49 protein-coding genes and 1 pseudogene (2 of these 50 cut by a window edge) are annotated in these 56,431 nt (G+C 67.9%); 22 read left to right on the top strand and 28 right to left on the bottom strand.

Features of this window, described 5'->3' with window-relative positions; all coding sequences use genetic code 11:
• On the top strand, positions 1-404 hold the 3' portion of the coding sequence (gmk, locus tag AC07NI_RS05250) for a guanylate kinase (RefSeq protein WP_494616652.1). 238 nt of this gene lie to the left of the window's left edge; 404 of the gene's 642 nt are visible here — the last part of the coding sequence; its start codon lies off the left edge, out of view; it ends in the stop codon at positions 402-404.
• 39 nt (positions 405-443) lie between these two features.
• Here the strand turns inward: gmk and AC07NI_RS05255 are convergent, their stop codons facing one another.
• From AC07NI_RS05255 to AC07NI_RS05265, 3 genes are all read right to left on the bottom strand, one after another.
• Positions 444-701 (bottom strand): GlsB/YeaQ/YmgE family stress response membrane protein, encoded by a 258-nt coding sequence (locus AC07NI_RS05255; protein WP_494616653.1) that lies wholly within the window; start codon positions 699-701, stop codon positions 444-446.
• A gap of 284 nt (positions 702-985) precedes the next feature.
• Positions 986-2,584 carry a sensor histidine kinase gene (locus tag AC07NI_RS05260; protein ID WP_494618273.1) on the bottom strand — a complete coding sequence of 533 codons (1,599 nt, stop codon included), beginning with the start codon at positions 2,582-2,584 and terminating at the stop codon, positions 986-988.
• A gap of 124 nt (positions 2,585-2,708) precedes the next feature.
• Positions 2,709-3,449, bottom strand: a complete 741-nt coding sequence (locus AC07NI_RS05265) for a MauE/DoxX family redox-associated membrane protein (protein WP_494616654.1) — start codon at positions 3,447-3,449, stop codon at positions 2,709-2,711.
• 70 nt (positions 3,450-3,519) lie between these two features.
• Between AC07NI_RS05265 and AC07NI_RS05270 the strand changes: the two genes are divergently transcribed.
• A complete protein-coding gene (locus tag AC07NI_RS05270; RefSeq protein ID WP_494616655.1) occupies positions 3,520-3,921 on the top strand; it encodes a MerR family DNA-binding protein in 402 nt (133 codons plus the stop codon).
• On the opposite strand, the gene AC07NI_RS05275 is transcribed toward AC07NI_RS05270, so the two are convergent.
• The 7 genes from AC07NI_RS05275 to lptF all read right to left on the bottom strand — a co-directional run bounded on the left by AC07NI_RS05275 (position 3,918) and on the right by lptF (position 12,410).
• Positions 3,918-4,364, bottom strand: coding sequence for a GNAT family N-acetyltransferase (locus AC07NI_RS05275; protein WP_494616656.1), 447 nt, complete (start codon positions 4,362-4,364; stop codon positions 3,918-3,920). The genes AC07NI_RS05270 and AC07NI_RS05275 overlap by 4 nt on opposite strands.
• On the bottom strand, positions 4,364-5,185 hold the full coding sequence (gene rsmA / locus AC07NI_RS05280; RefSeq protein ID WP_494616657.1) for a 16S rRNA (adenine(1518)-N(6)/adenine(1519)-N(6))-dimethyltransferase RsmA: 822 nt from the start codon (positions 5,183-5,185) through the stop codon (positions 4,364-4,366). The genes AC07NI_RS05275 and rsmA overlap by 1 nt, the downstream gene beginning before the upstream one ends.
• Positions 5,186-5,196: 11 nt before the next feature.
• Positions 5,197-6,198 (bottom strand): 4-hydroxythreonine-4-phosphate dehydrogenase PdxA, encoded by a 1,002-nt coding sequence (gene pdxA / locus AC07NI_RS05285; RefSeq protein ID WP_494616658.1) that lies wholly within the window; start codon positions 6,196-6,198, stop codon positions 5,197-5,199.
• Positions 6,199-6,210: 12 nt separating this feature from the next.
• Positions 6,211-7,575, bottom strand: a complete 1,365-nt coding sequence (locus AC07NI_RS05290) for a peptidylprolyl isomerase (RefSeq protein ID WP_494616659.1) — start codon at positions 7,573-7,575, stop codon at positions 6,211-6,213.
• Positions 7,576-7,742: 167 nt separating this feature from the next.
• Positions 7,743-10,175 (bottom strand): LPS-assembly protein LptD, encoded by a 2,433-nt coding sequence (locus tag AC07NI_RS05295; protein WP_494616660.1) that lies wholly within the window; start codon positions 10,173-10,175, stop codon positions 7,743-7,745.
• Positions 10,168-11,274 carry an LPS export ABC transporter permease LptG gene (gene lptG, locus AC07NI_RS05300; RefSeq protein ID WP_494618275.1) on the bottom strand — a complete coding sequence of 369 codons (1,107 nt, stop codon included), beginning with the start codon at positions 11,272-11,274 and terminating at the stop codon, positions 10,168-10,170. Before lptG ends, AC07NI_RS05295 begins: the two co-directional genes overlap by 8 nt.
• Positions 11,271-12,410 (bottom strand): LPS export ABC transporter permease LptF, encoded by a 1,140-nt coding sequence (lptF, locus tag AC07NI_RS05305; RefSeq protein WP_494616661.1) that lies wholly within the window; start codon positions 12,408-12,410, stop codon positions 11,271-11,273. The genes lptG and lptF overlap by 4 nt, the downstream gene beginning before the upstream one ends.
• A 325-nt stretch (positions 12,411-12,735) precedes the next feature.
• Between lptF and AC07NI_RS05310 the strand changes: the two genes are divergently transcribed.
• From AC07NI_RS05310 to AC07NI_RS05330, 5 genes are all read left to right on the top strand, one after another.
• Entirely contained in the window at positions 12,736-14,217 is a 1,482-nt protein-coding gene (locus AC07NI_RS05310) for a leucyl aminopeptidase (RefSeq protein ID WP_494616662.1), read from the top strand.
• A 2-nt stretch (positions 14,218-14,219) separates the two neighbouring features.
• Positions 14,220-14,681 (top strand): DNA polymerase III subunit chi, encoded by a 462-nt coding sequence (locus tag AC07NI_RS05315; RefSeq protein WP_494616663.1) that lies wholly within the window; start codon positions 14,220-14,222, stop codon positions 14,679-14,681.
• Entirely contained in the window at positions 14,678-15,046 is a 369-nt protein-coding gene (locus tag AC07NI_RS05320; protein WP_494616664.1) for a peptidase inhibitor I78, read from the top strand. The genes AC07NI_RS05315 and AC07NI_RS05320 overlap by 4 nt, the downstream gene beginning before the upstream one ends.
• 90 nt (positions 15,047-15,136) lie before the next feature.
• On the top strand, positions 15,137-17,611 hold the full coding sequence (locus AC07NI_RS05325; RefSeq protein ID WP_494616665.1) for an MASE1 domain-containing protein: 2,475 nt from the start codon (positions 15,137-15,139) through the stop codon (positions 17,609-17,611).
• Positions 17,612-17,695: 84 nt separating this feature from the next.
• A complete protein-coding gene (locus AC07NI_RS05330) occupies positions 17,696-19,372 on the top strand; it encodes a cellulase family glycosylhydrolase (protein WP_494616666.1) in 1,677 nt (558 codons plus the stop codon).
• 116 nt (positions 19,373-19,488) lie between these two features.
• Here AC07NI_RS05330 and AC07NI_RS05335 read toward each other — a convergent pair whose 3' ends face one another.
• Complete coding sequence (locus tag AC07NI_RS05335; RefSeq protein ID WP_494616667.1) at positions 19,489-20,238, bottom strand: SDR family oxidoreductase; 750 nt, start codon at positions 20,236-20,238, stop codon at positions 19,489-19,491.
• Positions 20,239-20,371: 133 nt separating this feature from the next.
• Between AC07NI_RS05335 and AC07NI_RS05340 the strand changes: the two genes are divergently transcribed.
• On the top strand, positions 20,372-21,277 hold the full coding sequence (locus AC07NI_RS05340) for a LysR family transcriptional regulator (protein WP_494616668.1): 906 nt from the start codon (positions 20,372-20,374) through the stop codon (positions 21,275-21,277).
• Between the two features lie 4 nt (positions 21,278-21,281).
• Here the strand turns inward: AC07NI_RS05340 and AC07NI_RS05345 are convergent, their stop codons facing one another.
• Together AC07NI_RS05345 and AC07NI_RS05350 are read right to left on the bottom strand one after the other, a co-directional pair.
• Complete coding sequence (locus AC07NI_RS05345; protein WP_494616669.1) at positions 21,282-21,683, bottom strand: hypothetical protein; 402 nt, start codon at positions 21,681-21,683, stop codon at positions 21,282-21,284.
• A gap of 78 nt (positions 21,684-21,761) precedes the next feature.
• Positions 21,762-23,627 (bottom strand): ABC-F family ATP-binding cassette domain-containing protein, encoded by a 1,866-nt coding sequence (locus AC07NI_RS05350; protein WP_494616670.1) that lies wholly within the window; start codon positions 23,625-23,627, stop codon positions 21,762-21,764.
• Positions 23,628-23,721: 94 nt separating this feature from the next.
• Between AC07NI_RS05350 and ndk the strand changes: the two genes are divergently transcribed.
• Entirely contained in the window at positions 23,722-24,141 is a 420-nt protein-coding gene (gene ndk, locus AC07NI_RS05355; protein ID WP_494616671.1) for a nucleoside-diphosphate kinase, read from the top strand.
• 6 nt (positions 24,142-24,147) lie between these two features.
• On the opposite strand, the pseudogene AC07NI_RS05360 reads toward ndk, so the two are convergent.
• Positions 24,148-24,387: pseudogene (locus AC07NI_RS05360) on the bottom strand (hypothetical protein); the annotation flags it as partial.
• Here AC07NI_RS05360 and AC07NI_RS05365 point away from each other — a divergent pair.
• The 6 genes from AC07NI_RS05365 to AC07NI_RS05390 all read left to right on the top strand — a co-directional run bounded on the left by AC07NI_RS05365 (position 24,271) and on the right by AC07NI_RS05390 (position 30,585).
• Positions 24,271-24,870 (top strand): YoaK family protein, encoded by a 600-nt coding sequence (locus AC07NI_RS05365; protein ID WP_494618280.1) that lies wholly within the window; start codon positions 24,271-24,273, stop codon positions 24,868-24,870. The pseudogene AC07NI_RS05360 and the gene AC07NI_RS05365 overlap by 117 nt on opposite strands.
• Before the next feature lie 98 nt (positions 24,871-24,968).
• Positions 24,969-26,513 carry a tetratricopeptide repeat protein gene (locus AC07NI_RS05370; protein WP_494616672.1) on the top strand — a complete coding sequence of 515 codons (1,545 nt, stop codon included), beginning with the start codon at positions 24,969-24,971 and terminating at the stop codon, positions 26,511-26,513.
• Between the two features lie 83 nt (positions 26,514-26,596).
• Positions 26,597-28,168: a tetratricopeptide repeat protein gene (locus AC07NI_RS05375; protein WP_494616673.1), complete on the top strand. Its 1,572-nt coding sequence runs from the start codon at positions 26,597-26,599 to the stop codon at positions 28,166-28,168.
• Between the two features lie 58 nt (positions 28,169-28,226).
• Positions 28,227-29,132, top strand: a complete 906-nt coding sequence (locus AC07NI_RS05380; RefSeq protein WP_494616674.1) for a LysR family transcriptional regulator — start codon at positions 28,227-28,229, stop codon at positions 29,130-29,132.
• Positions 29,133-29,255: 123 nt separating this feature from the next.
• On the top strand, positions 29,256-30,005 hold the full coding sequence (locus AC07NI_RS05385; protein WP_494616675.1) for an SDR family NAD(P)-dependent oxidoreductase: 750 nt from the start codon (positions 29,256-29,258) through the stop codon (positions 30,003-30,005).
• 76 nt (positions 30,006-30,081) lie between these two features.
• Positions 30,082-30,585, top strand: a complete 504-nt coding sequence (locus tag AC07NI_RS05390; protein ID WP_494616676.1) for a DUF1993 domain-containing protein — start codon at positions 30,082-30,084, stop codon at positions 30,583-30,585.
• Here the strand turns inward: AC07NI_RS05390 and purN are convergent.
• Together purN and purM are read right to left on the bottom strand one after the other, a co-directional pair.
• On the bottom strand, positions 30,582-31,163 hold the full coding sequence (purN, locus tag AC07NI_RS05395) for a phosphoribosylglycinamide formyltransferase (protein ID WP_494616677.1): 582 nt from the start codon (positions 31,161-31,163) through the stop codon (positions 30,582-30,584). The two genes, AC07NI_RS05390 and purN, sit on opposite strands and share 4 nt — an antisense overlap.
• Complete coding sequence (purM, locus tag AC07NI_RS05400; RefSeq protein ID WP_494616678.1) at positions 31,163-32,188, bottom strand: phosphoribosylformylglycinamidine cyclo-ligase; 1,026 nt, start codon at positions 32,186-32,188, stop codon at positions 31,163-31,165. Before purM ends, purN begins: the two co-directional genes overlap by 1 nt.
• A gap of 135 nt (positions 32,189-32,323) precedes the next feature.
• Here purM and rnd point away from each other — a divergent pair, with 135 nt between their 5' ends.
• The 3 genes from rnd (at position 32,324) to AC07NI_RS05415 (ending at position 36,737) form a co-directional block, all read left to right on the top strand.
• The gene (rnd, locus tag AC07NI_RS05405) at positions 32,324-33,493 is read left to right on the top strand and encodes a ribonuclease D (protein WP_494616679.1); all 1,170 of its coding nucleotides are present in this window, start codon (positions 32,324-32,326) and stop codon (positions 33,491-33,493) included.
• A gap of 192 nt (positions 33,494-33,685) precedes the next feature.
• The gene (locus AC07NI_RS05410) at positions 33,686-35,329 is read left to right on the top strand and encodes an ATP-binding protein (RefSeq protein WP_494616680.1); all 1,644 of its coding nucleotides are present in this window, start codon (positions 33,686-33,688) and stop codon (positions 35,327-35,329) included.
• A 118-nt stretch (positions 35,330-35,447) separates the two neighbouring features.
• Positions 35,448-36,737: a serine hydrolase domain-containing protein gene (locus AC07NI_RS05415; protein WP_494616681.1), complete on the top strand. Its 1,290-nt coding sequence runs from the start codon at positions 35,448-35,450 to the stop codon at positions 36,735-36,737.
• Positions 36,738-36,911: 174 nt separating this feature from the next.
• On the opposite strand, the gene AC07NI_RS05420 is transcribed toward AC07NI_RS05415, so the two are convergent.
• Positions 36,912-37,187: a hypothetical protein gene (locus AC07NI_RS05420; RefSeq protein WP_494616682.1), complete on the bottom strand. Its 276-nt coding sequence runs from the start codon at positions 37,185-37,187 to the stop codon at positions 36,912-36,914.
• A gap of 157 nt (positions 37,188-37,344) precedes the next feature.
• Positions 37,345-38,832 (bottom strand): Ppx/GppA phosphatase family protein, encoded by a 1,488-nt coding sequence (locus AC07NI_RS05425; RefSeq protein WP_494616683.1) that lies wholly within the window; start codon positions 38,830-38,832, stop codon positions 37,345-37,347.
• Between the two features lie 181 nt (positions 38,833-39,013).
• Here AC07NI_RS05425 and AC07NI_RS05430 point away from each other — a divergent pair, with 181 nt between their 5' ends.
• Positions 39,014-39,994 (top strand): phosphotransferase, encoded by a 981-nt coding sequence (locus AC07NI_RS05430; RefSeq protein WP_494616684.1) that lies wholly within the window; start codon positions 39,014-39,016, stop codon positions 39,992-39,994.
• Here the strand turns inward: AC07NI_RS05430 and AC07NI_RS05435 are convergent.
• The 4 genes from AC07NI_RS05435 to AC07NI_RS05450 all read right to left on the bottom strand — a co-directional run bounded on the left by AC07NI_RS05435 (position 39,981) and on the right by AC07NI_RS05450 (position 44,972).
• Positions 39,981-40,361, bottom strand: a complete 381-nt coding sequence (locus AC07NI_RS05435; RefSeq protein WP_494616685.1) for a hypothetical protein — start codon at positions 40,359-40,361, stop codon at positions 39,981-39,983. The genes AC07NI_RS05430 and AC07NI_RS05435 overlap by 14 nt on opposite strands.
• Entirely contained in the window at positions 40,358-42,592 is a 2,235-nt protein-coding gene (locus AC07NI_RS05440; RefSeq protein ID WP_494616686.1) for an RNA degradosome polyphosphate kinase, read from the bottom strand. Before AC07NI_RS05440 ends, AC07NI_RS05435 begins: the two co-directional genes overlap by 4 nt.
• Before the next feature lie 115 nt (positions 42,593-42,707).
• Complete coding sequence (hdaA, locus tag AC07NI_RS05445) at positions 42,708-43,391, bottom strand: DnaA regulatory inactivator HdaA (RefSeq protein ID WP_494616687.1); 684 nt, start codon at positions 43,389-43,391, stop codon at positions 42,708-42,710.
• Between the two features lie 120 nt (positions 43,392-43,511).
• Positions 43,512-44,972, bottom strand: a complete 1,461-nt coding sequence (locus tag AC07NI_RS05450) for a P-loop ATPase, Sll1717 family (RefSeq protein ID WP_494616688.1) — start codon at positions 44,970-44,972, stop codon at positions 43,512-43,514.
• 83 nt (positions 44,973-45,055) lie between these two features.
• On the opposite strand from AC07NI_RS05450, the gene AC07NI_RS05455 reads away from it, so the two are divergent.
• The gene (locus tag AC07NI_RS05455; protein WP_494618283.1) at positions 45,056-45,805 is read left to right on the top strand and encodes an EcsC family protein; all 750 of its coding nucleotides are present in this window, start codon (positions 45,056-45,058) and stop codon (positions 45,803-45,805) included.
• 638 nt (positions 45,806-46,443) lie between these two features.
• On the opposite strand, the gene parE is transcribed toward AC07NI_RS05455, so the two are convergent.
• From parE to AC07NI_RS05470, 3 genes are all read right to left on the bottom strand, one after another.
• Positions 46,444-48,555 (bottom strand): DNA topoisomerase IV subunit B, encoded by a 2,112-nt coding sequence (parE, locus tag AC07NI_RS05460; RefSeq protein WP_494616689.1) that lies wholly within the window; start codon positions 48,553-48,555, stop codon positions 46,444-46,446.
• A gap of 107 nt (positions 48,556-48,662) precedes the next feature.
• Positions 48,663-50,015: an amidohydrolase family protein gene (locus tag AC07NI_RS05465; RefSeq protein WP_494616690.1), complete on the bottom strand. Its 1,353-nt coding sequence runs from the start codon at positions 50,013-50,015 to the stop codon at positions 48,663-48,665.
• A complete protein-coding gene (locus AC07NI_RS05470; protein WP_494616691.1) occupies positions 50,015-51,484 on the bottom strand; it encodes an amidohydrolase in 1,470 nt (489 codons plus the stop codon). The genes AC07NI_RS05465 and AC07NI_RS05470 overlap by 1 nt, the downstream gene beginning before the upstream one ends.
• 125 nt (positions 51,485-51,609) lie before the next feature.
• On the opposite strand from AC07NI_RS05470, the gene AC07NI_RS05475 reads away from it, so the two are divergent.
• Both AC07NI_RS05475 and AC07NI_RS05480 read left to right on the top strand, forming a co-directional pair.
• The gene (locus AC07NI_RS05475; protein WP_494616692.1) at positions 51,610-51,963 is read left to right on the top strand and encodes a Kazal-type serine protease inhibitor family protein; all 354 of its coding nucleotides are present in this window, start codon (positions 51,610-51,612) and stop codon (positions 51,961-51,963) included.
• A 42-nt stretch (positions 51,964-52,005) separates the two neighbouring features.
• Positions 52,006-52,389 carry a putative quinol monooxygenase gene (locus tag AC07NI_RS05480; RefSeq protein WP_494616693.1) on the top strand — a complete coding sequence of 128 codons (384 nt, stop codon included), beginning with the start codon at positions 52,006-52,008 and terminating at the stop codon, positions 52,387-52,389.
• Between the two features lie 53 nt (positions 52,390-52,442).
• Here the strand turns inward: AC07NI_RS05480 and AC07NI_RS05485 are convergent, their stop codons facing one another.
• From AC07NI_RS05485 to AC07NI_RS05495, 3 genes are all read right to left on the bottom strand, one after another.
• A complete protein-coding gene (locus AC07NI_RS05485; RefSeq protein ID WP_494616694.1) occupies positions 52,443-54,620 on the bottom strand; it encodes a TonB-dependent receptor in 2,178 nt (725 codons plus the stop codon).
• A 293-nt stretch (positions 54,621-54,913) separates the two neighbouring features.
• The gene (glnA, locus tag AC07NI_RS05490) at positions 54,914-56,323 is read right to left on the bottom strand and encodes a type I glutamate--ammonia ligase (RefSeq protein WP_494616695.1); all 1,410 of its coding nucleotides are present in this window, start codon (positions 56,321-56,323) and stop codon (positions 54,914-54,916) included.
• Positions 56,324-56,372: 49 nt separating this feature from the next.
• Positions 56,373-56,431 carry the end of a P-II family nitrogen regulator gene (locus AC07NI_RS05495; RefSeq protein WP_494616696.1) on the bottom strand. The gene runs 280 nt beyond the window's last position, so 59 of the gene's 339 nt are visible here — the last part of the coding sequence; the start codon falls outside the window, past its right edge; its stop codon occupies positions 56,373-56,375.

Genomic DNA, 56,431 nt, shown 5'->3' on the forward strand with positions numbered 1-56,431 from the left:
AGGTCTACGGGAACTTCTACGGCAGCCCCAAGCCGCCTATCATGCAGGCCCTCGAGCAGGGCCAGAGCGCCCTGTTCGACATCGACTTCCAAGGGGCCATGAAGGTCCATGCCCAGGCCGAGCAGGACAGCGTGCTGGTCTATATCCTGCCGCCGTCGCTGGCCGAGATGAGCCGCCGCCTGCACGCGCGCAGCCAGGACAGCGAAGAGGTCATCCACCGCCGCCTCTCGCGCGCCAAGGACGAGGTCGCTGCTTGGGAGCAGTTCGACTACGTGATCCTGAATGATGATTTCGACCGCGCCTACGCGGACCTGGCCCACATCTATCACGCCGAACGCCTGAAGCGGGCTCGCAACCCGTGGATCGGCGACCTGGTGGGCGATCTTCTCAAGGAAGAGATCTAGCGGCGGACCTCAAGGCCCGCCGCCAGTAGCCTCGCGCCCTTAAAGCGCGCGACGGCCGAAGATCAGGTGGTACAGCGCCAGGATGACGACGGCGCCGATGGTGGCCACGGCCAGGCTGTACAGGTTGAAACCCGACACGCCGCTGTTGCCGAACTGGTTGAACAGCCAGCCGCCGACGAAAGCGCCGACGATGCCGAGCACGATATCCAGCAGCACGCCGCTGCCGGTGCGGTTGACGAGCTTGCTGGCGATGAAGCCGGCGATCAGGCCCAGAAGAAGCCAGGCGAGAATGGACATCGTAGGGACTCCATGAGCGTTGGCCGCCCTGCGCGGCCTTGCCCAATCAAGTCCCGGACAGTCCCGTTAGTTCCCGCGCATGCGGTCCTGAACGTAGGCGATCAGCTTTTCGGCCGGCGGACGGCCGAACACGATGAACAGGCCCGAGCCCAGAATGGCTCCGATCAGAAACGGCAGGTCCATCACGCAAATCCCCTAAGACGCGATCGATCTATGGCAGAGGCCTTGTGGCCAAGCCAAGGCGACAAGGGGGCGCTGCGACGATCGGTCTTGGGTTTGCCGGCTTACAGGGCGGGCTGGGGCGGGGCGATGATGCTCAGCACGCAGGTCAGGCCCTCGGGCGCGTAGTCGAAGGTGGCCGAGCCGGCCAGGTCGCCCTTCAGGCTGGCGGCGATCAGGCGCGAGCCGAAGCCGCCGCGCTCGGGCGGCTTGACCAACGGCCCTCCGCGCTCGCGCCACTCGATGGTCAGCAGGGTGCGGGCCCCCAGGCTCCAGGACACGGTGATCCGGCCGGTGTCGTTCGACAGCGCCCCATACTTGGAAGCGTTGGTGGCCAGCTCGTGGAAGATCATCGCCAGGGCCAGGGCGGCGTTGGGCGCGAGCGGCAGGGGCGGGCCGTCCAGGCTCACCTGGCTGGCATAGGGGCGAAGCGCCTCGGTCAGCAGCTCGCCCAGGTCGGCGCCTTCCCAGTTGCGGCGGGTCAGCAGGTCGTGGGCGCTGGCCAGGGTGTAGAGTCGGTCGTTGAACTGGGCCAGGCCGTTTTGGCCGCCCTCCCGCAGGCTATGGCGGGCCAGGGACTGGACCACGACAAGGGTGTTCTTCACCCGGTGGTTCAGCTCGTTGATCATCAGCTGCTGGCGGTCGGCGGCGCGGCGGGCCTCGTCGTCGCGGGCCCGCAGGATGTCGGCGGCGGCCTGCAGCGAGCCGCGCACCTCGGCGATCTCCTGCAGGTGTGAGGGGGCCGGATCCAGCGGCCGGCCGGCGGCCAGGGCCTCGGACTCGGCGACCAGGCCGCGTACGTCGCGCGAGATCGGGCGAGCGAAGCCCAGCGCGGCGGCCACGCCCAGCGCGATCAGCAGGGCCGCGCCGATGACGGCGGGACCCAGCGAGGTCAGCACCGCCCGGTTCAGCTCATCGCGCGGCACGCCGACGATGAAGGTCCAGCCGGACTTCTGCGAGCGGCTGAACGCCGACAGGGTCTTGGTGCCTTCCAGGGTCTGGCTGTGGATCACGCCCTCGTTGGCGTGGGCCATGGCCTTGCGCATGTCCTTGCTGGCGTGCCGGCCCAGCATCTTGTCCTGGTCGCGCGAGCGGGCCACCAGGGCGGCGTTGCGGTCGACGATGCTGGCCGTCCAGGTGCTGGGGAAGGCCTGGGCCGTCATCAGGCTGTGGAAGTTGTCGGGCGACTGGATGTAGCCCAGCACGAAGATCTTGCCCTTCACCAGCACGGGCATGTCGAAGCCGATGATCGGGGGCAGGGGCGCCGGGCGCGGGATCAGGTCCGAGACCGTGGTGCGGCCGTGGGACATCCGGTCCCAGTCGGCGTCCGACAGGCGCATCGGCGGCGGCGTCTGGCCAGGGCCCATGCGGGTGTTGAGCCACTGGCGGTCCTGGGCCATCAGCACGATCCAGGCGTCGCGGCCCTTGGTGGCCTCGCGGGCCTGCTTGTCGAAGGCGGCCAGGTCGCCCTCGGCCAGGGCCGGCGACACCGCCAGGCCCTGCAGGATGCTCTGGCCCTGGCCGATCTGGCGGTCGGTGGCCAGGGACAGGGCGCGGGTCATGGCCGTCAGCTGGGTGGCGAAGCGCCGCTGGCCTTCCGAATACTGCATGGCGACCAGGGCGCCCATGAGCAGGATGGCCGGCGCGGCCAGGGTCAGCGCCATGACAAGCAACCGCCGCGCCACCGTCGAAGGCGCTTTCACCGTACTGTTGGTGGTCACGTTCGCCCCGCTCAGCCCGGGGTCAGGCTGGAGAGCGCAAGGCCAAGCGTCAATAGGCTTTGAGGTCTTATGTGTGGGGGCGGAGCAGCATCCACAGCGCCATGCCGACCATGAACAGGTTCTCGGTCAGCGAGACGAAGCCCAGCGGCACGTTGGTGTCGCCGCCGACGCAGGCGCATTTCAGTTCGCGCTTGTCGATATAGACCGCCTTGAACACCGAAACCGCGCCGACGCCGCCGATGAAGAGGCCCAGAGGCGCGGCGAATCCCGTCAGCACGCCGGCCGCCATCAGCACCCCGGCGGTCAGCTCCGCGAACGGGTAGATGTAGCCGTACGGCACCCAGCGGCGGGCCAGCAGGTCGTAGTTCAGGAACATGGTCGAGAAGCTCTCGACGTCGCGCAGCTTCAGCATGGCCAGGAGGGCCATGGAGAAAGCCACGAACCACTCGGCGGCCTGGACCGTCAGCGGGGTATGGAAAGCCGCCTGAGAGGCCGCCAGGGCGATCAGGGCGGCGACGGCGAAGACAGCGATCACCGGCGTGTAGGTCAGGGCCTTGGGGTCGCGCGCCCCGAAGTGCAGGCGCAGGTCGCTGTAGCCGCCGATCCGCTCGTCCGCGATGAACACCTGGGGCGTGGTCTTGACGTCATGCTGGGCCTTGAAGGCGTCGGTCTCGGCCCGGGTCTTCAGCCAATGGTCCTCGACCGTATAGCCCTTGGACTTCAGCAGATGCAGCGCCTTCAGGCCCGAGGGGCACAGGTGCTCGGGCATGACCATGCGGTACAGCACGGCGGTCTTCACGGGACTCATCGCTGGAACTCCTTGGCTCGCGACTTGGTCCTCCCCATGTAGGTTCCGTACCATGGTACGGAGTCAAGGCATGGCCGGCACGATTGCAAACCTTGCCCGCGAGGGCGGCGTCGGGGTGGAGACGGTGCGCTACTACCAGCGCCGAGGCCTGCTGCGCACGCCCGACAAGTCCGGCGGCTCGGCGCTGTCTGGCGGGATCCGGCGCTACGAGGTCGAGGACGTCCGCCGCCTGAAGTTCATCCGTCAGGCCCAGGCGGCGGGGTTCACGCTGGAGCAGATCGGCGAGCTGCTGGAGCTGGATGCCAGCGAGGACCGCGCGCGGGCCAGGGCGCTGGCGCGAGAGCGCATCACGGCTTTGGACGAGAAGATCGCCGAACTGCAGGCCGCGCGGGCGTCGCTCGCCAAGCTGGCGCATGCCTGCGCGGCGTCCGACACCGGCCCGTGCCCGATCATCGAGGCGTTCGAGGCTTAGTCCTGGGCGCCGCGCTTGCGCAGCGCGCGGGCGAAGGTCTCGCCGGTCCGTTCGAAGCCGGTGGCGAGGGCGAAGGCGCGCAGGTCGTCGTGCGCGGGCCCGGCGTCGAGGGTGAGCTCGCCGCAGCCCGCCGACCGCGCGGCCTGAGAGGCGGCCTTCAGCAACAGGCGGGCGATGCCGTTGCGACGTCGGTCAGGATCGACGAGCAGGAAAGAGATCGATCCGACCTTGAGGTCGGCGGTGAGCACGGCGCGCCAGTGCGCCACGATGACGCCCGACGGCGGTCCCCATTCCTCGGCGATCAGCAAGGCGCCGGGCTGATCGAGGACAGCGGCCAGGCGGTCCTTGGTCACGGTCGCGCCAGCCGTCGAGAGCAGTTCCGCCAGACCGTCCGCGTCGCCGATCTGGGCGCTCCTGACGGACAGGCCGTAGCGGTTCGACATCAGGCCAGCGTCGCCCGCGCCAGAGCCAGGAAGCCGGCCAGGTCGATGACCTCGGCCCGGGCGTCAGGGCTGATCCCGGCCTTCTCGCACAGGTCGCCGCCGCCCAGGCCCTTGAGGCTGGAGCGCAGCATCTTGCGGCGCTGGCCGAAGGCGGCGGCGGTGACGCGTTCGAGGGCGGCGATGACATCGGCCGGCGGCGGATCGGCCTTGGGGACCAGGCGGACCACGGCCGAGGCGACCTTCGGCGGCGGGGTAAAGGCCTTGGCCGGCAGGTCCATGACGATCTTGGCGTCGCACAGCACCTGGGAGATCACGGCCAGGCGGCCGTAGGCGTCGTCGTCGGTCTGGGCGACGATGCGCTCGGCGACTTCCTTCTGGAACATCAGGGTCATCGACAGCGGCTTGAACGGCCCCGTGAGCCAGTTGATCAGCAGCTGGGTGCCGACATTGTAGGGCAGGTTGGAGACCACGTGGGCCGGGACGTCGCCGGCGGCCTTGGCGCCGTCGACCTTCAGGGCGTCGCCCTCGACCAGTTCAAGGCGGCCATCGACGATCTCGGCGACCTCGGCCAGCAGGGGCAGGAAGCGGCTGTCCTTCTCGATGGCCACGACCTTGGCGCCGGTCTCCAGCAGGGCGCGGGTCAGGCCGCCGGGGCCGGGACCGACCTCAACCACCGTGTCGCCTTCATGGACGTCGGCCAGGCGGGCGATCTTGCGCGTGATGTTCAGGTCCAGCAGGAAGTGCTGGCCGAAGCTCTTGCGCGCCAGCAGGTCGTGGCGCTCCAGGGCCTCGCGCAGGGGCGGCAGGTCGGCCAGGCTCATCTTGTCTTCTCTCAGGCGCCGCGACGGGCGGCGATGTCGGCCGCCAGCTTGATGGCGGCGATCAGGCTATCGGGACGAGCGATGCCGCGTCCAGCGATGTCGAAGCCGGTGCCGTGGTCGGGCGAGGTGCGCACGATCGGCAGGCCCAGGGTGATGTTCACCCCGCCCCAGAAGTCCAGCATCTTGACCGGGATCAGGGCCTGGTCGTGATACATGCACAGCACCCCGTCGTAGCCGAGGCGGGCGGCGGGATGGAACAGGCTGTCGGCCGGAGCCGGTCCGAAGGCGTCGACGCCAAGATCCTTCAGGGCGCGGACGGCCGGCTGGATGATCTCGATCTCCTCGCGGCCCAGCGCCCCGCCTTCGCCGGCGTGCGGGTTGAGGGCGGCGACGGCCAGGCGGGGGGACGCGATCCCGAAGTCCTTGCGCAGGGCCTGGGCGGTGACGAGGCCGCTGTTGACGATGCTCTCGACGCTCAGGGCGGCCGGGACCTTGGCGATGCTGGTGTGGATGGTCACCAGGGTCGCGCGCAGGTCCCCGGCGGCCAGCATCATCACCGGACCGCGCGCGCCGTCGAAGGTCTCGTCTAGGGTCAGCTCGGCCAGGAACTCGGTGTGGCCCGGGAACTTGAAGCCGGCCTCGTACAGCGGGGCCTTGGCGATCGGGGCGGTGACCAGGCCGGAGACCGCGCCGGACAGGGCCAGGCCGACGCCGGTCTCGATCCAGCGGATCACCTGCGGCGCGTAGGCCGGCGAGGGTTGGCCGGAGACGACCGGGGAGAGCAGGGGGATGTCGATGACCGGCAGGGCGTCGGCGAACACGCCGGCGGCCTCGTCGGGGCCCGTGACGGCGCGGACCTTCACCCCGCCGCCGGCCGAGGCCAGCAGCTGGGCGTCGCCCACCACCACGAAGGTCGGACCCTCGTGGCGCAGGGCGGCCCAGGCCTTGGCGATGATCTCCGCGCCGACGCCGGCGGGATCACCGGCGCTGAGAGCGAGCGGGCGGAGTGTCACCGTATATTGCCCCTATCGGGTCTCGATAGTCGCCTGGTTGCGCAGGTCACGCAGGTAGCGCTTGGAGATCAGCGCCAGCTGCTGGCCGCGCAGGCGGTTTTCGATCTGGTCGTGCGATGGGGCGTTGGCGCCGCCCTGGCGCTTACCGCAGACCGCGATCAGGTGCATGCCGGCGTCGGTGCGGATCGGGTCCGAGACCTGGCCGACGTCCAGCTTGTTGGCCGCTTCCTGGAAGGCGGGGGCCAGGTCGGTGATCTCGGCCTCGCCGAGGTCGCCGGCGACCAGGCCGTCCACCTTGCCGGCGGCGCCTTCCAGCGTCGCGCAGCTGTTGATCTTGGGCTTCAGGTCGGTCAGCAGCTTGGTGGCCGCGGCGACCTGGGCCTCGGTGGCGTCGGCGGCCAGCGGGGCGGCGACCTGCTTGAGGTCTACGATCGCGGTCTTCGAGCCGGCGCGCTTGTCGCGCAGATAGACGATGTAGACGCCGTCCTTGACCGGGATCGGCTTGGACATCTGGCCGGGGCGCAGCTCTTCGAGCGCGGCGTCGACTTCGGCCGGCATTTCGCCGGGGCTGACCCAACCCACGTCACCGCCGTTGGCGGCGGTTGCCGAGCCCGAGAACTGACGAGCGACGGCCGGGAAGGGCGCGCCCTGCTGCATCTGGTTGATCAGCTGCGCCGCGCCATTGGTGGCCACTTCCATGCCGCCGACGCGCGCGGCGTCGAGGAACACTTCGCTGACCTGGTACTGCGGCTTGGCGGCGGCGTCGGCGAGACGACGCTGATAGGCCTTGATCTGGTCTTCGCCGATGCGCAGGCGCGAGCCGTAGCGGCCCTGGATCCAGCCCTGCCAGGAGCTGTCGGCCCGCAGCTGGGCGCGCCAGGTGTCCAGGCCGATGCCTTGCTGGACCAGCGAGGTCTTCAGCTGCTCGGCGCTCATCTTGTTGCCTTGAGCGATGTCGGCGATCTGCTCGTCGACTTCCTTCTCGGTCGAGATGATCGTGATCTTCTGCTGCTTCTCGACGCGCTTCAGCTCCTGCATCTGCAGGTGCTCGTCGATCAGCGAGCGCAGGGCTTCCTGCTCGATCTGCGGCAGGTTCTCTTGAGTGGCCTGCATGCCCGAGGTCGCCATGAGCAGGCGCATGCGCTGCATCAGGTCGTAGCTGGAGACGATCTCGTCATTGACGACCGCCGCCACGCTTTCCGACAGCGGGTTGGCCGGAGCCGCCTGGGGCGCGGCCGCCGGCGGCGCCGCGACCTGAGGCGGCGCGGCTTCCTGAGCCTGAAGGGCTTGAGCGGGCAGGCCGAGGCTCGCCACGGTCAGGGCGAGAATGGACGCGGCGCCGGCCGCGAAAGTCGTGACGCTACGCGCAGACCGCATGGATAGTGTCGTTCCTCTAGTCCCAGGCCGCACACGGCAGGCGCGGTCGGTTATCATGTTTTCGGAAGTGACGAACGCCAAATCTGACGTTTCCCCGTGGTCTTCGTCCCCGGAGCACACCGGGCGGACGCGCGCGAACGCGGCACGCCCCCCCATGACGTGTTCACTCATCTACCGGCGTATCCTGCTGCGCCCAATGTGGCGAACGAAAGGCTGAAGACAATCGTACGGTCAGGCTGCAGGCGCAGACCCTGGGCTGTCGAGGCGTAGCGGTCCTGCTGCTGGTAGATCACGTCGATGCGGATGCAGTCGTCCTGGTAGGCCACGCCGATATCGCGGCGGCGCCAGACGTCCTGGACCATGTCGCGCTGACCGAAGGTGGTGACCGAGAAGTGCTTGGTCACCTTCAGCTCGGCGCGGGCTTCGAAGTTCTCCTGGCGCAGGCCGTTGGCGTCCAGTTCGTCCTTCAGATACCGCACCGAGGCGTAGCCCCGGGTGGTGAAGGCGTCGAGGCCGGTTTCCAGGCGACGGATCTCCTGGGTGTCCGAATCAAGGCGGGTGCGGGCGAAGGCCGTGACGCCCTTGATCGGGGTCACGGTCGCGGCGACGATCCAGTCCGACGACTTCTCCTGCAGGCCGGTGCGGGCCGGCATCAGCGGGTCGAACTCGGAGCGGAAGCTGCGGCCGACCAGGAGGCTGCCGCTGCGGCCGCCGGGCAGGGTGTAGGTGGCGCGGCCGCCGACGTTCAGGCGCTGGCCGCCCTCATAGAGGTCGAAGCCGGGCGACTTGTTGGCCGAGAACAGGTTGGTCTCGTCGAACTCCAGCGTCGCGCTGTCTTCGTTGTAGAGGTAGGTCGTCGTGCCGTTGCGGGCGACCACGGTCGGCACGCGCGAGCTGTCCGAGCCGACGGCGACCTGGGCCAGGGGCTCCAGCACGATGTTGCCGCCGTTCTTGAGCGGCTTGTAGAACGGCAGGCTCAAGTCGACGCCGCCCACGCCCAGGGCGCGGGTGTAGGTGTCCTTGCTGTCGTCGCCCAGGGCCGCGGCGGCCGGGCTGACATAGGACTTGATCGAATAGGCGTCGCCGCGCGCCTGGGCGAAGGGCGAGACCTTCAGGCCGTTGCCGACGATGGTGCTGGAGCGCCAGTCGGCCTTGAAGCTGGCGCGGCTGGAGTCGACGCCGTTCTGGCCCTTGTAGTCGGGCAGGTAGTAGGGCGGCTCGCCGTACTGCGATTCAGAGCGGTTGAGCATGACGCCAGAGCCCTGCAGGCGCAGGCGGCCGCCCAGCACCGGGCTGTCCGGTTCCCAGCGGGCCTCGACCAGCGGGCCGATCAGCGGGAAGGCGCCGCTGTTCTCGAAGGCGTTGGCCGAGTTGGTCGTCGGGTTGATGCCCACGACGCGCAGGCCCTGGACCGAGACGGCCGAGACCGAGAACCACGACCGTGCGTCCTGGCGGGTGGCGAACAGCTGCGAGACCAGACGGTGGTCGTCGCTGGTGAACAGGCCGCGCTGAACATAGACGTCGTTGATCTTGTACTTGTCGAACAGCAGGGCGTCGGAGACGCGCTCGGCCGTGAAGCCCCACTTCCACTTCTCGTCGATGTCGAACTTGCCGTTGGCCAGGATGTAGCTGCGGGCGGTCGACTGGCCGAAGCGGTCGCCGTGGATGTCGAAGTCCTTGTCGTACGTGAAGCCGCCGCGCGCCTCGATCGTGCCCGAGTAGAAGCGCTTGCGGTAGTTCACGTTCAGGAACGGATTGACGCCCGTGCTGATCTGCGGGGCGATGATCACGTCCGACGAAGGCGAGATGACGTAGTAGTAGGGCTGGTTGTACGAGGTGCCCCGGCCCTTGGAGAAGTCGATCTTCGGCGCCAGGAAGCCCGAGCTGCGCTTGGCCTGCGGATCCGGGTGCCAGAACAGCGGCATGTACAGGATCGGCGCGCCCCACAGGCGGATGGTGGCGTTCTTGTAGTAGATCAGCTGCTTCTGCTTATCCTGGACGATCTTGTCGGCCGAGACCGACCAGGTCGGCGTCGGCTTCTCGGCGCAGACCTCGCAGGGCGTGTAGATCGCCCGGTTCAGTTCCTGGATGTTGGCGTTGCGGCGCACGGCGGTGACCGACGCGATCTTCATGTTCTGGTCGAGGCGGGCCGCGAAGTTCTCGGCGAAGCCGGCCTTCATGTCCTTGTCGAGTTCCAGGTGGTCAGCGAACTCGGCCGTGCCGTCGGGATTGACCAGCTGGACGTGGCCGTTGGCGACGATCTCGCCGGTCTTGGAATTGTAGATGACCTCGTCGGCGCGCAGCGTGCGGCCCTGATAGCGGCTCTGCACCTTGCCGCGCGCGGTCATGATCTGGTTGACGTCGTCCCGGATCAGCAGGTCGGACTCGAGATAATAGCCCTCGTCCGTCAGGCCGTCGGACGGCGTGGCGGGGACCACCGGAACCGGCGGGATCGTGGCCAGGCTTTGCTGGGCGTGGGCCGCGCCCGCGCAGGCGAGCGCCAGCCACGCCGCGCCGCTGAGCAGCAGCGCGCGACCGGCGGACGGGACGCTGGGACGCGTTTCAGTCATGAATGACCCTGGCAGCAATGACTCACCCATCTTCCGTATAGCAAAGCAAAGTGAAGCCCGCCAAAAGCGCGATCGTCGGCGGTGTCCATGCGGCGATAAAGGGGACCAGAACGTCCGCCTTGCCCAGGGTGCTGCACAGCTCGTTGAAGAAAAAGAATCCGAAGCCCAGCGCGACGCCGGAGCCGGCCAGGGCCGCCAGGCCCCCCAGGCGCATCAGGCGCAGCGAGAACGCCGCCGCCAGCACCGACATGGCCGCGAACAGGACAGGCGTCGCCAGGTCCTGCTGCAGGCGCAGCTTGAACGGCGCGGCCGAGAAGCCCGCGTCCTCGGTCCGCTGGATCGTGGCCGGCAACCGCCATAGGGCCACGGCCTGGGGCGTGTTGAAGCGTTCCGAGGCGGTGCGGTCGTCCAGGTTGGACGGGATCGACAGGCTGTCGGAGCGGATGGCCCCCGCGCCGGGCGTAGCCTCGCGCACGCCGGTCAGCCGCCAGAATCCCGGCTCCAGCCGCGCCTCGTTGGCCTCGATCCGGCGGGTGAAGTCCATCACGCCCTTGGCGTTCAGGGTGTAGACGAACAGCGACACGCCCTTCAGGCGCACCGAGCCGTCGATGACGTCGCGGGCCCGGGCGCGGATGACGATCTGGGTCTTGTCGTCGCCCTGACGCAGCCACGTGCCCTTGGGGGCTTCCTTCAGGTAGCCGTTCATCAGCGCGTCGCGTTCGCTCTCGAACTTGGCGGTCATGGCCGTGGTCAGCGGGTTGAGCAGGGTGATGCTCAGCAGGCCGATCACGAACGAGGCCATGGCCGCGGGCATGATGAACCGCCAGGCCGAGACGCCGGCCGCGCGCATGGCGATCAGCTCGCTGCGTCGGTTCAGCTCGACGAAGGCCCACATGGTGCCAAAGAGGAAGACGAACGGCGCCAGGATCAGGATGGTGGCCGGCGACTGCAGGATGGTCAGGTACAGCAGCTGCAGGAACGTCGCGTCGGCGCGCGTCCCGACATTGCGGGCGATGTCGACGAAGGCGATCAGCATCACCATCGCCCCCAGCACGGCCAGGGCCGCCACCAGGGCGCTCATGGTGCGCTTGAGGACGTAGCGTTCCAGCATGCCCATGGTCAGCATCAGGCGGCTCCCGTCAGGGCGGGGGTCGCCTTGGCCATCTTGGCGGCGCGGCGCGGCGAGACCTTCTGGCGGAAGATCTGCGACAGGCTCCACCACATGGCGGCCAGCGGCACCATGTACTGCAGGACGTTCAGCCAGACGCCGTCCTCGCACGCGGCCTGCACGCCGAAGCCGACGATGCGGACCACCGCCGCGGCGGCGCCGACGGCGGCCATCCGCTTGCCATAGCCCATGCGGCTGAACGAGCCGCCCAGCACGGCGGCCAGGGCCATGGTCATCAGGGCGATGCTGTACAGCGGGCTGGCGAAGCGCGAATGGCCCTCGGCCAGCAGCTTGCCCTTGTTCCGCTGTTCCCACTCCTGGGTCATGTCCGGGAAGAACAGCTCGTGCGGATAGCGGTCGGCGATCTTGTAGTGCACCAGCTCGTCGGTGTGCGACAGGCTGGACAGGTCGAAGGTGTACTCGTCGAACGAGGTGTACTGCAGCACGCCCTGGCGCGAGAACTGCTGGTTCGAGCCATGGCGCATGATCAGCACCGGCTGGCCCTTGCGCATGGCGATCTCGGCCTCGCGCGACGAATAGGTCGAGGCCCCGCCGTTGGGCGTATCCTGGTGGATGAACAGGTTCTGGATCTTGTTGTCGCGGTCGATCGACTGGGCATAGACCGTCAGGCCCGGGCCTGGCTCGGTGAACTGGCCCGGCTGGACCAGGGTCGAGGCGACGTCGGTCTTGATGTCGAAGGCCGTCTCGCGGATCTGGCGGGCGCTCCAGGGCTGCAGCCACAGGCCAGAGACCAGCGACACCAGGGCCGCGATCACCGCCAGGCGCATGGCCGGCGAGATGACGGCCCAGCGGCTCATGCCGCCGGCGAAGCAGACGACGATCTCCTGCTCGGTATGCAGACGATTCAGGGCCACCAGCGCGGCCACGAACAGGGCCAGCGGCATCATGATGCCCAGAAGCTGGGGCAGGGCCAGGACGATGATCTTCAGGAACACCAGCGCGCTCTGGCGCTGTTCCACCAGCACGTCGAATTCCGACAGGCTGCGCGCCAGCAAGGCAAGCGCCACCAGGGCCGCCGTCGCCAGCAGCGTCGGGCCTAGCAACTGCCGGAAAAGATAGCGTTCTATGAGGCGCATCTAGTGGGGTTCGGGGCGGATGGATTCGTGGGACGAACCCCGAAGATGGGTCGTTCTACACGGGGGCTTCGCGTCGGCACAACCGGTGAGCTGACTTAGCTGTGCCGAGTGGCGTCCAACGGAGCCTTTTCTATGGCGCCGCATTGGACTATGCCGCGTGGAGCCTGTCCGCTTCGTTCGAAGCGGATAAACAGGCTCCAGACGAAAACCTGGAGCGCGATACCCGCCGAAACCGCTTACACTTTCGGCTATCGCGCTCTGTTCAAGATGCGGCTGCGCCGTCGCGACGCGCCGTTCATAAGTCGCCCAGATGCAGGAGCGCGGCATGCGTATCGAGTTCGTCCCCGTCGACACCCAGGCCGGCGCCGCCGCCGCGCTCGCGGTCCTCGCCCACGAGGGCGCGGCCCTGTCGCCGGAGGCCAAGGCCGCCAACGAGTCGACCGGCGGCGCCCTGGCGCGCGCCATCGCCGGCGGCCGCTTCACCGGCGCCAAGGGCCAGACCCTGGACCTGGTCGCCCCACACGGCCTGGAAGCCGCCCGCCTGGTGCTGATCGGCGTCGACGGTTCGGGCGCGGTGGAGCCGGAAGCGGTCGAGACCGCCGCCGCCGCCGCCTATCAGGCCGTGAAGACCACGGGCGTCACCGAACTCGTCCTGAAGCTGGGCGCTGATGCGGAAAGCGCCGCCCGCGCCGCGTTCGGGGCTCGCCTGGCCGCTTACCGCTTTGACAAGTACCGCACCACCGAGAAGGCCGAGAAGAAGCCCTCGGTCCAGGTGGTCAAGATCGCCGCCGCCGACCCCGTCAAGGCCCAGAAGGCCTATGAGCCGCTGTCGGCCCTGGCCGACGCCATCGTCTTCAGCCGCGACCTGGTTTCCGAGCCGGCCAACATCCTGCACCCGGAAGAGTTCGCCGCCCGCGCCAAGAGCCTGGAAAGCCTGGGCCTGGAAGTCGAGGTCCTGGGCGAGGCCCAGATGGCTGAGCTCGGCATGGGCAGCCTGCTGGGCGTGGGCCAAGGTTCGGTCCGCGAGAGCCAGCTCGTCATCATGAAGTGGACCGGCGCGGCGGATAAGAATGCCCAGCCGATCGCCTTCGTCGGCAAGGGCGTGACCTTCGACACCGGCGGCATCTCGATCAAGCCGGCCGACGGCATGGAAGACATGAAGTGGGACATGGGCGGCGCGGCCGCCGTGACCGGCGTCATGCACGCCCTGGCCGGCCGCAAGGCCAAGGTCAACGCCATCGGCATCCTGGGCCTGGTCGAGAACATGCCCGACGGCAACGCCCAGCGTCCGGGCGACGTGGTCACCTCGATGTCGGGCCAGACGATCGAGGTCATCAACACCGACGCCGAAGGCCGCCTCGTGCTGGCCGACGCCCTCTGGTACTGCCAGGACCGCTTCAAGCCGCAGTTCATGATCAACCTGGCCACCCTGACCGGCGCGATCATCATCGCCCTGGGTCACGACTACGCCGGTTTGTTCAGCAATAACGACGGTTTGTCGGAAAAGCTTCTCACCGCCGGCAAGGCCGAGCGCGAGACCCTGTGGCGCCTGCCGCTGCCGGCCGCCTATGAGAAGCAGATCGAAAGCCCGATCGCCGACATGAAGAACATCGGCGGCCGCCCGGCCGGCTCGATCACGGCGGGCCTGTTCCTGCAGCGCTTCGTCAACGGCGTGCCGTGGGCCCACCTCGACATCGCCTCGACGGCCTGGAAGAAGCCCTCGGCCGATCCGACCGTGCCGGACGGCGCGGCCGGCTTCGGCGTGCGTCTGCTGAACCGTCTCGTCGCCGACGCCTACGAAGGCTGAGCATGACCGCCGCGCCCTGCGAGGTCTGGTTCTACCACCTGGAGCGCTCGCCGCTCGAGGCGGTGCTGCCCGAGCTTCTGGAAAAGACGCTGGGCAGGGGCTGGAAGGCGCTGGTGCGCGGCAATGATCCGAAAAGGCTGGAGGCGCTGGACCAGCACCTCTGGACGTTCCGCGAGGACAGCTTCCTGCCGCACGGCCTGGCCACCGAGCCGATGGCCGAGCGCCAGCCGGTGCTGCTGACCGGCGAGGACGGCAACCCGAACGCCGGTGACGCGCTGTTCCTGATCGACGGGGCCGAGCCCGGCGACCTGGCGGGAGTCTCGCGCTGCATCCTGCTGTTCGACGGCCGGGATGACCAGGCGCTGGCCATGGCGCGCGGGCGCTGGTCCGTCTTCAAGAAGGCCGGACATCCGGTGTCCTACTGGCGCCAGGGCGCCGAACGCGGTTGGGAGAAGCAGGCATGAAGCGGGTGATCTCAGGCCCCTTGGCGGTTCTGGCTTTGGGTGTTCTCCTGGCCTCGTGCTCCAGCGCGCCCGAGCCGGCCCCGCCGCCTCCGCCCGCCACGCCGACCGCGCCGCCGGCCATCGCCTTGCCCGCCAAGCCGCCGATCTCGTCGTCCTCGTCCGACGCGTCGAGGGACCAGTGCGGGCTGAAGGACGCCCAGGCCTATGTCGGCAAGCCGCGCACCAGCCTGCCGGCGCCGGTCGATCCGTCGCGCTGGCGGGTGGCCTGCACGACCTGTCCGGTGACCATGGACTACCGCGCCGATCGCCTGAACATCTTGTTCAATGCTGATACGGGCATCGTTCAGGAAGTGAAGTGCGGGTAGTAACCACGTTCGCCCAAGCTTCTCTGGCTTCTATCCTGCTGAAGTGAAATAACCGAATCGCCGGGGATTCCGCGCCGGCCGGTTCAGCGCATGGTCGACAACTCGACGATCGGACCCAAGACCCGTGACAACTTGGCGGCCACGCTGTTGGCCGCCGTCGGCGTCGCATTTGGTTTCGCTGGCCTAGCCTATCTCTGCGTTGAGATTCCTCGCGCCTACGGTCATGTCACGCCGATCTGGCTGTCGAACGGCTTCCTGGCCGCGTGCCTGCTGTCGTCGCCGACGCGGCGGTGGCCGGCGCTGGTGGTTGGCGCTCTGTTGGGCGCGCTCGCGGCCGGGGCCCATGCGGGCGACAGCCCGACCGTCAACGCCATCCTGGTCACCCTGAACATCTCCGAAGGCCTGCTGGCCGCCGTCGCCGTGCGCCGGGTGGTGGGCGAGGCCATCGACCTGGGCCGGCCGCGCGACATGCTGGCCTTCGTCCTGCTGGGCGGCTTCCTGGCCCCGACGATCCTGGGGACCATCGCCTCGTCGATCCATACGATGCTGCGCGGCGGCGACCTGCTGAGCAACGTCACCGGCTGGGTGCTGAACGACATCCTGGGCATGCTGACCATCGGCCCGTGCCTGCTGGTGCTGTTCAAGGCCAAGCTGTACCTGCGCGAGCGACCGCTCAGCCGCGACGGCGTGCTGTCGATCGTGGCCTGCGGACTGGCCGCCGCCATCGTCTTTGGCCAAGCCCGCTATCCGCTGCTGTTCGTATTGCCGCCGATCATGCTGCTGGCGGCCTGGCGGCAGGAGGTGCTGGGCGCGGTCCTGGGCGTGATGCTGGTGGCCGCCATCTCGCTGGTGCTGACCATCGCCGGCCGAGGTCCCATCCACCTGATCCTGGCGGGCTCGGCGACCCAGTCGACGGTGCTTCAGCTGTTCCTGGCGGTCTCGACCTTCGTCGCCCTGCCGGTCGCCGCCTTCCAGCGCCAGCGCCGCGCGATCATGGCCCAACTGGTCGAGACCAGCGCCGCGGCCGAACGCAGCGAGGCCAAGTTCCGCCTGCTGGCCGAGAGCGCGCTGGACATCATCGCCCACAGCGACCTGCACGGGCAGATGAACTACATCTCGCCCGCCGCCCGCTCGATCATGGGCTACGAGCCCGAGGAGCTGCAGGGGACGGGCTACCTCAAGATGCTGCACCCGGACGATCGGGCCGCGATCCGCCACGTGGTCGAGATCCAGCGCGCGTGTCCGCACGCCGACCTCGCGCCCCCAGCCATGACGGTGGAGTACCGCGCCTTCCGCAAGGACGGCGGCATGATCTGGCTGGAGTCGCGCCCGACCCTGGCCTGCGACCCGGTCACCGGCGTCCCGACCGGCATCACCGACATCATCCGTGACGTCACCGCCCGCAAGACGCTGGAGCTGGAGCTGCGCGCCGCCCGGTCCGAGGCCGAAGCCGCCGCCGCCGTGAAGGGCGAGTTCCTGGCCAATATGAGCCACGAGCTGCGCACGCCGCTGACCGCCGTGATCGGCTTCGCCAACCTGGCGGCCGACGAGCCGGACCTGTCGCCGCGCGCCCGCCGCTATCTCGACCGCATCGCCGCCGGCGGCCAGACCCTGCTGACGACGATCAACGACATCCTCGACTTCTCGCGGCTGGAGACCGGACGCATCGCCCTGAACGTCCGCCCAACCAGCGTGCCCGACCTGGTGGCCGAGGTGGTCGAGCTGACCAGCACGGGGGCCAGCGCCAAGGGGCTGGTGCTCAGCGCCCGAGGCCTCAACACCCTGCCGGCCCTGGTGATGATCGACCCCGAGCGCGTGCGCCAGGTGCTGGTCAACCTGGTCGGCAACGCGGTGAAGTTCACCGACGCCGGCACGGTCAGCCTGGCCGCCGCCCACCATGAGGGCCGCCTGCGCATCGCCGTGGTCGATACCGGACGCGGCGTGGCCGCCGAGGACCAAGCCCTGATCTTCGCCCGCTTCTCGCAGATCGACGCGGCCCTCAATCGCCAGCACGGCGGCACGGGCCTGGGCCTGGCCATCTCCAAGGGGCTGGTCGAGCTGATGGGCGGCCAGATCGGCGTCGAGAGCGAGGAGGGCAAGGGGGCCCGCTTCTGGTTCGAGATCCCGGCCCATGTCGCGGCCGAGGACGACGACCACCTCGACGAGACCGAGATCCCGTTGCCGCCGCCGGGCAGCCGCGTGCTGGTGGTCGATGACAACGCCGGCAACCGCGAGCTGGTCCGCTCGGTGCTGGAGGCCGTCGGGGTCGAGGTCGCCGAGGCCCAGGACGGGGAGGAGGGCGTCGCCGCCGCCGCCGCCACGTCCTATGACGCCATCCTGATGGACCTGCGCATGCCGCGCCTGGACGGCGTCTCGGCCGCCCAGCGCATCCGGGCCGAGCAGGGTCCCAGCGCCGGCGCGCCGATCATCGCCTTCTCGGCCGACGTGCGGATGGGGCCGCTGGACCCGGTATTCGATGGCGCCACGCCCAAGCCGCTGACGGTGATGTCGCTGCTGTCCACCCTGGCCCAAGCTCTCAGCGAACCCAGTCCCGCTACCGCCTAGACAACGTTGTCATGATGCGGCACGAAGTGGCCTGACCAGTTAGCGTCGCCCGTTCGAAGGCGACCTCGGACGGGAGGCCTTCGCATGAAAACTTGGCTCGCCATGAGCACTGCTGTGCTCGCTTTGCTTTCGACCACCGCCCATGCCGAGGGCTGGCTGAAGGCCCAGAACGCCCGCATCGTCGACGAGACCGGCCAGCCGGTGCTGCTGCGCGGCATGGGCCTGGGCGGCTGGATGCTGCAGGAAGGCTACATGCTGCGCCTGTCCAAGCTGGGCCAGCAACACGTCATCCAAGGCAAGATCGCCGACCTGGTTGGCCCCGAGCGCCAGAAGGCGATCCACCAGGCCTGGCTCGACAACCACACGACCAAGGCCGACATCGACGCCATGGCGGCCTGGGGCTTCAACTCCGTCCGCCTGCCGATGCACTACGACCTCCTGACCCTGGCCGTCGAGCAGGAGCCCAAGCCGGGCGTCGACACCTGGAAGGAGGACGGCTTCCAACGGATCGACCAACTGCTGGCCTGGACTAAGGCCAACGGCATGTACCTGATCCTGGACCTGCACGCCGCGCCCAGCGGCCAGGGCAACGACCTGCCGATCGCCGATCGTGATCCCAGCAAGCCGTCGCTGTGGGACAGCCCCGAGGCGCGCCGCAAGACCATCGCCCTCTGGAAGAAGCTGGCCGCCCGCTACAAGGACGAGCCGATGGTCGGGGCCTACGACCTGATCAACGAGCCCAACTGGGACTTCGACGGGCCGGGCAATAAGCACGGCTGCAAGGACGAGAAGCAGGCGCAGCTGTGGAGCTATTATCAGGAGCTCACCGCCGCGATCCGCGAGATCGACCCGCGCCACATGATCATCCTGGAAGGCAACTGCTGGGGCAACAATTACAAGGGCATGGGGAAGCCCTGGGACGCCAACATGGCGCTCAGCTTCCACAAGTACTGGAACACCAATGACGAGGCCTCGATCGAACAGCACCTGAAGCTGCGCGAGGAGACCGGCCTGCCGCTGTGGCTGGGCGAGAGCGGCGAGAACTCCAACGTCTGGTTCGCAGACTCCATTCGCCTGGTCGAGAGCCACGGCATCGGCTGGGCGTTCTGGCCGCTGAAGAAGATCGGCTTCAACCAGCCGCTCGAGATCAAGGTCGACCCGGCCTATGACGATGTGGTCGCGATCCTGACCGGCGAGGCCAAGGTTCCGGTCAGCGCCGACAAGGCCTATCAGGTGCTGATGAAGGTCGCCTCGCACGACGTCCGCTTCGAGAACAACGAGGCCCATCCCGACGTCATCGACGCCATGTTCCGCCAGCCCCACGACGCGACGGTCCGGCCGTTCAAGAAGCACGTGATGGGCGCCAAGGGCGCGACGATCCCGGCCTGGGAGTACGACCTTGGCGTGGTCGGCGCGGCCTATGCCGACAGCGACGTGGCCAACTACCACGTCTCGACCGGCGGCGAGCGCACGCCCTGGAACCGGGGGCGAACGAGGCGGAATGACGGGGTGGACCTGGCGAAGGACCGCAGCGTCACCGACTTCAGCGCCGGTGAGTGGTTGCGCTACACGGTCTCGGCGACGAGTGGGCGCTACGTTGTCAACATAGTGGGCTCTGGGCCGATGGAGGTCGCGGTCAACAGTGGGGCGGCGGTGAAGAACGGCGCTATCGTGGCGCTGCTGCCGGGGACCAATACGCTGGTGGTGAAGTCGACGGGGGCCTCGACGCTGTCGGCGATCAAGCTGGTACCGGCCAAATAAAACCTGTCATCCCGGCCGCAGCGAAGCGGAGAGCCGGGACCGCGGAAAGCTCGGCGTTTCCGGCGGTCCCGGCTCGGCGCGCTACGCGCTTGGCCGGGATGACAGTCTTTTCAGAGCTACAGCGTGCTCATCCCGCCATCGATGATCAGCTCGCTGCCGACCGTGAAGCGGCTCTCGTCCGAGGCCAGGAAGATCACCGCATCCGCGATCTCGCGCGGCTCGCCGAAGCGGCCGGCCGGCAGGTTGGCCAGGATGCCGGCCGACATGGCGTCCAGCGAGGCGGCGTCCAGACCCAGCTTGCCGTAGAGCGGCGTGCTCACCGGCCCGGGACTGATGACATTGACCCGGATGCCCCGACCGATCAGTTCGCCCGACAGCGTACGGGCCAGCGAGATCAGGCCGGCCTTGCTGGCGGCGTAGACGCTGGAATTGGGCATGCCGATATGGGCGTTGATCGAGCCGTTGAAGACGATCGAGGCCGGGTTGCTGAGGATCGGGGCCAGGGCCTGGACCAGGAACAGCGGGCCTTTCAGGTTGACGTTGATGGCGCGGTCGAAGGTCTCCTCGGTCCAGCTTTCCAGCGGGCCGAACGGGGCGATGCCGGCGTTGACGAACACGGCGTCCAGCTTGCCGAACTTGGCTTCGACGGCCTTGGCGATGTCGGCCTGAGCGGCCACGTCGCCGGCGTCGGCCAGGATGGCCAGGACGTCGCCGCCCAGGGCGGCTTTGGCGTCTTCGAGGCGCTGGGCGTTGGCGCCGGTGATGGCGACCTTGGCGCCTTCTTCCAGGGCGCGCTGGGCGGCGGCGAAGCCGATGCCGGTGGTGCCGCCGGTGATCAGGATGGTCTTGTTGGCGAGGCGGGACATGAGGTGATCCTTCCGTTTGACGGGCCGGCGCACCGCGCGTCGGTCAGTGAGGATGATTTAGACGGGGCGTCTGACTTGAACGATGGGCGGAAACGCGATCTATCATTCAGCTTAAATGAACAATGGGGCGCCCATGGACCGACTGCGCGCATTCGAGGTGTTCACCACCGTGGTCGGCAAGGGTGGGTTCGCCAAGGCGGCCGAGGCGCTGGACACCTCGCCGGCCAATGTCACCCGCTATGTCGCCGAGCTGGAGGCCCATCTCGGCGCGCGGCTGCTGAACCGCACCTCCCGCCGCCTGTCCCTGACCGAGGCCGGCGAGGCGCTGTACGAACGGGCCCGCGCCATCCTCGACGAGATCGCCGAGGCCGAAGCCGCCGCCTCGGCCAGCGTCGCCGAGCCGCGCGGCCGCCTGCGGATCAACGCCCCGCTCAGCTTCGGCGTCCGCCACCTGGCGCCGCTGTGGCCCCAGTTCATGGCCCGTCATCCGCAGGTCGAGCTGGAGATCAGCCTGTCCGACCGCGTCGTCGATCTGGTCGAGGAAGGCTATGACCTGGCCATCCGCATCTCGCGCGGCGGCTCTCAGGCGCATGTGGCGCGCAAGCTGGCGACCTCGCGCAACATCGTCTGCGCCGCGCCGGACTATCTGAAGGCCCACGGGACCCCCGCCACGCCGGACGAGCTCGCGACCCATCGTTGCCTGGCCTACAGCTACACCGCCATGGCCGAGGACTGGCGGCTGACCCACGCCGACGGCCGCGAGGCGGTCGTGCGGATGCGGCCGGTGATGTACTCCAACAACGGCGACACCACGCGCTCAGCAGCCTTGGCCGGGCAGGGCGTGATCTGGCAGCCGACCTTCATCATCGGCGAGGACCTGAAGGCCGGTCGCCTGGTGCGGCTGCTACCGGAGTGGAGCCTGCCCGATATCGACGTGCTGGCGGTCTATCCCAGCCGTCGGCACTTGAGCGCCAAGGTGCGCCTGATGGTGGATTTCCTGGCCGAGGCGTTCAAGGGAACGCCGCCATGGGATCGGTAGTGGGCTAGCGCTTGCCGACGCCCGGGAACATGGCCACGCCGTCCTCGAACACGCCGAGATAGCCCAGCTCGCCCAGCAGCGGCGTCAGGTCCTCGACCAGGTCGCCGGAGTGGGGCAGGTGGGCCGGGCGGCCGGTCTGGTCGTGCAGGCGGTAGACCGTCCACATCTTGCCCTTGGGCGCGGCGGCGCCGGGCTGGATGAACTTGTGCTCCCAGCCGACCAGCGGCGGGACGCGGCCGACCACGATGTCGAACGGACGGTCGCGGAACGCCAAATCCATCTCTATCCGCATGGCCTCGCCGATCCGGGCGTTCACCCAGTCGGCGAACGCTTCCAGGACGCTGGTCGCGGACAGGCCTTCCGGATTGGCCACGACATGGTTGCGAGGATGGGCGGGCGTGCTCATGCAATCGTTATGCGCCCCCAGATGTGCCGGAAGCGCTAAACTTCTTGGTTCACGCGGGTTTACCCTAAACCTGAGGGATCAGGCCTCGGCCTCAGCCAGCTCCTCGGCCAGGGCCATCCACGCCGTCTCGGCCTCGTCCAGCTTGGTCTGGGCGTTGTCGCGGCGCTTGGTCAGCTCGGCGACCTTGCCCGGGTTCTTCACATAGAGGTCCGGATCGGCCAGCTGGGCTTCCAGTTCGGCCAGGTTACGCGTGCAGCGGGTCATGACCTGCTCGGCGGCCTCGACCTTGCGGCGCAGAGGTTCGATGGCGACGGTCTTCTTCGGTGCGGCGGTGGAGGGTTCGGGCTCGCGGGCGACCTGGGTCGGCTTCACGGCCTGCTTGGCGCGGTCCAGCACGAACTTGGCGTAGTCGTCCATGTCGCCGTCGAACGGTTTCACGGTGCCGTCGGCGGCCAGCCACAGGCGGTCGGCGACCAGCTCCATCAGCGAGCGATCGTGGGTGATCAGGATCACCGCGCCGCTGTAGTCGTTCAGGGCGTCCAGCAGGGCCCGGCGGCTGTCGATGTCCAGGTGGTTGGTCGGTTCGTCGAGGATCAGCATGTGCGGCGCGTCCATCGCCACCATGTTGAGCAGCAGGCGGGCGCGTTCGCCGCCCGACAGGTTGGCGACCGTGGTCTCCTGCTTCTCGAAGCCCAGGCCGAACTGCGCCAGCTTCGAGCGGCGCGAGCTTTCCGAGGCGTCCGGCATCGCCCGGCGGATGATCTCCAGCGGGGTGTCCACCGGATCCATCGCCTCGATCTGGTGCTGGTGGAACCAGCCGACCTTCATCTTCTTGTCGCGGTGCAGCTCGCCCTTCTGGACGGTCAGGGCCCCGGCGATCATCTTGGCGAAGGTCGACTTGCCCGCGCCGTTGACGCCCAGCAGACCGATGCGGTCGTCCAGGTCCATGCGCAGGTTGAGGTTCTTGAGGATCGGGCGTTCGGCCTCGTAGCCCACATTCGCCTTCTCCAGGCGAATGAGCGGCGGCGCCAGCGGGCGCGGCGGCGAGGGCAGGGTGAAGGGCGCGACCCGCTCCTCGATCGTGGTCGACACCGGCTCCATCTTGGCCAGGCGCTTCATGCGCGACTGGGCCTGGGCGGCCTTGGAGGCCTTGGCCTTGAAGCGGTCGACAAAGGCCTGCAGGTGGGCGCGCTCGGCGTCCTGCTTGGCTTTCGCGGAGAGTTGCAGGCGGGCCTTCTCGGCGCGGCGCTTCTCGAAGTCGTCGTAGCCGCCGGTGTAGAGCTCCAGCTTGCCGCCGGCCAGGTGCAGCATGTGCGTACAGCTGTTGTTGAGCAGCTCGCGGTCGTGGCTGACGATCAGGGCGGTGTGCGGATATTTCTGGAGGCGGGCCTCCAGCCAAAGCGCGCCTTCCAGGTCGAGATAGTTGGTCGGTTCATCGAGCAGCAGCATGTCGGGTTCGGCGAACAGCGCCGCGGCCAGGGCCACGCGCATCCGCCAGCCGCCGGAGAATTCCGACATCGGACGAGCCAGGTCGTCTTGCGTGAAGCCCAGGCCCACCAGGATTTCCGAGGCCTTGGCCGGAGCGGCGTCGGAATCGATCTCGATCAGCCGGGCCCAGATCTCGCCCATCTCCTCGGGACTGGCCGTCTCCAGCCGGGTCAGCAGGTCGTGACGCTCCTCGTCGGCCTCCAGCACCGTGTCCAGCAGGGTGAAGGGCGTGGCCGGGTGCTCTTGGTCCACCGAACCGATCCGCGCGGCCTTGGGCAGGCTGATCTCGTCGTCGCCGGCGTGCAGCTGGCCCAGGATCAGCTTGAACAGCGTGGACTTGCCCACGCCGTTGCGGCCGATCAGACCGACCTTGGCGCCCGGCGGCAGGCTGACGCTGGCGTGGTCGAAGAACTTCCGACCCCAGGCGTTGAAGGTCAGGTCACGGATCTGAAGCATTTTATGAAGGTTACGCGTCGGGGTTGGCGGGGAGGAGGCGCCCGGCTATAAGCCCGCAACCTCCCAATCCACAACTTTTCTGTGAGATCACTCCGTGACCGAACGCACCTTCTCGATCATCAAGCCGGACGCCACCCGTCGTAACCTGACCGGCGCCATCAACGCCGTGATCGAGGCCGCTGGCCTGCGCATCGTCGCTCAGCGCCGCGTGCAGCTGACCGAAGCCCAAGCCAAGAAGTTCTACGAAGTGCACGCCGAGCGTCCGTTCTACGGCGAACTCGTCGGCCAGATGACCGCCGAGCCGGTCGTCGTCCAAGTGCTGCAAGGCGAAAACGCCGTCCTGAAGTACCGTGAAGTCATGGGCGCCACGAACCCGGAAAACGCCGACGAAGGCACGATCCGCAAGCTGTTCGCCCTGTCGATCGGCGAAAACTCGGTCCACGGCTCGGACAGCCTGGAGAACGCGGGCATCGAAATCGCCCAGTTCTTCACCGAAGACCAGATCGTCGGCTAATCCTAGCTCGACTTTTCTGATGACGAAGAGCGGCCGGATCGGAGACGATCCGGCCGTTTTCTTTTGTCTGTTCGGGGGCGCGTTCGGGTGAAGCACTACGAGCGGAACGAGGTGGCGCTGGCGGTCGTGCTGGCCGGCGTGGCCGGCTATGTCGACGCCATCGGCTTCCTGAAGCTGGGCGGCTTCTTCGTCTCGTTCATGAGCGGCAACTCCACCCGCCTGGGCGTGGCCCTGGCCACGGCCAATTGGGCGGCGGCGATGACCGTGCTGACCCTGGTCGGTTCGTTCGTGGGCGGTGTGGTGCTGGGCGCCCTGACGGCGCGGGCCTGCGGGGAGAACCGTCGCTCGCCGGTGCTGGCGCTGGAGGCGGCGCTGCTGGCGCTCGGCGCGAGCCTCCTGGCCCTGGGTCACGGCAACGCCGGCGTCACGGCCGTGGCCATGGCGATGGGAGCCGAGAACGCCGTCTTCCAGCGCAATGGCGACGTCGCCGTGGGCCTGACCTACATGACCGGCGCCCTGGTGAAGGCCGGGCAGCGCATTGCCGGCGCCCTGGCCGGCGGCGAGCCCTCGGACTGGCTGCGCTATGTCCTGCTGTGGATGGGTCTGGCCAGCGGTGGGGCGTTGGGCGCGCTGACCTACCTGACGATCGGCGCCGCGGCCCTGTGGGCGGCCGTCGTGGTCGTCCTGGGCGGCGCGCTCTGGGCCGAGCGGCGGTGGCGTTTGGCATGAAGCTTTATTTTCGGGCCGGACATCCGAATCCCGGCGGAGTCTCCTATCGTCCGCGACGGGGAGACAGGGAGAGGGCGGTTTTGCGGTTCGCGAGCGTGATGGCGTCGGCGTTGCTGGCGTTTCTTCCTGTGGCGGCCCACGCCCAGTCCGTCGACGACATCGTCGTCACGCCGCAGGCCAACGGCCGTTGGCTGCGGGCCGAGAGCAATCACGTCATCGTCTATTCCAACGAGGGCCCCGAGGTGCTGCGCCGGGTGGTCGGCGACCTTGAGGCATTGGACCAGACCCTGCGCGGGATCTACGGGCGCACCGACGGGCCGACGCGCAAATATCCGATCTATCTGGTCCGCCCCGTCGACCCGACCGAGACCGAGAACCCGACCTACAGGCGCTTCCTGCCGGGGGCGCCGGTGTCGTCGCTGTCGATGAACGTGGCCGAGCCGGACGACATCTTCGCCGTCGTGGTGCGCGACAACTTCCGCTTCTTCAAGGCCATCGACCGGACGGCCGGCGACGACAGCGTCCTGGGCGCCTACGCCCTGCATTTCCTCGGCGAGACCTTCCCGTTCCGCCAGCCGCGCTGGCTGATCAAGGGCGCGTCGATCTACTACAGCGCCGCCGACATCAAGCCCGACAAGGTGGTGGTGGGCGAGGAGCCGGCCCTGTTCGACGAAAGGCGCGTGCAGGGCAGCCTGCGCGGCGTCGCCGATGTCATCGCCGAGACCGGCTATGGCGAACCCCCCGCCAACCGCCGCCGCTTCGACGAGCGGGCGGCGCTGCTGGTGCGCTATCTGTGGGCCGATCCTGGACGCAAGGCGCAGCTGGACGCCTATCTCAACCGTCTCGAGGCTGGCGAGCGCGACGTGAAGACCGCCTGGATCGAGGTGTTCGGCGTGTCACCGGAGAAGCTGGAACCCCAGTTGACGGCGTTCCTGGGCAAGAAGCCCGTGCTGACCACGATCCCGCGGCCGGCGGGCCCGCCGCCCCGGATCACGATCCGCGCGCTGCCCGCAGGCGCCGAGGACCTGATCCTGGAGATCCAGCAATTGAAGGCCGGGGCGCCCAGCGCCAATCGCGACGACCTGCTGCGCAAGTTCCGCAAGACCGCCGCCCGCCGGCCGGGCGAGCGCTACAGCCGCCAGGCCTTGGCCCGGGCCGAGATCACCATCGGCGACCGCGACGTCGGCGAGGGACTGCTGGAGGGACTTCTGGCCGAGGATCCCGGCAACCTGGAGGCCCTGCGGCTGATGGGGACCAGCAAGCTCTATCGCGCGGCGGCCGATCGCGACCATCGCGCGCCGCTGCTGGCGTCGGCGCGGCGCTATCTGGAAAAGGCGGACGCGGCCGAGCCCAACGACTACCAGACCCTGTTCCTGCTGGCCCAGACCATGGCCACCGACGACGTCCCGTCGCCCGAGCGCCTGGCCCTGCTGCGCCGCGCGGTCACCCTGGCCCCCGAGGTGGCCAAGATCCGCCTGGTGGCCGCCGTGGCGTTCCTGTCGGCCGACGATACGCAGACGACCTTCCAACTGCTCAAGCCCATGGCCGCCGACCCCAACGGCGGCGAGGCCTCGCGCCAGGCCCAGCGGGTGCTGGAACTGATGGAGACGTATGGGGCGGCGCCGGAGAAGACGGGCGGCTAGACGCCTTGTGTTGTCCGCCTTGACCAGATCACCCTAAGGTAGATTCCCGTCGACTCCGCGACGGGCAGGGCGTTGGGGGCGGAATGGCGATCAGGCGGATGCTGGCGGCGGTCCTGTTGGCGACCGGGCTGGCGACAGTCCCGGCGGCGGCCGTCGCCGCCGATCGCGCCGACATCGTCGTCAATCCTCAGGGTACGGGGCGCTGGCTGCGCGCCGAGAGCGACCACGTCATCGTCTATTCGGACGAGGGGCCGGAGGTGTTGCGGCGGGCGGTCGAGGACATCGAGGCGCTGGATCGCACCCTGCGCACGCTCTACGGCAAGCTGGATGCGTCCCCGCCGCGCAAGTTCCCGATCTTTCTGGTCAAGGCGCCCAAGCGCGGCGACAAGATCAATCGGGACTATCGTCGCTTCCTGCCCAACGCCATGGTCACCGCGCTGTCGGTCGACGTCGCCGAGCCGGAAGACATCTTCGCCATCGTCGTGCGCGACAGCTTCTCCTTCCACGAGGTGGTCGACGAGACGTCCGGGGACGACGGCGTGCTGGGCGCCTATGCGCTGCATTTCTTCAGCGAGAACTTCCCGTTCCGTCAGCCGCGCTGGCTGATCAAGGGGGCGGGCATCTATTACAGCTCGATCGACATCCGGCCCGACAATATGACGATCGGCGGCGTTCCGGCGCTGTTCGACAACGCGTTGGCGGCCAAGAACCTGGAGGCCATTCCGCACCTGATCGCCGAGCGCAGCGCGTCCGCCAGCCCCTATCGTTGGGGCTACGACGCGCAGGCGGCGCTGCTCGTGCGCTACATGTGGTCGGATCCGGATCGCAAGGCGCGGCTGGCGACCTATCTGGATCGGCTGGAAGCCGGCGCGACCGACCCGAAGACCGTCTGGGCCGAGGTGTTCGGCGAGCCGCCGGAGGCGTTGGAGCCCAAGCTGCGCGCGTTCATGGCCGAGCCGCCGGTGCGGACCACGCTGCCGCGAGCGGACGCCTCGCCGCCGACCATTCGAATCCGGAAGATGCCCAAGGGGGCAGACGACCTGATCCTGGAGATCCAGCAATTGAAGGCCGTGCCCGGCGGCGATGTCGCGGGCCTGCTGGTCCACGTCCGCAAGTCGGCCGCGCTCCGGCCGGCCGAGCGCTACAGCCGCCAGGCCCTGGCTCGGGCCGAGATCGTGCTGGGCGACCGCGATGTGGGCGAGCGCCTTCTGGCCCAGCTTCTCGACGAGGACGATGGCAATCTGGAAGCCCTGCGGCTGATGGGGACCAGCAAGCTCTATCGCGCCGCCGCCGAGGCCGACCCCGCGCGCAAGGCCGCGCTGATGGTCCTGGCCCGAAGCTATCTGCAACGCGCCGACGCGGACGAGCCGAACGACTACCAGACCCTTTTCCTGCTGGCCCAGACCATGGCCGGTGGCGACACGCCGTCGCCCGAGCGCCTGGCCTTGCTGCGCCGCGCCGTCACCCTGGCGCCGGAGGTGCCGAAGATCCGTCTGGTGGCGGCCGTGGGCTTCCTGACGGCCGGCGACACGCGGACGGCCTTCCAACTGCTCAAGCCCATGGCGGCCGATCCCAACGGCGGCGAGGCCTCCCGCCAGGCCCAGTGGGTGCTGGAGCGGATGGAGACGCAGGGGGCGAAGCCGGCGACGCCGTGAGGCTTGCCGCGCACGGCGCTCGCGGCCCATAACCCTCATTCCTCGGGAGAATGATGGCATGGACCGGCTCGAAGCGCTGAACCTGTTTGTCCGGGTCGTCGAGACCGGCAGCTTCTCCAAGGCCGCCCGCGCCCAGGGTGTCGGCCAGCCGGCCGTCTCCAAGCAGATCGCGGCGCTGGAGGAACACCTCGGCGCCCAGCTCCTCAATCGCACCACGCGCGGCCTGTCGCTGACGGCGGCGGGGCAGGACTACTACGAGTCCGCCGTGCGCCTGATCGAGCAGTTCGACGAGGCCGAGGCGCGGATCGGCCGCCGGCAGGCCGCGCCCAGCGGTCTGGTCAGGGTGGCGTCGTCGGCGTTCCTGGGGCGACGCTATCTGATCCCCAGGCTGCCGGCGTTCTTCGCGCGCTATCCCGAGGTTTCGGTCGAGTTCGACATCACCGAGCGGCATGTCAACCTGATCGAAGAGGGCGTGGACCTGGCCCTGCGCATCGGCGTTCTCAGCGATTCCAGCCTGATGGCGCGGCGTATCGGGGATGTGGAGGCGTTGACGGTGGCGGCGCCCGACTATCTGACGCGGCGCGGCCGGCCCACCAGCCCCGCCGAGCTGGCCGGTCATGACTGCATCGGCTTCAAGTTCCAGGGCGGCGTCCGGCCCTGGCGGTTTACAGGGCCGGCGGGGCCGATCATCGTCGAGCCGAAGGGGCCGGTGCGCAGCAACGACGCCGAACACATCCGCGCCGCCGTGCTGGCCGGGCTGGGCATCGGTCACAACGCCGGCTGGCTGTACCATGGGGACTTGGCGTCGGGCGCCCTCCAGCGGGTGCTGGCCGACTACGAGCCCGAGCGTTTCCCGATCCACGCGGTCACGCCCGGCGGGCGGCGCACGCCCAGCCGCGTGCGGGTGTTCATCGACTTCATGGCCGAGGTCTGCGCCGCCGAGCCCTCGCTGCGGATCCGCTGATCCGATTATTCCCATTTGGAATGAATGCTATGCGGCGCGCCCGGCTACTGGGCCCGCCGCCGGGAGCGCATCTCACGCCTCGACAGCCGCGAAGGTCGTGGCCGCAACGTGAGAGAAACCACCATGTCGAAGCTGAATGGCAAGATCGCCGTGATCACCGGCGGCAGCAGCGGGATCGGCCTGGCCGCGGCCAAGCTGCTGGTCGACGAAGGCGCGTACGTCTTCATCACCGGCCGTCGCGCCGCCGAGCTGGAGAAGGCCAAGGCCGCCATCGGCCGTAATGTCAGCACCGTCCAGGGCGACGTCGCCAGCCTGGAAGACCTCGATCGCCTGTACGCCCAGGTGAAGGCCGAGAAAGGCGCGGTGGACATCATCGTCGCCAGCGCCGGCTTCGTCGAGCACCAGGCCCTGGCCGACGCCACGCCCGAGCACTTCGACAAGACCTTCAACATCAACGCCCGCGGCGTCTACTTCACCGTCGCCAAGGCCCTGCCGCTGATGAACCGGGGCGGGTCGATCGTCCTGGTCTCGTCGACCCTGCACCTGAAGGGCTTCCCGATGCACGGGACCTATTCGGCGACCAAGGCGGCCTTGCGCTCGTTCGCCCGCACCTGGGCCGCCGAGCTGAAGGACCAGGGCATCCGGGTGAACAATCTCAGCCCCGGCGCGATCGACACGCCGATCATCGATGGCCAGTTCAAGACCAGGGAAGAGGCCGACGGCGCCCGCGCCATGTTCGCCGGCATCACGCCGCTGGGCCGTATCGGCCAGGCCGACGAGATGGCCAAGGCCATCCTGTTCCTGGCCTCGGACGACAGCAGCTATTCGACCGGCATCGATCTGGTGGCGGACGGCGGCATCTCGCAGCTCTGAGATGCCGCTTGGCCCGCCGCGTCCTCGGCGGCGGGCCTCGATCTCTCTTGAGGACCCCGTTCCCAAGGATGGACCCATGCCGACGATGTACGCCCTGACCGTGCCTGCCGTGTTGAGAAGCCTTTCGGTTCTCGCCCGCTACCTCGACCTGGCCGAAGCCCACGCGGCCGCTCATGGCCTGGACGCCGGGGCCCTGATCAACGCTCGCCTCGCGCCCGACATGCTGCCTCTGGCCGGCCAGGTGCAGCGGGCCAGCGACAACGCCAAGGGTGGCGTCGCACGGCTGGCGGGCGTCGAGGCGCCTGGCTATGCCGATGATGAGACCAGCTTCCACGAGTTGAAGGCGCGACTGGCCAAGACCGTGGCCTTCATCGAAGGCGTCGATCCGGCGGCGTTCGAGGGCTCGGACACGCGCGTGCTGACCCTGACCTTCCGCTCGATCAACGGCGACATGACGGGCTTCGAGTATCTGACCAAGTATCTGCTGCCGAACGTCGATTTCCACATCACCACCGCCCACGGGATCCTGCGGAACCAGGGGCTGGCGATCGGGAAGAAGGACTACTTCGGCGTGGCCTAGAGGGTCTCTACGAACGCGGCTAGCGTCGCCGCGTAGAGCTTGTGTTCCTCGGCGAGCACGCGTTCGGATAACGCGTGCTCGTCGTCGTTTGGCAGGATGGCCACGCGGGCCTGGCCCAGGATCGGGCCTTCGTCGACGCCGGCGGTGACCAGGTGGACGGTGCAGCCGGCCTCGGTTTCGCCGGCCGCGATGGCGCGGGCGTGGGTGTCCAGGCCCGGATAGGCGGGCAGCAGGGACGGGTGGATGTTGAGCATCCGGCCTTCCCAGGCGTCGACCAGGAACGGCGTGAGGATCCGCATGTAGCCGGCCAGGGCGATGAGCTCGATGCCGCGCTCCCGCAGGGCCGCGTCGATGGCGCGCTCGTGGGCCTCGCGGTCCTTGCCGAACGGCTTTTGATCGACGCACAGGGCTTCGACGCCCTCGGCCGCCGCCGTGGCCAGGCCGCCAGCGTCCGGCTTGTTGGCCAAAACGAGGGCGATCTCGAACGGGCAGTCGGCCGCCTTCGCCGCGCGGACCAGGGCTTCCATGTTGGAGCCCCGGCCCGAGATCAGGACGGCGACCTTGGTCTTGCTCAGCATCAAGCCTTGACCAGCTGGCCGCAGATGAAGGCGTCCTCGCCGGCGTTCAGCAGGGCGGCCAGGACCGGCTCGGCATCGGCCTGCGCCACGATGATGATGAAGCCGACGCCGCAGTTGAACGTGCGGCGCATCTCGTGTTCCGAGACGCCGCCGACCTTCGCCATCCACTCGAACACCGGGGGCAGGGCCCAGGCGTTCCAGTCAAACTCGGCGGCCAAGCCTTCGGCGATGGCGCGCGGCGGGTTCTCGATCAGGCCGCCGCCGGTGATGTGGGCGCCGCCCTTGACGCGACCCGACTGCAGCAGCGGCAGCAGCGACTTCACATAGATGCGGGTCGGAGCCATCAGGGCTTCCGCCAGCGTCCTGCCGTCTTCGAACGGGCAGGGGGCGTCCCAGGCCAGGCCCGAGCGCTCGACCACGCGGCGCACCAGCGAATAGCCGTTGGAGTGCGGACCCGACGAGCCCAGGCCGATGATGATGTCGCCGGCGCGCTGCTTGTCCAGCTTGGGCAGGACGTCGTCGCGATCGACTGCGCCGACCGAGAAGCCGGCCAGGTCGTACTCGCCGTCGCTATACATGCCCGGCATTTCGGCGGTCTCGCCGCCCACCAGGGCCGCGCCGGCCAGCTTGCAGCCCTCGGCGATGCCGGCGACGACGCTCTTGGCGACCTCGATGTCCAGCTTGCCGGTGGCGAAGTAGTCCAGGAACATCAGCGGCTCGGCGCCTTGCGCCAGCAGGTCGTTGACGCACATGGCGACGAGATCGATGCCGACCGTGGCGTGCATGCCGCTGTCGATGGCGATGCGCAGCTTGGTGCCGACACCGTCGGTCGTGGTGACCAGCAGCGGGTCGTCATAGCCGGCCGCCTTCAGGTCGAACAGCGCGCCGAAACCGCCCAGGCTGGCTTCCGCGCCGGGACGACGGGTCGCTTTCGCCAGCGGCTTGATGGCGTCCACCAGGGCGTTGCCCGCGTCGATATCGACACCCGCCTGGGCGTAGGTAAGGCCGTTCGGCTGATCGCTCATGGTCGTTCTGGCGCTCGCTCTGGTCTATCGGAAGGCGATGATACCCTCCGAACACGCGGAAAATTTGCTCCCCGGTGGCGCTAGGCGCGTCTTGACGCTTGCAGACTCGGGGGTGCGCGAGGCTATTAGCAGCCGATGAAGCCGATCACCACCACCGCCGAGCTGGCGGCGTTCTGTAATGCGCTCGCGGGCGAGCCTTTCGTCGCCGTCGACACCGAGTTCATGCGCGAGACGACCTACTGGCCCAAGTTGTGCCTGATCCAGGTCGCGTCGCCGACGCACGAAGCCGTAATCGATCCCCTGGCCGAGGATATCGACCTGGAGCCGCTGCTGGCGGTGATGCGCGACACGAGCATCCTCAAGGTGTTCCACGCCGCCCGTCAGGACGTCGAGATATTCAACAACCTGAAGGCCATGCCGAAGCCGCTGTTCGACACCCAGGTGGCGGGCATGGCGGCGGGCTTCGGCGAGCAGATCGCCTATGACGCCCTGGTCCGCCAGATGCTGCGTATCGAGCTGGACAAGTCCAGCCGGTTCACCGACTGGGCCCGCCGGCCGCTGACGGAAGCCCAGCTGACCTACGCCCTGGCCGACGTCACCCACCTGGCGGCGCTGTTCCCGATCCTGCGCGAGCGCCTCGAGACCTCGGGCCGCCTGGCCTGGGTCGAGGAGGAGATGACCGCCATCTCGGATCCGGCCGCCTACGACGTCGATCCCGAGAAGGCTTGGCGTCGCCTGCGTCCGCGCAAGACGGCCCCGAAGTATCTCGCGGTGTTCAAGGCCGTCGCCGCCTGGCGCGAGCGCACCGCCCAGAACCGCGACCAGCCGCGCGGCCGCATCCTGAAGGACGAGGCCATCGACGAGCTGGCCACCCAGGCGCCGACCAGCCTGGACGCCCTCAACAACCTGCGCGGCGTGCCCAAGGGCTTCGGCGGCAGCAAGTTCGGTCCCGACCTCCTGGCCGCGATCAAGGCCGCCCTGGCCGATCCGGAAGGCTACGCTCCAGTCGTCGACAAGCCCGGCCCGCCGCCGCCCCAGAACGCCGGCGCCGTGGTCGAGCTGCTCAAGGTGTTGCTGAAGGCCCGCGCCGAAGAGGCCGGCGTGGCTTCCAAGCTGATCGCCACGGTCTCGGACCTGGAGAAGATCGCCGCCGACGACAACGCCGCCACCCCGGCCCTGGCCGGTTGGCGCCGCGACGCCTTCGGCACCGACGCCCTGAAGATCAAACGCGGCGAACTGGCCCTGGTGCTGGACGGCTCCAAGGTCCGCGTCGTCGAGGTCCGGCGCGCGCCGAAGGCCGAGTAGGGCGCCAGAAGCCAAATCAAAACTAAGAAGCGCGACGACCAGCATAGGTTGTCGCGCTTTTTTACTACCCAGAACGAGCCATTTTCCCGTGCGCGCAAGGGGTTGCTGGCGTACAACGCCACGCCGCATGTACTCCCTCGTGAGTAGAGCGAGCCGAGTACGGGGGTTGCGTTGGTAGGTTTCTGGGAGAACTTGGCGGTCGCCTATCGCCCGGCGGCGGTGTCGCGTCGCCGTCTGATCCCCCTCCGACTGTTCGTCACCCTGGTGCTGTGCGGCCTGGCCTTCCTGCGCCCGGACCTGCGTTTCCTGATCCCCTGGGCCGCCGTCTTCGTCGCCGCGCAACTGGCCGAGCTGGCGGCCCTGAACCGCTTCCTGGCCCATGCCGAGCCGCGCAAGGTGGTCGGGCTGGCGCTGTCGGCCGATCTCGTCATGGCCGTGACCTTCGGCTGGCTGGCCATCCCGCTGTGGGCGATGGACACGCGGTTCGGGGCGGCGGGCGCCATCCTGCTGCTGTCGGGCTCGATCTTCACCGCCCTGATGGGGGCCGAGGGCTGCCTGGTCGCCTTCGTCACCGCTGTCGCGCCCCATATCGTCTACCTGTTCGTCGCGCCGCTGATGGCGGGCGGCGGTGATCCGCTGACGCCCTTCCTGCTGGTGGGCTGCGCGCTGTTCTGCCTGACCCTGTCGATGGTCTTCCTGTGGTCGGAGCGGACCATGGCCGCCGAGCGCGCCGCGCGGCGGGCAGCCGAGCGCCAGACGGCCGCCAAGTCGGCGTTCATCGCCATGGTCAGTCACGAGCTGCGTACGCCGATCAACGCCATCCTCAACAGCGCCTCGGCCCTGGAGAAGGGCGGTTCGGCCGCCCTGGTCACCGACGCCGGGGTGATGATGCGGGCCCTGCTGAACGACCTGCTGGACCTCTCCAAGATCGAGGCCGGCCGCATGGGCGTCGAGGTGGTCGATTACGACCTGCCGGCCGTGGTCGGCGACGCGGTGGCGTTCTGGCGCGAAACGGCCTTGGCCAAGGGCGTCGAGCTGACCCTGATCGGCGCTGAGACATTGCCGCACTGGGTGCGCGGCGACCCGATGCGCACCCGCCAGGTGCTCAACAACCTGCTCAGCAACGCCATCAAGTTCACGAATGAAGGCGAGGTCCGGGTCAAGGTCAGCGTCGACCGCGAGCGGCCGCGCCAAGTGGCCATCGTCGTCCGCGACACCGGTCCTGGCCTGAAGGACGACCAGATCGAGCGCCTGTTCAGCCCCTACGAGCAGCTGGGTGTCGACACCGCCCGCGCCTTTGGCGGTACGGGCCTGGGCCTGGCGATCAGCCGCGACCTGGCCCGGCTGATGGGCGGCGAGCTGACGGCGGCCAACGCCCCCGAGGGCGGCGCGCGCTTCACCCTGCGCATCCCGGCCCCGGAAGGGACCGCGCCGGTCGAGCTGGCCGCCGAGGCGGTCCAGGGCCTGGCCGTGCGCGAGGAGGCGCCGGTCGTGCTGGTCGTAGACGACCACGACATCAACCGCCGCGCCCTGCGCCAGATCCTGGAAGCGTTCGGCGCTCGGGTGGAGACCGCCGAGGATGCCCAGACGGCCCTGCTGGCGGCCGAGTACCAGATCTTCGACGCCATCCTGATGGACGTGCGCATGCCCGGCATGGACGGGTTGGAAGCCACCCGCCGCCTGCGCGAGGACGGCGCCAACCGCCTGACGCCGATCATCGCCGTCACCGGCGGGGCCTCGCCCGACGAGGTCGCCGCTTGCCGCGAGGCCGGCATGACCGGCTGGGTCGAGAAGCCGGTCAATCCGCGTGACCTGCATAAGGCGCTGTTCGGCTAAACGAGCGCGTTTCGCCCATTTTTCGGCGCCCAGATCGGGTGTTCTTCACTAGAAGGAAGCCTAAGCGCGACGAGTCGCCGCGATCGGTTTCCAATCCAGTTTCAAGAGTTTACGCGCCGTGTCGAGAATTGGGCTGAGCGACTGGGAGAAGGCGCGGCGGCTGAAATGGATCGCCGCCGGCGTGGCGGGCCTCGTCGTGGTTGGCGGCCTGGCGACCCTGCCGTTCCTGAAGAAAGCGCCCAAGGCGGTGTCGGAGGCGATCGAGCAGGCGGCGCGGAACACGCCCGAGCAGCCGTCGGCCTGGCATGGCGACATCGACTACGACGCCCTCAACGCCCGCATCAGCGCCATGGCCGCCGACAAGACCATGGAGGGCCTGGCCGTGGCCGTGGTCGAGAACGGCCGGCTGTCCTTCGTCCATGGCTATGGCCACACCACCGAGGGCGGCCAGAAGGTCGACGCCCGCACCGTCTTCCGCTGGGCCTCGCTGTCCAAGACCGTCGCCTCGACCCTCAGCGCCCGCCTGGCGGCCGACGGGACCTTCGCCCTGACCGAGCCGCTGGTGGCCTTCAACACCAGCCTGCGCCTGCCGGGCGAGGCCCAGAACAGCCTGACGGTCGAGGAGCTGCTGTCCCAGCGCACGGGCCTGGGCAAGAACGCCTATGACGGCCAACTGGAGGACGGGGTCGATCCGGCCAAGATCCGCGGCTCCTACGCCACGCTGAAGACGGTCTGCCCGCCGGGCACCTGCCACAGCTACCAGAACGTCGCCTACGACACGATCACCGAGGTCATCCAGGGCAAGACCGGCGAGCCCTACGCCGCCACCGTGCAGCGCAAGCTCTTCACGCCCCTGGGCATGAGCGGCGCCTCGATCGGCATGGCCGGCCTGACCTCCGCCCCGCGCTGGGCCCGGCCCCACGACCGCGCCCGCCGGGAGCTGAAGCTGTCGGACGCCTACTACCACGTGCCCGCCGCGGCCGGCGTCAACTCGACCATTGTCGACCTGGCGACCTGGATGCAGGCCCAGATGGGCCTCAAGCCTGATGTGCTGTCGTCCATCGTGCTCGACGAGGTCCAACGCCCCCGCGTCGCCACCGGCCGCCCCTATGGCCGCCTGAACATCGCCCGCGAGCTGAAGAGCCCGGCCTACGGCCTGGGCATGCGCAGCTTCACCTACAAGGGCCACCGCCTGGTCGGCCACAGCGGCGGCGTCTCGGGCTACCGCTCGACCATGATGTTCGACCCGGCGACCAAGACCGGCATCGTCATGCTGTGGAACAGCGACGCCAACCTGCCTTTCCGCTTCCAGGCCGAGTTCTTCGACCGCGCGTACCGGATTCCGTTCACGGACTATCTGGATCTGGACAGCGGGACGCAGGGGGCGGAGGCGTCTCTGTCGGATTGAGTGTTTCCTTCTCCCCTTGCGGGAGAAGATGTCGCCGTAGGCGACGGATGAGGGGTTGATAAGCCTGTCAGCTAGGCGTCCGGACTTTCCGCCTCCGCAGCGGCGCCGGTCTTCGACCCCTCACCCGACCCGCTGCGCGGGCCACCCTCTCCCGCAAGGGGAGAGGGGATTATCCTAGTGGTGCGCGAACTGGCTGAGCGCGCCGCCGGCGGCCAGGCCCAGGGCGCAGAAGACGCCCAGGTGGAAGACGACGCCGATGGCGACGGTGCGGCGGACCGACCAGGTGTTTTCCTGGGCGAAGACGCGGCCGATTTCCGATTGCAGGCTGCGCGCGGCGCTGGCCACGGGCGCGTCGTGGTCGTTGGCCACGTGCAGGTCGGGACGCTTGCGAGCCTCGACCGGAGCCGGGGCGATAGCGTCCAGGTAGTCGAACTTACGCTTCAACATCACTGACCTCCGTTTATTTCGTTGGAGGTCACGCTACGGAAGCAGTGCTAACAAACTATGCAGTGTTGTCGACGCATGCCTGCGACAACTTGGCAATTTCCCCGTATCGGGGAAGTTCAGGGGTAATTAAGCATGTTGCCCAGGTCGTCTATACCTGGATTTACCCTGTGATAATCTTTGGCTTCAAGTTCAGATGTTGCGCGGCGGTATTGGCGCGCTTGCTGGTCTGTTCGCCAAGCAGAAGATCGGCATAGCCGGGGTCCGCCGCCAGGATCAGGTGGCTCTTGTCCAGGGTCAGGCGCGAGTGAGCCAGCAGGCGAGGGCTGCGGCCGGAGAGGTCGCAGGCCAGGCGGATGGTCGCGCCCAGGGCGCGGGCCCGCTTCAGCTGGGCCGGGCTCAGCAGGCGCTCCAGGGTCTGGAGCTCGGGCGGGTTGAAGGTGGTGGCGTGGCGGGCATGAGCGGCCACGGCCAGGTAGCAGCGCTCGACATGGGTCTGGCCGGCGATCGGGGCGCGCAGCACCTGCTCGAAGACGAGGTCGGCGCGATGGTCGGGGTGCAGGCGCGCGCCGACGTCCGACAGGCGGCAAGCGGCCGAGACCAGGATGCCGTCGCGCTCGCCGAACAGTGGCGGCAGGGTGCGGAAGGCCGGGGCGATCCAGGCGTCCAGGGCGATGTCCAGGTCGTCGGCGACGCCCTGGCGGGCGCCCAGGGCCGCGCAGCCCTCGATCAGCGGGTCCAGGCCCCGCACGCGCGGCGGCATGGCCTCGAACAGCAGGCCCTCGCGCACGCCATAGGCCGAGATCTCGATGCGCTTGAGGCCCAGCTGCTCGATCAGGGTCTCCAGCACCACGGCGGCGTAGGGCAGGGTTTCCGAGCGCTTCTTGCTCATGCCCTCGATGCGCTCGAGCGAGCTCTTGGACTGGTGGGCGACCAGGCGGGCGGCGTCGAGGGCCTCGCTGGCGCCGATCTCGTACTGGTGGACGACGTGCAACGGATAGCCCGACAGCCGCATGTGCAGCAAAGCGAGGTTGCGCCAGGCGCCGCCCACGGCGTGGAAGGTGTCGGTCTTGAAGTCGGCGGCCACGGTGGCCAGGCGCTCGCGCGACAGGCGGCGGACGCGCTCGCCGTCGAAACCGCTGGGCGTGCTGAGGCTGAAGGGACCCAGCGGCAGGGTCACGCCCCGGCCGGCGCCGGTGGCCGACAGGCGCACCAGCTCCAGGCTGGCGCCGCCCAGGTCGCCGACCACGCCCTCGGCGTCGGGGGCTCCGGCCAGCACGCCGACGGCGGCGTAGTGGGCCTCTTCCTCGCCCGAGAGGACGCGGACGGTGAAGCCGGTCTCGTCGCGGACGCGGTCGATGAAGTCCTGGCCGTCCACGGCTTCGCGGGCGGCGGCGGTGGCGACCACGAAGGTCTCGGCCGGATTGACGGCCTCCAGCACGGCGCGGAAGCGCTTGAGGGCCTGCAGGGTCTGGATGACGCCCTCGGGCGACAGGCGGCCGCTGCCGCCCAGGTCACGGCCCAGGCCCGCCAGGACCTTCTCGTTGAAGACGGTCCAGATGGCGCGGCCTTCCAGCCGGTACACCACCAGGCGGACCGAGTTTGAACCGATATCGATCACAGCCGCGTCGCGCGGCGCCTGGAAGGGCATGGGGCTGATTTAACGTATTCGGAGGATGGGGGAAGCGGGAACAACCGATTTCGATGGGGAAGAACGCGCGGAAAGGCTTGTCGGAAAACGCCTTGATCGTTTCGGCGTATTATTGCCCGGGTGATATTGACTCTAATTCTGTCCGGGTAAATAAGGCGGTGTTCTTCGAGAGGTTCCGCCGATGTCCGTTTCGCCCGACCAACTCCCCGCCGTCACCAAGGCCCTGCGCGCCACATTCGGGACCGAGGCGCTCGACGGCTGGACGGCCGTGTCCGGCGGGCTGTCGGGGGCGGGGGTCTACAAGATCCGCGTCGGCGGCATCGCCTATCTGCTGCGGGTCGAGGCCCGGCGAGACGGGCTGCGCGATCCGCATCGGAGCTATGCCTGCCTGAAATTAGCGGCCGGGGCCTGCCTGGCGCCGCGCGTGCGCTACGCCGATCCAGACGACGGGGTGGTGATCAGCGACTTCATCGAGGCGCGGTCGATGGCGCTGGACTATGCCGGCACCCGCGCCGACCTGGTGGTCGAGCTGGCCCAGGCGGTGCGGGCGCTGCACGCGATCCCAGGCTTCCCGCCGCTGGTCGACTATCTGGACGGGCTGGAGGCGCTGGTCGGCGAGGCCGGGCGCAGTGGCGTGGTCCCGGTCGGGGCGTTCGACAGCTGGGCGCGGCTCTACACCGTGTGCAAGCGCCTGACGCCGCAGCCGGTGTCCAGCCACAACGACCTCAATCCCGGGAACCTCGTCTATGACGGCCGGCGCGTGTGGCTGGTCGACTGGGAGGCGGCGTTCCGGGCCGACCGCTATGTCGATCTCGCCGCCATCGCCAACACCTACGCCGCCGATCCGGACGACGAGGCCCTGTTGCTGCGCACCTATTTCGGCCGCGAGGCTGCGGACGCCGAGCGGGCGCGGCTGTGGCTGTTCCGACAGGTCAGCCACGTCTTCCACGCGGCGGTGTTCGTCGCCGGCGTGGCGGGGCAGGCGAGGGCGGACAGCCTGGACGGGCCGGAGCTCGACGCGATCCACCAGGGCCTGGCGCTGGGCGAGCCGCTGCTGGCGACGCCGGAGGGGCGGCTGGCTTATGGTTTGGCGCGGCTGAGGACAGTGACGGCGAACCTGGCGTCACCGGCGTTCGCGCGGGCGGCGGCTATCGCGAATTGATCCGGCACGCCACGGTCCGCCAGCCGTCGCCGTCGTTGCGGTGATAGCAGGTGCCGTAGCTGACCTGCCGGCCGTGCGCCCGCTCGCCGCCCTTGGTCAGGGCCCACGGCGTGGGGCCGAGCAGCAGCATGTCGGTGGTGTCGGCCTTCTTGCCGCAGAAGCCCCACCAGCGGATGTGGTAACCGCCGAACACGCCGGGGCCGAACACCGCGCCCTCGCGCTGAGCCTTGCGCTCCACGCCCGGCGCGACGCCGAAGCGGTCGACGCCGGGACGCGAGGGCAGGGCTTGGATCGCGCAGATGTCGGCCTGTCGCGCGGGCGCGCAGGCCGACAGCATCAGCAGGAGGCCAAGGGCAAAGCGCCTCAACGCTTGCGCTTGGTCCCGACGTGGTCGAAGGCGCGCGGCAGGTCGCGGGCGCTGTGGCCGCGGCCCGACAGGCTAGGATTGGTCATGAAGTAGTCGTGGGCAGAGAAGGCGCCGCGGTTCTTCCAGTTGGCGTCGCGGGCATAGCCGCCCTCGCTGTCGAGACGCCAGCTCTGGGCCTCGTCATTGAGGTTGGCGACCATGATCTGGTCCAGCACCTGCTGGTGCACGGTCGGGTTCTCGACCGGGACCAGGGTCTCGACGCGGCGATCCAGGTTGCGGGGCATCCAGTCGGCCGAGCTGATGAAGAGCCGCGTCTGGGCCGACGGCATAGGCCCGCCATTGGCGAAGGCGATGATCCGCGCGTGCTCGAGGAAGCGGCCGACAATCGACTTGACCCGGATGTTCTCCGACAGCCCCTTGATGCCCGGACGCAGGCAGCAGATGCCGCGCACGACCAGCTCGATCTGCACGCCGGCCTGGCTGGCGGCGTAGAGGGCGTCGATGATCTGCGGATCGACCACCGAGTTCATCTTGGCCCAGATGCCGGCCGGCTTGCCGGCGCGGGCGTTGTCGGCCTCGGCGGCGATCATCTTCAGCAGGTCGGGCTTCAGGGTCGTGGGCGAGAACGACAGCCGCTCCAGATGGCCCGGCTGGGCGTAGCCGGTGATGAAGTTGAACAGCTTGCCCCCGTCGCGACCCAGGGCCGGATCGCAGGTGAAGAGGCTGAGGTCGGTATAGATCCGCGCCGTCTGCGGGTGATAGTTGCCGGTGCCGAAGTGGCAGTAGGTGCGCAGGCCCTCGCCCTCGCGGCGGACCACCACCGACAGCTTGGCGTGGGTCTTCCAGTCGACGAAGCCGAACACCACGTGCACGCCGGCCCGCTCCAGGTCGCGCGCCCACTTGAGGTTATTCTCCTCGTCGAAGCGGGCCTTGATCTCGACCAGGGCCGTGACGTTCTTGCCGTTGTCGGCCGCCTCGATCAGGGCCGCCACGATCGGGCTGTCCTTGGAGGTGCGGTACAGGGTCTGCTTGATCGCCAGCACGTTCGGGTCGCGCGCGGCCTGGCGCACGAACTGCACCACCACGTCGAAGCTCTCGAACGGGTGGTGGACCAGGATGTCCTTCTCGCGGATCGCCGCGAAGCAGTCGCCGCCGTGGTCGCGGATGCGCTCGGGGAAGCGGGCGTTGAAGGGCGGGAACTTCAGGTCCGGACGGTCCGGCGGGATGAGCTCCGACATCTGGGCCAGGCCCAGCTTGCCGTCGACCAGGATGACGTCCTCGGGCTCGGCGCGCAGGCCCTCGATGATGAAGTCGCGCAGGTCTGGCGGCATGGTGGTCTGGATCTTGACCCGCACCACGCGGCCCAGGCGACGCTTCTTCAGCCGCGCTTCGAACTCGCGCACCAGGTCTTCGGCCTCTTCCTCGATCTCCAGGTCGCTGTCGCGGTTCAGGCGGAACAGGCCTCGGCCCTCGACCTCGTAGCCGGGGAACAGGTGCTCCAGGAACAGGATGATCAGGCTCTCCAGCGCCACGATCTTGCGCTGGCGCTTCTTGCCGCGCGTGACGACCGAGGACAGCTCCCAGAACCGGCGCACCTGCGAGGGCACCGGGGCCAGGGCGTAGAGGTGCTTGTCGTCGGCGATCCGGCGCAGCTTCAGCGCCAGGCAGAAGCCCAGGTTCGGGATGAACGGGAACGGATGGGCCGGGTCGATGGCCAGCGGCGTCATCACCGGGAAGATCTGGTTGAGGAAGATCTCCTCGGCCTTCTTGCGGTCCTCGCCCTCGATGTCCTTGGCGTCGAGAAGCTTCAGCCCCTCGTCCCACAGCTCGGTGCGGACCTGGCGCCAGATCTTCTGCTGCTCGCCCATCAGCTCGGCGGCCGAGGCGTTGATGCGCGCCAGCTGCTCGCCGGGGGTCAGGCCGTCCTGGCTGATCACCCGCACGCCCTCGCGCACCTGGCCCTTCAGGCCGGCCACGCGGACCATGTAGAATTCGTCGAGGTTGTTGGCCGAGATCGACAGGAACCGCAGCCGCTCCAGCAGCGGGTGGCGCGGATTGGCGCTCTCTTCCAGCACCCGCTCGTTGAAGGCCAGCCACGAGGTCTCGCGGTTGAAGAACCGCTCCGGCGAGGCCAGCAGTTCGGCGTCGAGGGTCAGGCCCGTCTGGGGCGGCGGGATCTCGGGCGCGGCGGGGACGAGCGGCGGGGTCGGCAGGGCGGCGGCGTCGGTCATGATCCCACTCTAGCGCGAAAGTTTTCCCGAGGGTGAACGCCCAATCGTGACGACGTGAGATGACGCGGTGACGACAGTGGCGGACCCGGCCGAATTTAATCTGCCTACCGACGGCCTAGTCCAGCTCCTCGCCCTCCAGGTCGCCCAGCATCTCGCGCGCCAGGGCCTTGTTGACCGCGCGATGGTGCTGCGACGCCGCCTCGTCCAGCAGCTTGGCGGCCGCCAGGGCCTCGGCGGCCGAGCGGGGCAGGCGGGCGATCAGATAGGGATAGAGGTCCGGATCGGGCTTCAGGTGCTCGGCCCGGAAGGCGCGCTCCAGCACCGCCCGCAGCACCACGTCGTCGGGCTCGTCGATCGCCGCCACCGACAGCGCGTTCAGCCGTGAGCGCAGGTCGGGCACGGACGAGCTCCAGGCGATCGGCGCGACGCGGGCGGTCAGCAGCACGCTGCCACCGTCGACCCCGGCCATGTTGAGGATGTGGAACAGGGCTTCGTCGGAAAGCCCGCCGGCCCGTCGGTCGGCGTCCTCGACCAGGATCGCCCGGCCGCGCAGGGCGGGGAGGTCGACCTCGCCCGCGTCCGCCGCGTCGATCACGACGGCGTCGGCGGCTCGCGCCCAGGTCCGCGCCAGATGGGTCTTGCCGCTCCCGACCGGCCCGACCAGCGCCAGCCGCCCCTCGGGCCAGCTCGGCCAGGCGTTCAGCCGCGCCAAGGCGTCGGCGTTACAGCCCGAGACGGCGAAGTCCTCCCGGCCGTAGGTCGGCTCGGCGGTCAGCGGCAGTCTGAACTGGGTGGACAATCCCTGGGGCCCGGCGTGGTGAATGTGCGGTCAAGCATATAGGCCGCGCGGGCGCGGAGGGCGAGGCGAGGGGGCTGGGGATAGTGGGGATGGAAGGGAGAGGGATGTGGACGAGGAAGGCTACTGTCTAGCCTCACGCAACTTCGCATATTCCTTCAGGCCTAGATGGACCTTGAAGCGACTAGCTCCATTGTCCCATCCAGCTTCCGGATCGGAGTACTGAAAGGCCCAACCTGAGCCGCCGTAACCACTTCTCCGTTCATACCCAATGACTGAGAACCGGTAAAGTTGCCCAAGTGCTTCATCGGCACTCAAGGGATTATCTTTTGATTTTCGACGATTGTATTCGGTCTGAAAGTCAATTCTGTCAAACGTAATGGTACTGATTGCAGAGCAAGCCTGTAGCGCTTCATCCCATTGGAGCCAGTGAGGGCGTATTTCATCATCGAGTTCGGCCTTTAGGTACGCCGAGTACTCGTCTCGTGAGTTTACAATATCTTTGTTTATAATATGAGTGGGTTCAACGTTTCTTTTTTTGGACTCGGCCAGGACGATATTCAGGAATTTGATTACGTCGCGCGGCCTGAGAAAGGTTCTTGCGAGGATATGGTTCCACTTGGTTTGCGATCCGCGCATTAAGTCGGGCGTTGAGATATCTGTCCAGGTGGCATTAGTGTCGAGTTTTGCTTTTAAGCGAACTACTATTAACTCCAACAATGTTTCGGATTTCCATCCTAGGTGCATGGCCAGTGTTTGACTGATTTTATTCTTATCGGAAAATTGCAAATCCTCCCAAATATCAGTCCGAAGATAGACTATGGGGTTGATTTTTACATTTTCCTTTTGGCTATCCCTTCTTATTTCTCTAGCGGCCAAAATGAGGCCGGTTAACATTTTATAGCGCGCATCTTCTAGTTTTGCGAGGCCTTGATCAAGTTCATCGAAATGGAGATACACTGCATTGACTTTAGCTACCCGAGCAATATCAAACACAGCTTCCATAATGGAGCTAGTAACGGCGTTGAGCTCGAGGCCAAACTGATGATCTTTAGCCTTTCTGTCAAAATCAACTCCACCAAGTTGATTTCCCATAACCGAGGGCTGCAGGGAGAAGCCGCCCAGTTTCAGTTTGTTCGGGCGTAATATGTCCGAAATTTTTGGCGATGGTCCGCCATAGTTATCCTGGAAGAACTGTTTCAGGCTTTTCTCGTGAGAACTTTGGGTGCTTTTTGGGTGGGATAAAACTAGCGCGGCAAGTTCAATTGCAATCAGATATTTCCAAGATGATACGTAAGCTTCAATATCGGAGGCACCATAGTCTATACGTTGAGCATGTACATTCCAGGGGTATCCGCCGAGATTTAGAGATCGTGAAAGCCAACCAGTTTGGCGTTCTGTGAAATGTCGAACGATCGCCGTCTTTCCTGTGCCTTTTCGACCCAGGACAAGGAAAGCTTCTCCGCTGGCGATAGTCTTTGTGGCATTTGTTGCGAGAAAATAGTCGAGAACTGTGGCGTCATCTTCTGCTGCTACATCGCCGAAAGACGAGAAGGTGGAGAGTGAATAGGTCTTCGCATTCATGACGCCGTCCCCTTTTTGTGAGAGGTTAAGCGCTCTTCTATATGAGTGGCAATCTGTCGAGTGCCCGTTTAGCGAGATTTATAATTCAGCTCTCCCCCGACCTCCTCGCCTGGCGCGCAGACCTCACCAAGCCCGCTGGACCCCTGAGCGGTGTCGCGCGGGCTACGCAGCAGCGGATCAACCGGCTGATCCCCGAGAAGGTCCACGCCGCCATCACCGCCGCCATCGAGGGGATGACGCGGGCGTTGCTGGTCGGGTCGGACTATGCGACTGGCTCGCCGCTGGTCGGCCTCTCCCTGGACGAGCGCCGGGCCAAGGCGGCCAAGGCGATCGACGGGTGGAAGAAGGCGGCGGCGGCCGAGGGCGGGGTGACCGGGGCCGGGGGCTTCCTGCTGGCGGCGGCCGACTTCCCGCTGCTGATGAGCTTCAAGATCAAGCTCCTGTTCGAGATCGCCGCGATCTTCGGCCATGACGGGACCGAGCTCCCCGAGCGCTTGTTCATCCTGCATGTCTTCGAGCTGGCGTTCTCGGACGCGGCGCACCGGGCCGGGGTCCTGGCGGCGCTGGAGGACTGGGAGGCCAAGGCCCATCCGGCCCACCTGGACGACTTCGACTGGCGGGCCTTCCAGCAGCAGTACCGCGACCACATCGATCTCGCGAAACTGGCCCAGTTCATCCCCGTGGTCGGCGCGCCGCTGGGGGCGATCGTGAATTGGCGGCTGGTGGAGCGGTTGGGGCATACGGCGGTGATGGCGTACCGGATGCGGGCGGAGCAGGGGGCGGACAAGAAGATGCTCTCCCGCGATGCGGGGGAGCTGTCGCGGAGCGACTGAGGGGGCCAGCACGGCCTATGCCCAGCTTGCCCCCTCCGGCCCTCCGGGCCACCTCCCCCGCAACGCGGGGGAGGATCTACGGGGATTGAGCGTCGTCTATCCTCGGAATTGGCGAGATCAAAGTTAGCGAAATCAACCGCTTCTCACTTTTACGCCCCGCTGAATGATCCGCGTTCAGCGCCGCTCCATAATCATAGCCATCCCCGTCGCGGGGGAGGGCGTTTGGATCCGGCCCAAAACGGCGGCGGGGGTAGGTTGAGCGGGGCCGCTGGCGGTTCCCGGCGGTTTTGGCAGGTCGCGTCGCTTACTCTTTAGGAGCGCACGCGGGTGATGGGACCGTCCGGGATCAAAGCCATCAGCGGAGCGACAGGGCGGTGATCGTATAAGCCGCCTATCGTGGATCGTCGGGGTCGAGACGGATGTAGCCGATCGACTTGGTCCGCGCCCGTCCGGGGGCTAGTGGGGACCCGAGCTGAAATACGCTCACGCCTCCCATCCTCACGGGCAAGAACAACCTGGCGGAGCGGTCAGCGAGCCGAAACACAACAAACCTTACGGTCTCCGGGTTCGCCCGGCCGCTCCGTCGCCTCCCCAACACCTTCAGCGGCCCGCCGCGTGAAGCGGCGGCGCCGTGAGTGCTAGAGATCCAAGTCCGCCGACGCGAACTCGGCGTTCTCCTGGATGAAGCGGAAGCGCAGCTCCGGCTTCCGCCCCATCAGGGTCTCGACCAGGCTTTCCACCGCCTCTTCCGAGCGCGGCAGGGTCACGCGGGCCAGGGTGCGCTTCTTCGGGTCCATGGTGGTCTCCTTCAGCTGCGCGGCCATCATCTCGCCCAGGCCCTTGAAGCGGCCGATCTCGGGCTTCTTGCCCTTGAACACCGTGGCCAGCAGTTCGTCCTTGTGGGCGTCGTCGCGGGCGTATTCGGACTTGCCGCCATGGGCGATGCGGTAGAGCGGCGGCAGGGCCAGGTACAGGTGACCCTGGCGGATCACGTCCGGCATGGTGCGGTAGAAGAAGGTGATCAGCAGGGAGGCGATGTGGGCGCCGTCGACGTCGGCGTCGGTCATGATGATGATGCGGTCGTAGCGGAGGTCTTCCTCGCGATACTTGCTCCCGCCCTGGGCTCCCAGGGCCAGCATCAGGTCCGACAGTTCCTTGTTGGCGGTGAACTTCTCGCCACTGGCCGAGGCCACGTTCAGGATCTTGCCGCGCAGGGGCAGGATGGCCTGGTACTTGCGGTCGCGGGCCTGCTTGGCCGAACCGCCGGCCGAGTCGCCTTCGACGATGAAGAGCTCGGCGCCGTCGACCGCGCCGCCGGCGCAGTCGGCCAGCTTGCCCGGCAGGCGGAGCTTGCGGGTGGCGCTGGCGCGGGTGACTTCCTTGTCCTTGCGGCGCTTGAGGCGTTCCTCGGCCCGCTCGATGACGAATTCCAGCAGGGCCTGGGCGTTCTTCGGGCTGGAGGTCAGCCACAGGTCGAACGGGTCGCGCAGCGCCGCCTCGACGAAGCGCTGGGCCTCGGAGGTGGAGAGCTTTTCCTTGGTCTGGCCCTGGAATTCGGGGTTCTTGATGAACACCGAGATCAGGGCGCCGGCCTGGGCGACGACGTCGTCGGCGGTGATGATCGTCCCGCGCTTCTCGCCCTTGAGGTCGGCATAGGCCTTGAGGCCACGCGTCAGGGCGGCGCGGAAACCGCTCTCGTGAGTGCCGCCTTCGGGGGTGGGCACGGTGTTGCAGTACGACTGCATGAAGCCGTCGTGCTCGCCGAAGCCCTGGGGCGTCCAGCTGACGGCCCACTCGACCGCGCCGGCCTCGCCCTGGCGCTCGATGCGGCCCGAGAAGCTGTCGGGCGTGATCGTGGTCAGGCCCTTGGTGCGCTCGGCCAGGAAGTCGGCCAGGCCGTTGGGGAAGTGGAAGACGGCTTCGGGCGGGGTCTGGTCATGGATCCGCGACGGGTCGCAGGACCATTTGATCTGCACGCCGCGGAACAGATAGGCCTTGGAGCGGGCCATCCGGTACAGGCGGGCGGGCTTGAAGTTGGTGCCTTCGCCGAAGATCTCGTCGTCGGGCTTGAAGCGTACCATGGTGCCCTTCTTGCGCGACGGGCCCAGCTGTTCGATCGGGCCCAGCGGCTTGCCGCGCGAGAACACCTGCAGGTGCTCGAAGCCGTCGCGCCAGACGGTGACCTCGACGCGTTCCGACAGGGCGTTGACCACCGAGGCGCCGACGCCGTGCAGGCCGCCCGAGGTCTCATAGGCCTTGCCCGTGAACTTACCGCCGGCGTGCAGGACGGTCATGATGACCTCGAGCGCCGACTTGCCCGGGTACTTCGGGTGCGGGTCCACGGGCATGCCGCGGCCGTCGTCCTTGACCGACAGGAAGCCGTCGGCGTCGAGCTTGACCTCGATGGTTTTGGCGAAGCCGGCCACGGCTTCGTCCATCGAGTTGTCGAGCACTTCGGCGAACAGGTGGTGCAGCGCCCGCTCGTCGGTGCCGCCGATGTACATGCCGGGACGCTTGCGGACGGGTTCCAGCCCCTCCAGCACCTCGATGTCGGCGGCCGAGTATTCGCCCGGCGCGCTGGCCTTGGACGGCGGAGGCGGCGGGGCGGCCTTCGACGGGGGCGGCGGGGGGATCGGACGCGGCGTCGGCTCGACGTGCGGCTCCACGCTGGCCTGGAACGGCGCGGCCGGGACGGGGGCCAGGGCGTCGTCGTCGCCAAACAGGGAGGGAGTCTTATCGGAAGAGGACATAAGGGGAACTCTAGGCGATTCGAGCGCGGGGGCCTCGTATCGCCTCGCAGACGTCCCCTGAAAAGAGAAATCCGCCCCCAGCTTGGCCGGGGGCGGATGGGGTAGGCTTAGCGGTAGGCGGGCGGATAACCGCTGGCGTCGGTGGCCGCGTAGCGGTCGCGCAGCTGGTTCTGGCGGCTGTCCTGCGGCTGCTCGACGCCGCCGACGAAGACGTTCAGCGGCCAGCTGGTCGTCTCCAGCGGATCGCCGTTCCAGACCACGACGTCGGCGAGCTTGCCGACTTCGAGCGAGCCGATCTTGCCGTCCTGGCCCCAGATCTTGGCCGGGATCAGGGTCACCGAGGCCAGACCGGCTTGGTAGGGCAGGCCGTTGGCGACCGCGAGGCCGGCGTTCAGGCGTTCCTGGCGCAGGTTGTTGAAGTCCCGCGAGCCGTTGATCGCCACCGTCACGCCGGCGGCGTTCAGGCGTGCGGCGTTGTCCAGGCGAGCGCCCAGGGCCTCGAAGCTCTCGGGCAGGTCGGCCTGCGGATCGACGATGACCGGCACGCCGGCCTTGGCGATCTCGCCGGCGACCAGCCAGCCTTCCTCGACGCCTTCGAGGATGATCTTGATCTTCTCCTCGGCCGCCAGCTTCAGCGCCTGGCGGATGTCGGCTGCGCGGGAGACGCGGATCAGCAGGGGCGTCTTGCCCTGCGTGACCGGGATCAGGGCCGCGAGATCCAGACGCGACAGACCGAAGTCCCGCGTCGCGCCCTGCTCGAAGGCCGAACGGCGGGCGGCGAAGGCGCGAGCGTCTTCGAGCGCCGAGCGGATCAGGATCAGGTCGGCGCCGCGCGAGCCGCCGGCCGCCCGTGCGCCGCTCTCGCCCAGCGAGACGGTGACGGCCAGCTTGGAGGCCTCGACGATGTCGGTCGCGCCGGCCTTCAGACGGATGAAGGCCGCCTGGCCGCCGAACAGCGACGGGTCGCCGTCACCGGTCTTGCCGGCGGTCATCTCCTCGACCACGCCATCGTCGGCATGCTCGTGGGCGCCGCCGCCGGTCCCCGACAGCACCGGCACGACGGCCGAGCTGGTGATGCCGCCGTCCCGGGCGAACGGGATGAAGGTCGAGGCCGGGTTGATGCCGTAGCTGATGTCGAAGGCGGCGGAGAGCGCATTGCCGGTGCCGTCGTCGCGGGTCTCACGCACGCCGCTGACTTCGGACGCGCCGAGGTTCGAGGACGAGGCGACGAGGCCCGGGCTGACGACGCCGCCCTTGGCGTCGATGACCCGAGCGCCAGCCGGGGCTTGGACGTTGGCGCCCAGGGCGGCGATCTTGCCGTCCTTGATCACCAGGGTCCCCGCCGGGATGGTCGGGCCGGAGACCGGCTCGATGCGGGCGTTGACGATGGCGACGGTCTCGGCCGCCGCGGGGAGGGCCAGGGCGCAGGCGGCGCTGGCGAGAAGCAGTGACCGGATCATCAGTTGAACGCTCCCTGGCCGGGCTGGCCGAGCTCGAAATCGGACTTGGGCTGGAAGCGCTTGTCCTTGCGGTCGTAGATCAGCGCGCCGTCGATGAAGACCTTCTCGGCCTGGGCGTAGACGCTGAACGGGTCGCGGCTCCAGACCACCAGGTCGGCGGCCTTGCCGGGCTCGATCGAGCCGGTCTTGTCGCCGATGCCCATGGCCTTGGCCGGGTTGGCGGTGATCCACTTGATCGCCTCGGCCCGGCTGATGCCGTAGCCCAGCTTGTTGCCGGCGGTCATGGCCAGGGCGGCTTCCTGGTTCAGCCGCTGGGTCATAATCGGGTCGTCGGAGTGGATGACGACGCAGGCGCCGTTCTTCCAGAGGATGGCGGCGTTAGCGTCGATGCCGTCCAGGCTTTCCATCTTGAAGCCGGTCCACGAGGCCCAGGTGGCCGAGCAGATGCCTTCCTTGGCCAGCAGGGGCGCGATCTTGTAGCTCTCCACCGCGTGGTGGAACATGGTGATCTTGTAGCCAAACTCCTTGGCGATATCGATCATCACGGCTTCTTCGTCGGCGCGGTAGCAGTGGTTCTGCACCAGGATGTCGCCCTTCAGGACGCCGGCCAGGGTCTCCATCTGCAGGTCGCGCTTGGGCGCATCGGCCTTCTCGCCCTTCTGGACCTTGGCGCGATAGTCGTCCCAGCGACGGGTGTAGTCGGCCGCGTCGATCCAGGCCTTGCGATAGCCGAAGACGTTGCCCATCGCGGTGGAGGGCGAACGGCCCTTGCTGCCGTAGACGCGCTTGGGGTTCTCGCCGCAGGCCATCTTCAGGCCGTAGGGGGCGTCGGGGAACTTCATGCCCTGCATGGTGAGGGCAGGCACGTTCTTCAGCGTCACCGAGCGGCCGCCGAACAGGTTGGCCGAGCCGGGGAGGATCTGCAGCGTCGTGATCCCGCCGGCGCGGGCCCGGTTGAAGCCGGGGTCCTGCGTCCAGACCGAGTGCTCGGCCCAGACCTGGGCGGTGTTGGGATCGGTGGCTTCGTTGCCGTCCGAGCGGGCCTGGACGCCGGGCGAGGGATAGACGCCCAGGTGGCTGTGGGCGTCGATGATGCCGGGGGTCAGCCACTTGCCGGTCGCGTCGACCTTGATGGCGTCGGCCGGGATGGCGGTTTCGGGGCCGCCGACGGCGACGACCTTGCCGCCCGAGGTGACGACCACGCCGTTCTCGATCTGCTGACCGGTGGCGGTCAGCACCGTGGCGCCGACGAAGGCCGTGGCCTGCGAGGGGAACGGCTTGTAAGTCGACGGAAAGCCCGTCGAGGCTTGGCCGTCCAGGCCCTTGGGCAGCGGCTTGGCCTCGACCTTCTCGGCCGGTTTCGCTGTGGTGGACGGTTTGGTGGGACCACCGGTCCCGGTCGTCGCGCAGGCGGAAAGCCCCAGCGCGAGCAGGCTCGTGGCCATAGCCACGGAACGCCATCTGATCATGAAAAAGCCCCGACTCTCGAAGAGGCGGGAAGGACAGACGAAAAGAACCTCGTTATCAAGTTAAACGCGTTCGAGCCGGCCCGTTTGCCGGCAAAATCGTTCCGCCTGTTCTTCGGAGGTCCTCCATGCGCCGTCTGCTCGCCTGTCTCGCCGTCGTGCTGCTGACCGCCTGCACCGCGCCGACGTCTCCCGGTCCTTCGGGGCCGCCTGCCCAGTCGCCCCGGACGCCGGTCGCCGAGGGCGGCATGTGCGGCGGCTTCGCGGGCTTCCAATGCCAGGCCGGCCTGACCTGCCAGATGGAGCCCGGTGTCTGCCATCGGGTCGCTGACGCCTCGGGCATTTGCAAGAAGACGCCGCAGGTCTGCACGCGGATCTACCAACCGGTCTGCGGTTGCGACGGCAAGACCTATGGCAACGCCTGCACGGCGGGGGCGGCCGGGGTCAGCGTCGCCGCCCAGGGCGAGTGCAAGGCCGGCTAGGCTGCTGCCAATATCCGGCCCGTGCTGACGCAAGGTAGGCCCATGACCAAGATCGTCCGACGCGATGTGCTGGCCGGCGGCCTCGCCGTCGCCGCTCTCGCGTCTACCGCCCAAGCCCAGGAGAAGACGCCCATGTACGGACTGATCGGACAGATGCTGGCCGCGCCGGGCAAGCGCGATGAGCTGCTGGCCATCCTGGGCGAGGGCACTGACGACATGCCCGGCTGCCTCAGCTACGTGATCGCCAAGGATCCGGCCAACGCCGACGCCTTGTGGATCACCGAGGTCTGGAACGACAAGGACGCCCACGCCGCGTCGCTGAAGCTGTCAGCGGTGCAGGCGGCGATCGCCAAGGCCAGGCCGATCATCGCCGGCTTCCCACAGCACTTCGAGACCATCCCGGTCAGTGGCCACGGCCTGAAATAGAAAAAGGCCGCGGATCGCTCCGCGGCCTTTCCAGTCTTGCGGACCCGAAGGTCTTAGAAGCTGGCGTTCAGCGAGACGCCGAAGACGCGCGGCTCGTTGACGAAGGCGGTCAGGTTGTTGAAGTCGATCGCGCCCTTGATGTTGCTCTCGTTGGTGATGTTGCGGGCAAAGGCCGCCAGCTCCCAACCGGCGTCCTTGTTTGCGTAGCCGACCTTCAGGCCGCCTTCGAAGTCGCCCTTCGAGTAGAACTCCTTCGACTGGTACAGGAACAGGTTCGTGTAACCCTGGACCTTCCAGTCGGTGAAGGCGAACAGCTCGCCGGTGGCCAGCGGGAACGAGTAGCGGGCCGTGAAGTCGAAGGTGTACTTCGGCGCGTTCGGGAACGGGTTGCCGTTCACGAGGGCCAGGCCGCCGGCGGTCAACTGGTCGGTGACGGTGCAGGCGGCGCAAGGGGCGACGGCCAGCGTGCTGTCCTTGATCTTGGTGTGGGCGTAGCTGTAGCCGGCCGTGACGACGAAGGTCGGGGTGACCACGAACTCGCTGTCCAGTTCCAGGCCATAGGCCTCGCCCTTCTTGGCGTTGATCAGGCGGTTGGAGTTGCTGCCGCCGCCGACCGCGCTGAACTGCGGATCGTCGATGGTGTAGCTGAAGATCGCGCCGTTCAGACGGACGCGGCGCTCGAACAGCTCGCTCTTCAGGCCCAGCTCATAGGACATGATGGTTTCGGACTTGGCCGACGAGGCCGGCGAGCCGAAGGCGATGTCGCGGCCCTGGATCGACGGGCCGCGGAAGCCCGAGGCGACCTTGGCGTAGACGCTGACGTTCTCTTGGATCGCGTAGAACGCCGACAGGTCCCAGGTGACCTTCGAGTCCGAGACCGAGACGGCCGGGGCCGGGTTCGGGCCCGACACGACGTTCAGGTCCTTGTCGTCGTCGGTGTAGCGCAGGCCGCCGGTCAGGGTCAGCTGGTCGTTGACCTTGTACGAGGCCTGACCGAAGGCGGCCCAGGCCTTGTTCTTCTGGCGCAGCGTGGTGGCCGGCATGAAGAACGGGTCGGTGCGGATGTCGTACTTGGTGTCGAAGTAGTAGCCGCCGACCTGCCAGCTCAGCGGGCCGTCGGTGTCGCTGGCCAGACGGATTTCCTGCGTCCACTGGAACAGGTTCTTGATGCCGTCCTGGGTGTCCGACTGGAACGGGATGAAGCCCGGGCCGCCCGGATTGCCGCCGTCGATGTCGCCCAGGCTGTAGCCATGGGTGTTCTCATAGGCGGTGATCGAGGTCAGCTTCGCGCCGTCGAGATCGTAGCTGATGTTCGCCGAGCCGCCGTAGCCCTTGTACTTCTGCGGGTTGTTGGCGGTGTTGTTGTAGGCGACCGAGTCACGGTCGTAGTTGGCGTTGAGCTTGTTGGAGCCCTTGGTCAGCACGTTGGCGCGGAACACGGCGGCGGTGCCGTCCAGGTCGCGGGCGTGGACGTTGAACAGGGCGCTCAGCTTGTCGTTCGGGGTGACCAGGACCTGCAGGCGCGCGGCCTTTTCGTCGAAGCCGCCCAGCGCGTTGTCCTTCTTGGTGAAGGTGTTGTCGATCCAGTCGTCGCGGTGCTGGTACAGCACCGAGGCGCGGGCCGCGACCTTGCCGGGAACGATGGCGCCGCCGATGCCGCCGTCGAAGGTGAAGGTGTTGAAGGTGCCGTAGGTGGCCGTGGCGCGGCCCTTGACCTCTTCGCTCGGCTTGACGGTGTCGAACTTGACGATGCCGGCCGTGGTGTTGCGGCCGAACAGCGTGCCTTGCGGGCCGCGCAGGACTTCGACGTGGTCGAGGTCATAGATCGGCGAGCTCTTCAGCACGACGTTCTCGAGGACGACGTCGTCCTGGATGATCGACACCGGCTGCGAGGCGGCCAGGTCGAAGTCGGCGTTGCCCAGGCCGCGGATGTAGAAGCGCGGGGCGACGCGGCCGTTCGAGGACTCGGCGTACAGGCCCGGGGCCTTGCCCGACAGGGTCAGGATGTCTTCGCCCGAGGCGAAGGCCGACTGCAGGCGCTCGCCGGCGATGGCGGCGACCGAGACCGGTACGTCCTGCAGGTTTTCACTGCGCTTCTGGGCGGTGACGACGACTTCGCCGACTTGGGTTTCCTGGGCCATGGCGGCCGAGCCGGCGGCCAGCGAGGCCACGAGGGCGGTCAGGCCGCACGACACCGTGAGGGCGCGGCGGAAGGAGCGGGTGGGGTGCATGGAGACATCCTGTGATGAGCACGCCGCCCGCCGACTCTGACCGGGGCGTTAACGGCGCTTCTATTGCGCTGCGATAGGCTCATCCGAGGCTGTTGGGATATCTCGGAACACGCGAAATCGGCTCGTTTGGGGCGATTACGTCGGTTCTGTTGCGAGTTTGCGACATTTTTGTTCAGGCGCTGCCCAGTAAGTAATAATCTATTCTACTTACGAGCTGGGCCTCACCTTGCGGCGCAACGAAAAAGGGCCGGAGATCGCTCTCCGGCCCTCGTCGTGTCTAAGCGCTTACGCGATCAGCACTTGTAGTACATGTCGAATTCGACCGGGTGCGGATGCAGTTGCAGACGCATCACTTCTTCCATCTTCAGCTCGATGTAGCTGTCGATGAAGTCGTCATCCATGACGCCGCCGGCCTTCAGGAAGGCGCGGTCCTTGTCCAGGCTTTCCAGGGCTTCGCGCAGCGAGCCGCAGACTTCCGGGATCTTCTTCTGCTCGCGCGGGGGCAGATCGTAGAGGTTCTTGTCGGCCGGCGCGCCCGGGTCGATCTTGTTGATGATGCCGTCCAGGCCGGCCATCAGCAGGGCGACGAAGGTCAGATAGGGGTTGCCCATCGGGTCGGGGAAGCGAGCTTCCAGACGCTTGGCCTTCGGGCTGTCGACGTGCGGGATGCGGATCGAGGCCGAGCGGTTGCGCGAGCTGTAGGCCAGCTTCACCGGGGCTTCGTAGCCGGGCACCAGGCGCTTGTACGAGTTCGTCGTCGAGTTCGAGAACGCGTTGATGGCCTTGGCGTGCTTGATGATGCCGCCGATGTAGTACAGGCAGTCCTGCGACAGGCCGGCGTACTTGTCACCGGCGAACAGCGGCTTGCCGTCCTGCCAGATCGACTGGTGCACGTGCATGCCCGAGCCGTTGTCGGCGAACATCGGCTTGGCCATGAAGGTGGCCGTCTTGCCGTAGGCCGCGGCGACGTTGTGGATGACGTACTTGTAGAGCTGCATCCGGTCGGCCATCACGACCATGGTGTCGAACTTCAGACCGAGTTCGTGCTGGGCCGGGGCCACCTCGTGGTGGTGCTTTTCCGGCTTCATGCCCAGCTCGCCCATGACGGCCAGCATTTCGCCGCGCAGGTCCTGAGCCGAGTCGACGGGGTTCACGGGGAAGTAGCCGCCCTTCGGGCCAGGGCGGTGGCCCATGTTGCCTTCCGGATATTCCTTGCCCGAGTTGCTCGGCAGTTCGCTCGAGTCATACGAGTAGCCGGTGTTGTTCGGCGCGGTCGACCAGCGGACGTCGTCGAAGATGAAGAACTCGGCTTCCGGGCCGAAGTAGACGGTGTCGCCCACGCCGGCCGACTTGACGTAGTTGAACGCGGCCTTGGCGATCGAGCGCGGGTCGCGGTTGTAGGGGGTGCCGTCGTCCGGGTTCACGACGTCGCAGAACAGCGCCAGCGTGGTCTGCTGGTAGAACGGGTCGATGATGGCGGTCGACAGGTCGGGACGCAGCTTCATGTCCGACTCGTTGATGGCCTTCCAGCCGGCGATCGACGAGCCGTCGAACATCGTGCCGTCGTTCAGGAAGTCGTCATCGACCAGGTCGATGTCGAACGTGACGTGCTGCAGCTTGCCGCGCACGTCGGTGAAGCGGACGTCGACGTACTTTACGTCCTTTTCCTTGATCAGGTTCAGGATGTCCTTGGCGGTGCTCATTCAGTATCCCCTGTCTTGAGCGCTTAAGCGTGTTGACGGTTTGGCCGAGTTAGACGGCGGCCGGGCCGTTTTCTCCGGTTCGGATGCGGATCACTTCCGTGATCTCCG

It is taken from the genome of Caulobacter sp. GW821-FHT10E02, from assembly GCF_059415225.1.

What these genes read in the sequence shown, in the direction of transcription:
- AC07NI_RS05440 (WP_494616686.1), bottom strand. Translation starts at nt 42,592, where the DNA reads ATGACCGACGCCGCCGCCCTGCCGACCCCGCCGCTCGTCCCCGCCGCG.
- AC07NI_RS05325 (WP_494616665.1), top strand. Translation starts at nt 15,137, where the DNA reads ATGGTCGACAACTCGACGATCGGACCCAAGACCCGTGACAACTTGGCG.
- AC07NI_RS05295 (WP_494616660.1), bottom strand. Translation starts at nt 10,175, where the DNA reads ATGGGTGAGTCATTGCTGCCAGGGTCATTCATGACTGAAACGCGTCCC.
- AC07NI_RS05320 (WP_494616664.1), top strand. Translation starts at nt 14,678, where the DNA reads ATGAAGCGGGTGATCTCAGGCCCCTTGGCGGTTCTGGCTTTGGGTGTT.
- AC07NI_RS05385 (WP_494616675.1), top strand. Translation starts at nt 29,256, where the DNA reads ATGTCGAAGCTGAATGGCAAGATCGCCGTGATCACCGGCGGCAGCAGC.
- AC07NI_RS05265 (WP_494616654.1), bottom strand. Translation starts at nt 3,449, where the DNA reads ATGAGTCCCGTGAAGACCGCCGTGCTGTACCGCATGGTCATGCCCGAG.
- parE (WP_494616689.1), bottom strand. Translation starts at nt 48,555, where the DNA reads ATGTCCTCTTCCGATAAGACTCCCTCCCTGTTTGGCGACGACGACGCC.
- glnA (WP_494616695.1), bottom strand. Translation starts at nt 56,323, where the DNA reads ATGAGCACCGCCAAGGACATCCTGAACCTGATCAAGGAAAAGGACGTA.
- AC07NI_RS05310 (WP_494616662.1), top strand. Translation starts at nt 12,736, where the DNA reads ATGCGTATCGAGTTCGTCCCCGTCGACACCCAGGCCGGCGCCGCCGCC.
- AC07NI_RS05485 (WP_494616694.1), bottom strand. Translation starts at nt 54,620, where the DNA reads ATGCACCCCACCCGCTCCTTCCGCCGCGCCCTCACGGTGTCGTGCGGC.
- rsmA (WP_494616657.1), bottom strand. Translation starts at nt 5,185, where the DNA reads ATGAGCCTGGCCGACCTGCCGCCCCTGCGCGAGGCCCTGGAGCGCCAC.
- rnd (WP_494616679.1), top strand. Translation starts at nt 32,324, where the DNA reads ATGAAGCCGATCACCACCACCGCCGAGCTGGCGGCGTTCTGTAATGCG.
- AC07NI_RS05480 (WP_494616693.1), top strand. Translation starts at nt 52,006, where the DNA reads ATGACCAAGATCGTCCGACGCGATGTGCTGGCCGGCGGCCTCGCCGTC.
- AC07NI_RS05475 (WP_494616692.1), top strand. Translation starts at nt 51,610, where the DNA reads ATGCGCCGTCTGCTCGCCTGTCTCGCCGTCGTGCTGCTGACCGCCTGC.
- AC07NI_RS05470 (WP_494616691.1), bottom strand. Translation starts at nt 51,484, where the DNA reads ATGATCAGATGGCGTTCCGTGGCTATGGCCACGAGCCTGCTCGCGCTG.
- AC07NI_RS05425 (WP_494616683.1), bottom strand. Translation starts at nt 38,832, where the DNA reads ATGCCCTTCCAGGCGCCGCGCGACGCGGCTGTGATCGATATCGGTTCA.
- AC07NI_RS05430 (WP_494616684.1), top strand. Translation starts at nt 39,014, where the DNA reads ATGTCCGTTTCGCCCGACCAACTCCCCGCCGTCACCAAGGCCCTGCGC.
- AC07NI_RS05380 (WP_494616674.1), top strand. Translation starts at nt 28,227, where the DNA reads ATGGACCGGCTCGAAGCGCTGAACCTGTTTGTCCGGGTCGTCGAGACC.
- AC07NI_RS05390 (WP_494616676.1), top strand. Translation starts at nt 30,082, where the DNA reads ATGCCGACGATGTACGCCCTGACCGTGCCTGCCGTGTTGAGAAGCCTT.
- purM (WP_494616678.1), bottom strand. Translation starts at nt 32,188, where the DNA reads ATGAGCGATCAGCCGAACGGCCTTACCTACGCCCAGGCGGGTGTCGAT.
- AC07NI_RS05260 (WP_494618273.1), bottom strand. Translation starts at nt 2,584, where the DNA reads ATGGCGCTGACCCTGGCCGCGCCGGCCATCCTGCTCATGGGCGCCCTG.
- lptF (WP_494616661.1), bottom strand. Translation starts at nt 12,410, where the DNA reads ATGCGCCTCATAGAACGCTATCTTTTCCGGCAGTTGCTAGGCCCGACG.
- AC07NI_RS05375 (WP_494616673.1), top strand. Translation starts at nt 26,597, where the DNA reads ATGGCGATCAGGCGGATGCTGGCGGCGGTCCTGTTGGCGACCGGGCTG.
- AC07NI_RS05340 (WP_494616668.1), top strand. Translation starts at nt 20,372, where the DNA reads ATGGACCGACTGCGCGCATTCGAGGTGTTCACCACCGTGGTCGGCAAG.
- AC07NI_RS05350 (WP_494616670.1), bottom strand. Translation starts at nt 23,627, where the DNA reads ATGCTTCAGATCCGTGACCTGACCTTCAACGCCTGGGGTCGGAAGTTC.
- AC07NI_RS05465 (WP_494616690.1), bottom strand. Translation starts at nt 50,015, where the DNA reads ATGATCCGGTCACTGCTTCTCGCCAGCGCCGCCTGCGCCCTGGCCCTC.
- AC07NI_RS05450 (WP_494616688.1), bottom strand. Translation starts at nt 44,972, where the DNA reads ATGAATGCGAAGACCTATTCACTCTCCACCTTCTCGTCTTTCGGCGAT.
- AC07NI_RS05255 (WP_494616653.1), bottom strand. Translation starts at nt 701, where the DNA reads ATGTCCATTCTCGCCTGGCTTCTTCTGGGCCTGATCGCCGGCTTCATC.
- AC07NI_RS05370 (WP_494616672.1), top strand. Translation starts at nt 24,969, where the DNA reads ATGGCGTCGGCGTTGCTGGCGTTTCTTCCTGTGGCGGCCCACGCCCAG.
- AC07NI_RS05275 (WP_494616656.1), bottom strand. Translation starts at nt 4,364, where the DNA reads ATGTCGAACCGCTACGGCCTGTCCGTCAGGAGCGCCCAGATCGGCGAC.
- AC07NI_RS05270 (WP_494616655.1), top strand. Translation starts at nt 3,520, where the DNA reads ATGGCCGGCACGATTGCAAACCTTGCCCGCGAGGGCGGCGTCGGGGTG.
- AC07NI_RS05345 (WP_494616669.1), bottom strand. Translation starts at nt 21,683, where the DNA reads ATGAGCACGCCCGCCCATCCTCGCAACCATGTCGTGGCCAATCCGGAA.
- AC07NI_RS05335 (WP_494616667.1), bottom strand. Translation starts at nt 20,238, where the DNA reads ATGTCCCGCCTCGCCAACAAGACCATCCTGATCACCGGCGGCACCACC.
- AC07NI_RS05330 (WP_494616666.1), top strand. Translation starts at nt 17,696, where the DNA reads ATGAAAACTTGGCTCGCCATGAGCACTGCTGTGCTCGCTTTGCTTTCG.
- purN (WP_494616677.1), bottom strand. Translation starts at nt 31,163, where the DNA reads ATGCTGAGCAAGACCAAGGTCGCCGTCCTGATCTCGGGCCGGGGCTCC.
- AC07NI_RS05315 (WP_494616663.1), top strand. Translation starts at nt 14,220, where the DNA reads ATGACCGCCGCGCCCTGCGAGGTCTGGTTCTACCACCTGGAGCGCTCG.
- AC07NI_RS05290 (WP_494616659.1), bottom strand. Translation starts at nt 7,575, where the DNA reads ATGCGGTCTGCGCGTAGCGTCACGACTTTCGCGGCCGGCGCCGCGTCC.